Origin of the sequence: Desulfovibrio sp. JY, assembly GCA_021730285.1 — a bacterium.
Lineage (GTDB): Bacteria > Desulfobacterota > Desulfovibrionia > Desulfovibrionales > Desulfovibrionaceae > Solidesulfovibrio.
Window position 1 is genome coordinate 2,476,558 of sequence record CP082962.1, and the last position, 57,671, is coordinate 2,534,228.

At 46.3% G+C, this 57,671-nt stretch carries 52 protein-coding genes, 1 tRNA gene and 1 pseudogene (2 of these 54 only partly in view); 27 read left to right on the top strand and 27 right to left on the bottom strand.

Annotation, left to right across the window (positions count from 1 at the left end; translation table 11 throughout):
* The 3 genes in view from K9F62_11095 to K9F62_11105 are tightly spaced (at most 28 nt apart) and all read right to left on the bottom strand, a layout consistent with a single transcriptional unit that may run on beyond the window.
* Positions 1-282 carry the 5' portion of a hypothetical protein gene (locus tag K9F62_11095; GenBank protein UJX39276.1) on the bottom strand. Its footprint begins 42 nt before the window's first position, so only the first 282 of its 324 coding nucleotides appear in the window; it begins with the start codon at positions 280-282; its stop codon lies off the left edge, out of view.
* 28 nt (positions 283-310) lie between these two features.
* Positions 311-820: a hypothetical protein gene (locus K9F62_11100; protein ID UJX39277.1), complete on the bottom strand. Its 510-nt coding sequence runs from the start codon at positions 818-820 to the stop codon at positions 311-313.
* 1 nt (position 821) lies between these two features.
* A complete protein-coding gene (locus K9F62_11105) occupies positions 822-1,124 on the bottom strand; it encodes a hypothetical protein (GenBank protein ID UJX39278.1) in 303 nt (100 codons plus the stop codon).
* A gap of 147 nt (positions 1,125-1,271) precedes the next feature.
* On the opposite strand from K9F62_11105, the gene K9F62_11110 reads away from it, so the two are divergent.
* Positions 1,272-1,595 (top strand): helix-turn-helix domain-containing protein, encoded by a 324-nt coding sequence (locus tag K9F62_11110; protein UJX39279.1) that lies wholly within the window; start codon positions 1,272-1,274, stop codon positions 1,593-1,595.
* A 5-nt stretch (positions 1,596-1,600) separates the two neighbouring features.
* On the opposite strand, the gene K9F62_11115 is transcribed toward K9F62_11110, so the two are convergent.
* Positions 1,601-1,993 carry a hypothetical protein gene (locus K9F62_11115; protein ID UJX39280.1) on the bottom strand — a complete coding sequence of 131 codons (393 nt, stop codon included), beginning with the start codon at positions 1,991-1,993 and terminating at the stop codon, positions 1,601-1,603.
* Entirely contained in the window at positions 1,986-2,207 is a 222-nt protein-coding gene (locus K9F62_11120; GenBank protein ID UJX39281.1) for a hypothetical protein, read from the bottom strand. The genes K9F62_11115 and K9F62_11120 overlap by 8 nt, the downstream gene beginning before the upstream one ends.
* 1,655 nt (positions 2,208-3,862) lie before the next feature.
* Between K9F62_11120 and K9F62_11125 the strand changes: the two genes are divergently transcribed.
* From K9F62_11125 to K9F62_11135, 3 genes are all read left to right on the top strand, one after another.
* Entirely contained in the window at positions 3,863-4,477 is a 615-nt protein-coding gene (locus K9F62_11125; GenBank protein ID UJX39282.1) for a hypothetical protein, read from the top strand.
* 751 nt (positions 4,478-5,228) lie between these two features.
* Positions 5,229-5,804, top strand: coding sequence for a hypothetical protein (locus tag K9F62_11130; GenBank protein ID UJX39283.1), 576 nt, complete (start codon positions 5,229-5,231; stop codon positions 5,802-5,804).
* A gap of 692 nt (positions 5,805-6,496) precedes the next feature.
* On the top strand, positions 6,497-6,814 hold the full coding sequence (locus K9F62_11135; protein UJX39284.1) for a helix-turn-helix domain-containing protein: 318 nt from the start codon (positions 6,497-6,499) through the stop codon (positions 6,812-6,814).
* 89 nt (positions 6,815-6,903) lie between these two features.
* Here the strand turns inward: K9F62_11135 and K9F62_11140 are convergent, their stop codons facing one another.
* The 5 genes from K9F62_11140 to thyX are packed head-to-tail and all read right to left on the bottom strand — an operon-like array spanning position 6,904 to position 12,387.
* Positions 6,904-7,857, bottom strand: a complete 954-nt coding sequence (locus tag K9F62_11140; protein ID UJX39285.1) for a hypothetical protein — start codon at positions 7,855-7,857, stop codon at positions 6,904-6,906.
* Complete coding sequence (locus tag K9F62_11145) at positions 7,850-9,646, bottom strand: hypothetical protein (protein ID UJX39286.1); 1,797 nt, start codon at positions 9,644-9,646, stop codon at positions 7,850-7,852. The genes K9F62_11140 and K9F62_11145 overlap by 8 nt, the downstream gene beginning before the upstream one ends.
* Before the next feature lies 1 nt (position 9,647).
* Positions 9,648-10,700: a hypothetical protein gene (locus tag K9F62_11150; GenBank protein UJX39287.1), complete on the bottom strand. Its 1,053-nt coding sequence runs from the start codon at positions 10,698-10,700 to the stop codon at positions 9,648-9,650.
* A gap of 1 nt (position 10,701) precedes the next feature.
* Entirely contained in the window at positions 10,702-11,745 is a 1,044-nt protein-coding gene (locus K9F62_11155) for a DNA cytosine methyltransferase (protein ID UJX39288.1), read from the bottom strand.
* A gap of 18 nt (positions 11,746-11,763) precedes the next feature.
* The gene (gene thyX / locus K9F62_11160) at positions 11,764-12,387 is read right to left on the bottom strand and encodes an FAD-dependent thymidylate synthase (protein UJX39289.1); all 624 of its coding nucleotides are present in this window, start codon (positions 12,385-12,387) and stop codon (positions 11,764-11,766) included.
* Positions 12,388-13,255: 868 nt separating this feature from the next.
* Between thyX and K9F62_11165 the strand changes: the two genes are divergently transcribed.
* Genes K9F62_11165 through K9F62_11180 form a run of 4 tightly spaced genes read left to right on the top strand, consistent with a single transcriptional unit; the run spans position 13,256 to position 21,057 of the window.
* Entirely contained in the window at positions 13,256-15,931 is a 2,676-nt protein-coding gene (locus tag K9F62_11165; GenBank protein UJX39290.1) for a type I restriction-modification system subunit M, read from the top strand.
* Positions 15,928-17,229: a restriction endonuclease subunit S gene (locus tag K9F62_11170; GenBank protein UJX39291.1), complete on the top strand. Its 1,302-nt coding sequence runs from the start codon at positions 15,928-15,930 to the stop codon at positions 17,227-17,229. Before K9F62_11165 ends, K9F62_11170 begins: the two co-directional genes overlap by 4 nt.
* 13 nt (positions 17,230-17,242) lie before the next feature.
* Positions 17,243-20,377, top strand: coding sequence for an HsdR family type I site-specific deoxyribonuclease (locus tag K9F62_11175; GenBank protein UJX39292.1), 3,135 nt, complete (start codon positions 17,243-17,245; stop codon positions 20,375-20,377).
* Between the two features lie 2 nt (positions 20,378-20,379).
* Positions 20,380-21,057: a M48 family metallopeptidase gene (locus K9F62_11180; protein UJX39293.1), complete on the top strand. Its 678-nt coding sequence runs from the start codon at positions 20,380-20,382 to the stop codon at positions 21,055-21,057.
* Positions 21,058-21,126: 69 nt separating this feature from the next.
* Here the strand turns inward: K9F62_11180 and K9F62_11185 are convergent, their stop codons facing one another.
* The 5 genes from K9F62_11185 to K9F62_11205 form a co-directional block, all read right to left on the bottom strand.
* The gene (locus K9F62_11185) at positions 21,127-21,429 is read right to left on the bottom strand and encodes a hypothetical protein (protein ID UJX39294.1); all 303 of its coding nucleotides are present in this window, start codon (positions 21,427-21,429) and stop codon (positions 21,127-21,129) included.
* Between the two features lie 17 nt (positions 21,430-21,446).
* Positions 21,447-21,677, bottom strand: coding sequence for a hypothetical protein (locus tag K9F62_11190; protein ID UJX39295.1), 231 nt, complete (start codon positions 21,675-21,677; stop codon positions 21,447-21,449).
* A 404-nt stretch (positions 21,678-22,081) separates the two neighbouring features.
* A complete protein-coding gene (locus K9F62_11195) occupies positions 22,082-23,224 on the bottom strand; it encodes a site-specific integrase (protein ID UJX39296.1) in 1,143 nt (380 codons plus the stop codon).
* 144 nt (positions 23,225-23,368) lie between these two features.
* Positions 23,369-23,926: a tyrosine-type recombinase/integrase gene (locus K9F62_11200; GenBank protein ID UJX39297.1), complete on the bottom strand. Its 558-nt coding sequence runs from the start codon at positions 23,924-23,926 to the stop codon at positions 23,369-23,371.
* Positions 23,927-24,281: 355 nt separating this feature from the next.
* Positions 24,282-24,662: a hypothetical protein gene (locus K9F62_11205; GenBank protein UJX39298.1), complete on the bottom strand. Its 381-nt coding sequence runs from the start codon at positions 24,660-24,662 to the stop codon at positions 24,282-24,284.
* A 481-nt stretch (positions 24,663-25,143) separates the two neighbouring features.
* On the opposite strand from K9F62_11205, the gene K9F62_11210 reads away from it, so the two are divergent.
* Positions 25,144-25,518, top strand: a complete 375-nt coding sequence (locus K9F62_11210) for a hypothetical protein (protein ID UJX39299.1) — start codon at positions 25,144-25,146, stop codon at positions 25,516-25,518.
* A gap of 29 nt (positions 25,519-25,547) precedes the next feature.
* Positions 25,548-26,804, top strand: coding sequence for a hypothetical protein (locus K9F62_11215; GenBank protein UJX39300.1), 1,257 nt, complete (start codon positions 25,548-25,550; stop codon positions 26,802-26,804).
* 1,130 nt (positions 26,805-27,934) lie between these two features.
* Here K9F62_11215 and K9F62_11220 read toward each other — a convergent pair.
* From K9F62_11220 to K9F62_11230, 3 genes are all read right to left on the bottom strand, one after another.
* Entirely contained in the window at positions 27,935-28,972 is a 1,038-nt protein-coding gene (locus K9F62_11220; protein UJX39301.1) for a replication initiation protein, read from the bottom strand.
* A gap of 503 nt (positions 28,973-29,475) precedes the next feature.
* On the bottom strand, positions 29,476-29,814 hold the full coding sequence (locus tag K9F62_11225) for a hypothetical protein (GenBank protein ID UJX39302.1): 339 nt from the start codon (positions 29,812-29,814) through the stop codon (positions 29,476-29,478).
* Between the two features lie 84 nt (positions 29,815-29,898).
* Complete coding sequence (locus tag K9F62_11230; protein UJX39303.1) at positions 29,899-31,155, bottom strand: hypothetical protein; 1,257 nt, start codon at positions 31,153-31,155, stop codon at positions 29,899-29,901.
* Between the two features lie 183 nt (positions 31,156-31,338).
* On the opposite strand from K9F62_11230, the gene K9F62_11235 reads away from it, so the two are divergent.
* Complete coding sequence (locus K9F62_11235; protein UJX39304.1) at positions 31,339-31,662, top strand: helix-turn-helix domain-containing protein; 324 nt, start codon at positions 31,339-31,341, stop codon at positions 31,660-31,662.
* Between the two features lie 1,114 nt (positions 31,663-32,776).
* Here the strand turns inward: K9F62_11235 and K9F62_11240 are convergent.
* The 4 genes from K9F62_11240 to K9F62_11255 all read right to left on the bottom strand — a co-directional run bounded on the left by K9F62_11240 (position 32,777) and on the right by K9F62_11255 (position 36,164).
* Positions 32,777-34,654 (bottom strand): hypothetical protein, encoded by a 1,878-nt coding sequence (locus K9F62_11240; protein ID UJX39305.1) that lies wholly within the window; start codon positions 34,652-34,654, stop codon positions 32,777-32,779.
* 128 nt (positions 34,655-34,782) lie between these two features.
* Positions 34,783-35,091: a hypothetical protein gene (locus tag K9F62_11245; GenBank protein ID UJX39306.1), complete on the bottom strand. Its 309-nt coding sequence runs from the start codon at positions 35,089-35,091 to the stop codon at positions 34,783-34,785.
* Between the two features lie 92 nt (positions 35,092-35,183).
* Positions 35,184-35,468 carry a hypothetical protein gene (locus K9F62_11250; protein UJX39307.1) on the bottom strand — a complete coding sequence of 95 codons (285 nt, stop codon included), beginning with the start codon at positions 35,466-35,468 and terminating at the stop codon, positions 35,184-35,186.
* Between the two features lie 69 nt (positions 35,469-35,537).
* Positions 35,538-36,164, bottom strand: coding sequence for a hypothetical protein (locus tag K9F62_11255; protein ID UJX39308.1), 627 nt, complete (start codon positions 36,162-36,164; stop codon positions 35,538-35,540).
* Positions 36,165-36,699: 535 nt separating this feature from the next.
* On the opposite strand from K9F62_11255, the gene K9F62_11260 reads away from it, so the two are divergent.
* Positions 36,700-37,728 carry a hypothetical protein gene (locus K9F62_11260; protein ID UJX39309.1) on the top strand — a complete coding sequence of 343 codons (1,029 nt, stop codon included), beginning with the start codon at positions 36,700-36,702 and terminating at the stop codon, positions 37,726-37,728.
* Positions 37,729-37,804: 76 nt separating this feature from the next.
* Positions 37,805-39,274 (top strand): hypothetical protein, encoded by a 1,470-nt coding sequence (locus K9F62_11265; protein UJX39310.1) that lies wholly within the window; start codon positions 37,805-37,807, stop codon positions 39,272-39,274.
* 439 nt (positions 39,275-39,713) lie between these two features.
* Here the strand turns inward: K9F62_11265 and K9F62_11270 are convergent, their stop codons facing one another.
* Positions 39,714-40,100 (bottom strand): hypothetical protein, encoded by a 387-nt coding sequence (locus tag K9F62_11270; GenBank protein ID UJX39311.1) that lies wholly within the window; start codon positions 40,098-40,100, stop codon positions 39,714-39,716.
* Complete coding sequence (locus K9F62_11275; GenBank protein ID UJX39312.1) at positions 40,087-40,314, bottom strand: hypothetical protein; 228 nt, start codon at positions 40,312-40,314, stop codon at positions 40,087-40,089. Before K9F62_11275 ends, K9F62_11270 begins: the two co-directional genes overlap by 14 nt.
* Before the next feature lie 215 nt (positions 40,315-40,529).
* Between K9F62_11275 and K9F62_11280 the strand changes: the two genes are divergently transcribed.
* The 7 genes and pseudogenes from K9F62_11280 to K9F62_11310 all read left to right on the top strand — a co-directional run bounded on the left by K9F62_11280 (position 40,530) and on the right by K9F62_11310 (position 47,466).
* Positions 40,530-41,225, top strand: coding sequence for a hypothetical protein (locus K9F62_11280; GenBank protein ID UJX39313.1), 696 nt, complete (start codon positions 40,530-40,532; stop codon positions 41,223-41,225).
* A 692-nt stretch (positions 41,226-41,917) separates the two neighbouring features.
* On the top strand, positions 41,918-42,235 hold the full coding sequence (locus K9F62_11285) for a helix-turn-helix domain-containing protein (GenBank protein ID UJX39314.1): 318 nt from the start codon (positions 41,918-41,920) through the stop codon (positions 42,233-42,235).
* A gap of 242 nt (positions 42,236-42,477) precedes the next feature.
* The gene (locus K9F62_11290; protein ID UJX39315.1) at positions 42,478-44,400 is read left to right on the top strand and encodes an ATP-binding protein; all 1,923 of its coding nucleotides are present in this window, start codon (positions 42,478-42,480) and stop codon (positions 44,398-44,400) included.
* A gap of 378 nt (positions 44,401-44,778) precedes the next feature.
* Entirely contained in the window at positions 44,779-45,276 is a 498-nt protein-coding gene (locus tag K9F62_11295) for a gluconokinase (protein ID UJX39316.1), read from the top strand.
* A 72-nt stretch (positions 45,277-45,348) separates the two neighbouring features.
* Positions 45,349-46,173, top strand: a complete 825-nt coding sequence (locus K9F62_11300) for a hypothetical protein (protein UJX39317.1) — start codon at positions 45,349-45,351, stop codon at positions 46,171-46,173.
* Positions 46,174-46,204: 31 nt separating this feature from the next.
* Positions 46,205-46,336 (top strand): annotated as a pseudogene (locus K9F62_11305) (ArsR family transcriptional regulator).
* Positions 46,337-46,479: 143 nt separating this feature from the next.
* Positions 46,480-47,466 (top strand): hypothetical protein, encoded by a 987-nt coding sequence (locus K9F62_11310; GenBank protein UJX39318.1) that lies wholly within the window; start codon positions 46,480-46,482, stop codon positions 47,464-47,466.
* 231 nt (positions 47,467-47,697) lie between these two features.
* Here the strand turns inward: K9F62_11310 and K9F62_11315 are convergent, their stop codons facing one another.
* Both K9F62_11315 and K9F62_11320 read right to left on the bottom strand, forming a co-directional pair.
* Positions 47,698-48,792, bottom strand: coding sequence for a hypothetical protein (locus K9F62_11315; protein UJX39319.1), 1,095 nt, complete (start codon positions 48,790-48,792; stop codon positions 47,698-47,700).
* Entirely contained in the window at positions 48,789-49,982 is a 1,194-nt protein-coding gene (locus tag K9F62_11320) for a hypothetical protein (GenBank protein UJX39320.1), read from the bottom strand. Before K9F62_11320 ends, K9F62_11315 begins: the two co-directional genes overlap by 4 nt.
* Before the next feature lie 432 nt (positions 49,983-50,414).
* On the opposite strand from K9F62_11320, the gene K9F62_11325 reads away from it, so the two are divergent.
* The 7 genes from K9F62_11325 (at position 50,415) to pheT (ending at position 57,266) form a co-directional block, all read left to right on the top strand.
* Positions 50,415-50,489 (top strand) — tRNA-Val (locus tag K9F62_11325).
* A gap of 81 nt (positions 50,490-50,570) precedes the next feature.
* Positions 50,571-52,514, top strand: coding sequence for a threonine--tRNA ligase (gene thrS / locus K9F62_11330; GenBank protein ID UJX39321.1), 1,944 nt, complete (start codon positions 50,571-50,573; stop codon positions 52,512-52,514).
* Entirely contained in the window at positions 52,495-53,037 is a 543-nt protein-coding gene (gene infC, locus K9F62_11335) for a translation initiation factor IF-3 (GenBank protein ID UJX43191.1), read from the top strand. The genes thrS and infC overlap by 20 nt, the downstream gene beginning before the upstream one ends.
* 25 nt (positions 53,038-53,062) lie before the next feature.
* Positions 53,063-53,260, top strand: coding sequence for a 50S ribosomal protein L35 (rpmI, locus tag K9F62_11340; GenBank protein ID UJX39322.1), 198 nt, complete (start codon positions 53,063-53,065; stop codon positions 53,258-53,260).
* A gap of 41 nt (positions 53,261-53,301) precedes the next feature.
* Entirely contained in the window at positions 53,302-53,655 is a 354-nt protein-coding gene (rplT, locus tag K9F62_11345; GenBank protein ID UJX39323.1) for a 50S ribosomal protein L20, read from the top strand.
* 1 nt (position 53,656) lies between these two features.
* Positions 53,657-54,703 carry a phenylalanine--tRNA ligase subunit alpha gene (gene pheS / locus K9F62_11350; GenBank protein ID UJX39324.1) on the top strand — a complete coding sequence of 349 codons (1,047 nt, stop codon included), beginning with the start codon at positions 53,657-53,659 and terminating at the stop codon, positions 54,701-54,703.
* 157 nt (positions 54,704-54,860) lie between these two features.
* Positions 54,861-57,266 carry a phenylalanine--tRNA ligase subunit beta gene (pheT, locus tag K9F62_11355; GenBank protein ID UJX39325.1) on the top strand — a complete coding sequence of 802 codons (2,406 nt, stop codon included), beginning with the start codon at positions 54,861-54,863 and terminating at the stop codon, positions 57,264-57,266.
* A 111-nt stretch (positions 57,267-57,377) separates the two neighbouring features.
* Here the strand turns inward: pheT and K9F62_11360 are convergent, their stop codons facing one another.
* Positions 57,378-57,671, bottom strand: partial view of an alpha/beta hydrolase gene (locus K9F62_11360; protein ID UJX39326.1) — the 3' portion only. Its footprint extends 528 nt past the window's final position; only the last 294 of its 822 coding nucleotides appear in the window; the start codon falls outside the window, past its right edge; its stop codon occupies positions 57,378-57,380.

Below are 57,671 nucleotides of genomic sequence, written 5' to 3' on the forward strand. Positions count from 1 at the left end.
GCCCGGAGTCGTTTTCGGCAATTTCGATGTATCGATGGGACCACGGGGAAGATCAGCCCCTATAATGTGCGCGTATGCATCACCAAAACCAGCGATATTAGCGTCTACTGTTTTTCTATAAATAGTAAAGCTGTCTGGGATGAACTCCCCGTTGATATCATACGCCACATTTTCAATGACAATCTCCGCTCCAGAGATCGCTATTGCTTCGCGGATATTTTCGAGTTGCGAGTTCGGATAAATCGCAAGGAAGAGTTCGCTACGGGCAGGCTTGTTTTTCATAGATTTCACTTCAGCGTTATTTTTGCCGTTAAAACTGGTCCTTCTTCGCTCCAGCTTTCTCTTTCAAGCACGTCTCGTACTCTCTCTCCGTTATCTTGTACGTATACGTAATCTCAGAAGCAGAAGAATCCACGTCAATAAAGAAAACCAATTTTACACGTTTCCAATTCCAAGTCCCTATATATTGCTCCAAAGAATCTTCTACAGAAGTACATTCTCCATACTTTTGCTTGAACATATTAAAAACTTGTCCAGGATTGCAGGAAGAAAAAGTCATATTTACTTTGTAAATTCTTCCGTTGAAGCCTTCGTAAGTTAAAGTGTCTAGTTTGCACTCACCGATGGTCATCTCGTCACCGGATTTCTTGAAAACATCGATCTTCTCATCCCTTGAGTATTGCTTGGTCATTCCAGGAATCGCAGAGTAGTAGGTGTCCCATTCGATTCCACGAAAGTTCAACGGTTCCGTGCTTCTTTGAGCAAAACAGGGTAACGGCAACACCAGTAGGATAAGCAAACAAACAACAACTCTGTTCATTTTAGTTCAGCCTCCGAACCAGAATCTTCCTTCCAACACCGCTGACGAGTAAATAGTAGTGGCGTCTGTCCTTGATGATCGTGCATAAGGGACTGTTGAGGTCTTTGTCGTAGCTGAAAGCGCTTCCTAGAGTTTCAAAGACTTCGCCAGTCGCCATTTTGACAATCGTTCCTGTCTGTATCCCATCCTTTTCCTTGAACGTATTCAGGCATTGGCTGTACTTGATTTTGTCGTCAGTCAGTCCCGTGGCAGGGGAGAGGAGGGCAAGCGCGACAGCGACGGCACCGATCAACCTGGTTTTCATGGCAAACCTCGTGCTTTTCCTGGTTAAGATTGTTTTCGGCTAGAGCTATTAATAACTTTAGTTGCTATAATTTGCAAATTAACCAGCCGATCATTTGTTATGTAACCAGAATCATTGCCATATCCTCTACGCTAGCGGAGGAATGGCATGGACAGCGTACAAGACCTTTTCGGGAAGAAAATCAAATCGATACGTCGAGCCAGAGACATCACCCAGGAAAAACTGGCTGACCTGTCCGGTCTATCCCTCCAGTACATTGGAGAGATTGAACGGGGCCGGCGCAATCCGTCCCTGACCAGCATCGAGCAGCTGTCCAAGGCCCTGGACATCCCCATGGCGGAACTGTTCAGTTTGGAAGAGTTCCGGTTGGCACCGGATGAGCTCAAAGCGATCCTGATCCGGCAGATTGAATCAGCGGATGATGATCGGTTGCGTACCTTTTTCAGCATGGCCCAGACCCTGTTCCGGTAGCGGGATCAGTCATCCTCGGGCAGCATGATCGTCAGGACAGGTTCCGCAGTGTCACCGGGACCGATGTGGGCGATGACTTGGACGGTTTCTGTCCTGCCTGGTGCCATCAGGAACGCGACTTTGAAGTACGCTCGGTCGGTCCCTTTGCTGGTCCGGGCCGCGATCATCGCCAGTGTCAGGAGATCATGGAGCCGGCCAGTCGTGCTTTGCCCCTGAGATTTTAATTCTTCAGGAACAAAAGCGACATAGCCGTGGAAGAGATGATCGGTAATAGCGACAGGGACTTTGAAACCGTGGGCTTTGGCCTCGTCAGTGACGTCTATGAGAACACCGTCAACGATGGCCTGTGCCCTGGTGTAGCTGTAGATGAGGTTTTCAAAAACTTTGCCGTTACTCATCTGAGCTACCTCCATTTCGCATGTCTAAAAGAGTATCGAGACGTTGACGGAAATTTTTACACAGTGTGATGCCGACTTCCGAGTATGAGCGCGTTAACTCCCCATAAAGTTCGACGGAAGTGGAATCCATAATCTGGAAGAGCTGCTCTATAGGACGAAATGCGGTAATTATCTCGTCCTTCAATGTGAGTTTATCGGGCTGTTTCTGGTCCATGAGGTATCCTTTTGCTGTTTAGGACCAAGGATACCCTGCGACGGAAATGCGGTCACGGGAACTTGTGTGGTTTTGGAAACAGCCCTATGGAAAAAGGACATTGGGCTGAGACTGCGATTTCCTGGGATTTTGGCCCAGGGGGAGTTCAATGGGGGGGGCTCTAGGAAAAAGTCCCAGGAGGGGCCCGGTAGAGAGCGGGAGAGGGGTGTCCGGGGGGAAAAGTCCTTCTGGGGGAGGAGGGTAGATTTTGTTGGTATTAAAACGCAGTAAGGCGTTATTTATATTGAACGTTGTACTTATTCATGTGACACCGATAGTTTTTCTGTTGATGATACTGGTTACACCCAGAAGTCTAGTTGTGCCGACGCTTGTTTCTGGACTATTTTGGCTGGCGATGTTCCTCTTGCTCTTTTATACAGAACAAAACAGACACAGAATATCACTGTGGTGTATAACATCATTGTTGAGCTCTTTGATACTGGCAAACCCAGGAATGCTTACAATGATAACGTGGACGATTAATGGTTTTGCTCCGTAGGATCCTTTGGTGGTAAATAGTAAAGCCCAAAAGATCTTCATGTGAGTACGCAAGAGGAAGGTCAAGGAAAAAGCCCAACACCAAATACCCTCTGGGGAGGGCTTCGGCTGTTTTCTCGAAGAAAGTATCGCTATTTTAGCTAGTTCAGGAGATGTAGGGTGCTGCATTTTCTGATTTTCAGCAGATTGTGCAGTGAAATCGGTCTGTTTTGAGGTGATCAGCAATAAACTTTCTTTGCTGATCTATAAGCCAGGGGTAATGACACTATTTTCGAGATATTCATTAGGTAAAACATATCGGTTTTGATGCCGAAATTGCGCAGGTATTGGAGTAGGATAAATGAACAAAAAGAAAACAATATTTATTCTGAATCTGTTGTTATTGTACTTCTCTTCGTTTTTGATTTATTTTTGTTTCAATTTTTCTATTAAAATCGGACTTACCGTTAAATTGTCTGCTGTGATTGGAGTCACAATTTTGTGGGCTGTATTCGCTTATATGCTTCGATTTACTTCCCCTGTAAGATCGGTCAATCGGATGTTGGTTATTCCGTCTTCTATGATTCATGCTTTGTTTCTGACGATTATAATGTATTTGTATCTTTTTAGTTCATCTCAGAGATTTCAGACAGTAATATTCACTTTGAGTGTTCCATTATATTTTCTGGGGCTTGCCGTGATGGTAGGGTTCGTTGTTGCCATGTTCTATTCGTCTTTCAAGCGAGGACAGGTCAAGAAAAATTGGATTATTGTACCAGCCGCCTTATGCTTTCTCCCGATCATTCAGTTCAATAATATATTTGTGCTAGTAATGTTCCCTTTGTTCGCTTTGCTGGTCTTAGCTGTTATATTGCTAGTGTACTGCTATATTATGCTGGAGCCAATTGGAAGAGTGAATATCCTGGTGAGGTCAATGGAAGCTTTTGTGGCGATTTCTTCGGCTTTTGCTGCATATATCGCTGCTTATTGGGTTATCCTAAGAAATATCTCGAGGGCACCGTGAATTGATCTGGATATTGCCAACTTTTTGAACAAGCTAGTTTTGCAGGGTATTGTGTGTATTGGCCACGTCATCCAGTGAATAGGAGTGCGTGGGTTTTTGGAGATGGAGTGCTTAGATGAGTTTGAAAATTATATTCTTACTATGTTTTTCACTTTGTCTCCCTGTTTTTATTATTCTTTTGTATATATATTCTGTCTACACAAATAAGAGCGATTTAAAGTTAAAGGAGATGCTTGCTGAAGCGAATTCAGCAGGCAGAAATATTGACGAAGTTTTTGTTTTAGAAAAAAACTTTGCTGCTATTTGTTTTATGTGCATAGGGCCAATGTTTTTAGTTGTATTTTTATCGGCTTTGTTGTTTTTTGATCATACCATTATGAAAACAATCATGTACATATTTGCATTCGTAATGTTTGCGCTTGGATCTGTGTCAGCTTTTTGTGACTATTTTCTTTCGATGATTGTTATTTCAAAGCGTCGTATGTATGTTAGATGTCTTCAGACGTTATATAGGCCGGTTGTTGTTGTGCTTGATGGGAGGTATCGTTACGAGGATATTCGTACTAGCATGTTTGGGCTCTACATGGCACGATATGCCGCCAGTATTTCCATGCCTTCAGGATCATACGTTGTTATAAACGTGAATAATAAAAAGCAATTACGTGATGTGCTTAATCGTATAAACTCTACTTCAGGGGGGGCCGCGGTTGAAGGTGCTGTACCTATATGAGAAGTGTGATCTTCGTGCAATAGACATTAACCGTACTGGCATTTCTAATTAACATGCTGAAATAATTAACTACTCATCTTCCACCATCACCGTTAACGCCCGTTTCGCCTTCCTCCGTGAAAAAACCCTTGAGGAGTACAAAACTGTCCAGGGGAGGGCAGTAGGATGCGAAATAAGGGGTTGTCCGGGGGAAAAGCCCAAGCCCAAATTTCCCCCGGGGAGGGCTTCGGCTACGTTTTCAGTGAAAGTAATGCTATTTTAGCTAGTTTTGGGATGCAGGAAGCTGCATCTCCTGACTTTCAGCAGATAGGGCAGTGAAATCGGTCTGGTTGGAGCAAAATCAGCAAGTTAACGGCCAGCGAAGTCTTTCCCTGGAATCTCGGTGAAATAGCTCGATTTTGCTGAAATTAGCGAGAAAATGGGGTGCTGGGTCGCAGAGTCCTGCGATTTTTCAGTCCTGATCAGTGCCAATATCACAGAAACAGCCCCATTCCTGGTCCAGGAGAAGGGTAGGGTAGGTAAAGTGACGTATCTAACCGTAATAGCATAAGTTTCAAGATACGTTTTTTTTCGCGTTTTTGACTCACCAGTATTTGCCCCTATTCGGAGATATCGCATTTTTTGCCGTTGAAAATGATTAATCAAAAACGATCTAAAGGTGACAGGAAAACATGATAATATATCTGAAAACTCCGCTTTCAGCTAAAAGATTTGCAAACGACATTAAGAGTAGAAAGTGGTAGGTTTTTAAATGAACGTAAATTTGCATTATTTAGCTGTGTTTGTTATTGTAGTTTTTATTTATGCTTTGTTATTGTTTTTATTCTCTGTGTACTTAAATAAAACAAATGATGCAATGAAACAAGTAGAAGGCCGGATTAAGTTAAAGAGAGTAAATGACGACAAAAGTTTTGTGTTAAAAAAAAGTATTTTTGCGTTCTGCTTTACTTGCTTAGCTCCAGTTATGGCCATAGTTTTTTTGCATATGGCGTTAGGTTTTAAACAAGATTCTAGCAAGTTTTTTGTTAATTTATTTATGTTCACTTTGATGGCGATTGGAACGGCAATATTTTTTGGGGATTACTTTCTTTCAATGATGGTTATTTCAAACGGGTCTATGTATGTTAGATGCTTTAGTACATTATTCCGCACAAAAGTCATTCAACTTGATGGCGGTCAGCGGTATGAAAGTCTAAGCGCCGGACCTTTCTTCTATGCGTCATGCTATATGGTTGGCGTCAGGTCTAACTCGAAATCGTTTGTTTTTATGAATGTTAAGAATAAAAAACAATTGCGTGATGTCCTTGAAAGCTTTGGTGCTGCGTAATTATGCCAAAAAGCAGCCCTATGGAAAAACGACATTGGGTGGAGACTGCGATTTCCTGGGGTTTTGGCCCGAGGGGAACCCAAAGGGGGAGTTCTAAGAAAACGTCCCAGGAGGAGCCCGTAGAGAGGGTTGGGGAGGAGTGCCCGAGGGAAAAGCCCAAGCCCAAATTCCCCCGGGGGAGGAGCTTCAGCTGCTTACTTGGGTAAAGTATTGAGATTCTAGCTAGTTCTGGAGTGCAGGAAGCTGCATCTCCTGATTTTCAGCAGATGGGGCAGTGAAATTGGTCTGCTCAGAGCAGAATCAGCTATACAAGGGCTAGTTTGCTTTTTCCCTTGAATCTCGCTGAAGTAGCTCGATTTTGGTGGAATCATCGAGAAAAAGTCGCATCCGGTCGCAGAGTCCTGCGAATTTTCAGTTCCAATCAGTGCCAATACGCCGGAAACAGCCCCATCACCGGTCCTGGGAGAGGGTAGGGCAGACATAGTGACGTATCTAGCTGTAATTCCGACTATTTCAAGTACGCGTTTTCTCGCGTTTTTGACTCACCCGTATCTTCCCTATTCGACAGAATTACATCTTTCGCCGTTAAAAATGATTAATCAGCTTTCATACGACTTCTGTTGACATCCTTTGTTTTTGCTATACGCTCAAATCTGAAACTACGACATCAAAACCGAAGGAGTGTTTTACCCATGCCTATCGCATCTAAATTCGACGCGATGAAACTTCGCACCATGATCACCGAAGGGAAAACCGCGCAGCAAATTATGGATGCCTTCGATATCCCCAAAACCACCCTGAAAAACCATCTCACAAAGCTGATGACGTTGGATGAGAAGTTCTACAAGATCGAAGGGATGGATGCTCGTGTGGCATCGGGAAGCGTGAAGTTTTCTGGTACGGGTCTCCGCCTGTCCCCGACGCTCCTGGCCAACTACGGCTTCAAGCAGGGCGACGAGTTCAAGGTCTCCTGCATGGAAGAGGGGAAAATAGTGCTGGAGAAGAAGTAGCTAGAATTTCGGATAGTTGTGCTGATAGGCCCACGTCGTCCAGGAGAATCGGTTGGCGTGGGTCTTTATTTTAGGATAGAATTATAGCCTTAATTTGAATGAAAAGCGTGTGTTGGCATATAATAAAAATAATAGTCGTCAGAAGGTTGGAAAAAATTATTGTAATTATATACAGATGCTTGCGCATAAAGTATTTGCATATTTTTATTTGCAAGGCAGCACATTCCTGCGCCAATTGTGGATAGTTTTGTGTTTAATGGTACAATAATTGTGTTGTATTTATCTGAATACTTTCTTGCTTCCTTTTCCAAAGATTTACTTGCAGAAAAAGGGTTTGTTAAATCAATAAAAAATGTTGCATCATCTTCTAATTTTTCAGAAAAAATTTCTATCAAGTATTTTTGTGCAAATGAAAACAACTCTTCATTAATTGAACAGGCGGCAGACGAGATGGCAACTCGTATCAATGCGGGCTCACACTGCTCAATAATTTTCTGAGCTCTTTCGACCTCAAAACCGGGGATTATTATAAGGCAATCCCCCTTGGTCGGAAGTATATCTCCGGGAAATCCAATTATTGATCTGATGCTTTCAATGCCCATACTAATCCATGGTGGATTAAAAGAAGAAGATGCGTTGTAAACAACACAGCATGAGGTGTAGTTTTTATTCAGCTGGCTTAAAACTTTCCACAAAATCAAAAGAGCTTCTCGCGTAAAAGTTGTTATGTCGACCAAAATATTACTATTTAGATTATGTTCAATGCTAGCGGCAACTGAGTTATAAATTTTTTTTGCCGTGAAAACTGGATCGGAGTTTTTTAAGGAAATAGCGTCAGTTTTTAATAATTCCGATAATTTTGCGCAATTTTCATTAGAGTGCTTAGAAAACTCTTCAAACTGAAATATTAACGAATTGTCAATATATTTAATCATGTTTGAAGCGGTAGTAAAACATCGATCCTCAAAACTAGCGCAGCATATATATGTAAAACGTCTAGAGGTGATATACGAAGGATAAAACCCATATTTATACTTATTCACAATCTTCCTCCAGCATGGAAAGGAGCGGATAATCCTTAGCAGATTTTTCATGAGATCTTTGTTGGACAAAATTATCTGGATTATCAAGGGCAATCTCTAAAAGTTTAGTCGGCACAGAAATATTTCCAGCGAAGCTGCTAACGTCAAGTGTAAAAAAAGGTGCCAAACGTCTAGCTAGTATCAGCAGTAAAGTTTTTCCAATACCCTCTTTTTTTCCAATGCTTGAAATCCGAAAATATCCGAGTTCAGTACCAAGATTAATCACCGTTTCGAGTCGTTGATTGATTGCTCCTCGAACCAAAACTGAAAAAATTCTGGGCTCAGATGATTTTTCATCTAGGAGTCTCTTCCGGAATAGCATTCCGAGGCCATTAATTAGATTTCGTAAAGAGGAAAAATCATCATTGCAAAATTGGCAGTTTTTTACAGCATCATTTCTGTAGTCCTTGAGAGACTTGTCAAACTCATTCGTAATAAAACTTTCAGACCAATTTTTGATAACATCATCCTGTATATTTACTGGAATATTTTTAATGGGTAATTCAGGTGAAATGGATTTGCATTTAGAGTACATTTCAGCGGCTAATTCCAAAAACCAACGAATAACACCATCGGATAAGCATGTCAAACTATAGAATCCTGCATAGCTAAATTTGCTTGAAGCTTTTTTGGAACTATGGAGCTCCCTCATATAAATTGGGACAGCATATCGAGTAAGGTCATCACTCATTCTATGGCCTCTCCCCAAGCCTGTCTCCCATTGGGTTCTTAAGTCGTTACGGATCCTTTCGAGAGATTGTTCTTGATTTTTATTTTTAGGGAAAAAGTCGAGAGGAGTTGATTCTATTCCACACAGAGAAAATCTTTTAGATATAATAGTTTGGACTTTTGAAGAAAAATAAGTTTTATTGGGGCTGTAAATTGTTGTCAAATCAACTTCAGAATAGTCATGGGGATGTTCAATCTCTACCCCAGAGACTGTGCTTTTTGTCATGTACCTAAATTGTGTTGTAATTTTTAGTGATATTGAGGAGCAGGTTCTGTAAGATACCCAGGTATTAAAAATTTTTTGCATATCTATACCTAATATGTCTGCATCATCAAGCATCAAAAACAGTGGTGCATTTGGCATGAATTTTAACTGCCGTAAGTTTTCGCAGATAGGCACTAAAAAATATAAATAATCAAAAAGAGGCCCAGTATAGTTGCTGTGGGTGTTTGAAAATATTGTGTTCTTTACAAAGTTTAAGGAGGTATAAAGTAACTTGACGGAAACATTGTAAAATGAAAAATTTTCAACGTGACATAAGTCTGATACTCCATTTAGTTTCAAAAGTGGAACAAAAAAATCATTTATGAAAACAGTATACTCTTTCGAAGCATTATTTGATGTCGATGGCTTCTGAATGTAAGATTCTAATTTGTTAAAAAGTTTCATGCAGATATGAAGTATAAAAAAATGCTCTGCGAAAATATTAAATCTATCGCCTGTTAATGATTTTAGTTCGGTTGGAAATCTGGTCGACTTTAATGGAAAATGTATTGCAAAGAAATCAAGTTCATTAAAAAAGCTTATTTTTTTTTCAATAAATTGGACTTCTGGCTCAAGCCATCTCAACATCATACTTTTACCGGTCCCTCTTTGTCCGTGGATAAAAGTATTTTCTTCTCTTCTTATTTGAGGAATGTCGGTGAATGTATCTACAAAGAGACTTGCTATGATGTCTGGAGGCAAACTCTCAGGATTACGAGTCACACTAAAAGGGTTTTCGTGCAAAGGATTACGCATTTTAAATCCTTTTGGTAATTAACTTTTTGAACTTCGTGCCAACTAGTTCCGGGTTAGCCCTGGATACAATGTCACCAGATGTAGGGTAGCCATTGTCTCCAACAATAAATTTATTCTCATACAACAATTCTTGAATTTCACCATCTTCATTAAGTTTGTTGACAGATATTGTGAAATTAATTTTTGAAATATATATAGCCTCACTTATGTAGCGGCAGCAATAAATTCTCTCTTGATTCATTTTATCAAGGCGTTTACAGATTTCGTCTATCATGTATGTTGAATTTTCACCCACAGTGATTTTCTTTTTGACATCTTCAAAAGGAATCCAGTAGTCAATCTTAACTGTTTTCGCCTCCCGATCGACGATTGAATTAATGATATAGCTAGCATATTTGTGACACACTATGCTGGTAAAAGTTTTTATTAATCCATCGGCCAATACACTTTCATCTGCTCTTAATTTCGTTTCGCTAATTTCGTCAGAAAATCGAATTAAACCAGAAATTAGTTTTGGTCTAAATTTTATCGAAAGATAATCACCTGAGAGCTTGTCGAGTTTAGCAATAGTATCAAATGGGGTACCATCTTTTTTCCCAGAATGAGCACCTGAAATAGACGAAACAATGCTTTTTTCAAAAGAGTCTCCTTGAAAAATTGGCCCCATTTTTGTGATAATTGCAGCTACGCTGTTCTCATGGTCTTTCCTGCCATAATACATGCCAGAGTCATGCAATAAAGCGGACAATAAAAGCAAAAAAATTTCATACGGATTTAAAATAATTTTCTGTGTATTTTCGTTTTGAACAATACTTGCGCCCAATAAATCGCCAGCATATTTTATTAAATCATTGACATGGGTCATCCCATGGTCTGTATAATAACCTGAATCAAGAGCCGCATTTATTTTTTCAATTTTAGAAAATATGCTAGCCTCGAGCCAGGTTTTAATGCCTATATATCTATCGAAATAATTGATAGTTCGATCTGGAAAAAGAATTCCCTTGGAATCTGCCTGAAGGTATTGTTCAAGAGGGAGAAGTGTAGTGCTCATTTTAATAAATCTTACACAGTTGTGAAAATATTGAATAGGCAAGTAAGGGGGGAACTGCATTTCCTACTTGTTGTTGCTGGAATCCTATTGATCCGTGAAATGTGAACCAGTCTGGAAATGATTGAATTCTTGCAGCTTCTCGAACTGACAAACCTCTGTCTTTTATTGGATGTATAAGCATATTTTTCCGAAAGTTTCCTATCACTACAGATGGTTTATTTTGTTCAAGCCTATGATAAATACCAGTGTGACATCTAGTCCTATCCCTATAATTTTCCATTAAATTAGCTGGAATATCTTGCCAGTTTCCGCCTGGGGGAATGTATTTGTATCTTTCTATTACCGAGTTCGAATTCATTGTTACGATATTATTTTTACATTTTCCAGAAATTGTCCTGAGGCTTGTGGCATACTTAGAGGGGTGATCTTCACCATAGTCTAACTCATCTACGTTGGCACCATTTTCAATATCTGGCAAGTCTCTAATAGCTTGACTGACCGTAGTTATAGGACAGTTGTTTTCACTGGGAAAAAAAAATCTTTTTTTGTGTAAATTTCCGATAATAAAAAGTCTTGATCGTGTTTGAGGGACTCCGACATGTACTGCATTTATTACCTTGAAAACAACAAGATATCCAACGCGTTCGAGCGCTTTAATTATTTCAAGAAAGAAAAAACCCTTTTCAGTTTCCAGTAAACCTGGTACATTTTCTATAATAACCCAAGAAGGCTTGCTTTTTTCTATAACTGTTAACAGATCAATAAACAACCAATTTGAAGGATTGTCTTTTGATCTTGTCCTTTGGTTTGACGTTGAAAAACCTTGGCATGGAGGGCCTGCAAAAATTAGATCGGGTTTAAAGTCAAGATCGCAAATTTTAAAATCTTTAATATCTACACTCAGCACAGTCGTTTCTGGGAAATTTGCTGAATAAGTGCAGGTCGAATGCTGGTCAATGTCGATCGCTAGCCTGACATCTATCCCTGCTTTTTTTGCGCCAAGAGCCATCCCTCCTGCTCCGCAAAATAAATCCAATGCTTTCATAAAAACAAAACTAAAGTATCACTCAGCTATATTGTCAAATAATATGGGAATTCTTTGTTGAAATTCTGCAAGCAATGGCAACATCAATTCTCTCATTTGAGGATGCGCGGCTGGAGCACATCTTAGCTTAAAAATATGCCTCCATTCTCTTACATTGCATGTCACAATGATTTCAGTTTTTAAACTATTAGGAAGCACACTTCTTGCTTCTTGTGGGGATGCCCCTAGATTAATTAAAGATAAATAACTGTTTTCTGCATTTAACATCCCGTTTTCCCATAGTTTGTACTGCTCAGAATTTTTTTCAAAAAAAACTGGCTTAATGACGGTTATTTCACTTCCAAATTTTTTATTAGAATAATTTGCATATCGAGTACTTTCTTGGCTGTAAGAAGCGAGTCTGTGTCGGACAATTTCATGCGAAACACCTCTATCGCAGACAAACTTAACGGTAATGCCTGAATGTTCTATCACACTGTGATGCCCAGATGCTAGGATTTTTTTACAGAATTCTATCGATGAGCTCTCTGTAATTTTGTCTTCCGATTTGTAGCAGGTTCTTCCTGCCATTTCAATTTTTTTTAATAAATCATGACCATCGGGTATATCAAGAATCTCAAAATATGGCTCTATGATTTTCATGATTGTTTCCTCGATGAGTCTAGAAGTTGTGCTGCTCGCGATCAGGATCTTAACCGCATCAGGCCGTTTGACCACTTGGCCGTAGCCTCATTTAAAATTGAATTAATCGCATACATGGCCGGGGGAGGGCAAGCGCAAGATCCTTAGAAAAAATTGTCTGGTCCATAACATCGAGAAATTATGCTGCTTCCTGCATCACCACATAACCCCTTAATATTTCAACTTAACATACTTAAATAACACACTATTCACATTCTCTCATGCTCCCCAATCCCCGTTTCTCCTCCCTCCGTGAAAAAATCCCAACAAACCCCTTGACCTCCCCGTACCAAATCCGTACTTACCCCGAGCCAACGACGCGCCAACGAAGCCAACGGTTTTGGCCCCCAACTTTTTCTTGGGAACGAAAGATTTGGGGTTGACTTCGGGACGAGTTTGGGGCATTTAGCCTGTTCCCTGATTCTGTTTATAGGACCGTAGCTCAGGGGGAGAGCGCTTGCTTGACACACCACAAGCGTGATTTAACCCCCTAAAATCCTTCCAAAAGCCCCTTCCATAAAGTGATCTCGTTGGCGAGTAGCCAACGGGGTCTTCTTCTTTTATTCAGCCTGGAATTCGTACGTTGGCGCGGCTTTGGTCAGCCGTTGGCGCGACTGTGGCGGTGGCTGCCAATTGGGTCAGGTCTATCCTTCCTTTTACTTGATTTTATTATGATTTTTTCTGGAATTAGGCTGGGTTCTCCGTGTCCGGTAGCAAATACGCGGGGAATCGCGTTTTTGACGCCTCCTTTCTCGTTGACCTCAGCCGTGGAAAGTACCATCCTCCTGAGCCGTGTCGGTACACGTCTAACCATCTAGAATATTGGAATATGAAGCAAGAAAAAATCACTCTCTCTCAGCTCGAGGGCTTCCTTTTCAAGGCGGCTGATATCCTTCGCGGCAAGATGGACGCCTCCGAATTCAAAGAGTTCATCTTTGGTATGCTGTTCATCAAGCGGCTCTCTGACGAGTTCGACGTCAAGCGTAACGAGCTGAAGAAAAAATACGCTCATCTCAAGGAAAAGTATCCCGATAAATTCCGCGAGGTCATCGACAAGAAAGAATCCTATGGCGAGACTTTTTTTGTCCCTCCCCGGGCACGGTGGCACGAGCCCTGGATCGACGAGGAGGGTCAGGAAGTTCCTGCTCTGAAACATCTGAAGCATGACATCGGCAACATGCTGAACAAGGCCATCGCCGCCATCGAGGACGCGAACGATTCGCTTGCCGGGGTACTGAAAAACAATATTGACTTCAACGAGGTCAAAGGGAAGACCAAAATCCCGGATCAGAAGTGGAAGGACCTCCTGGACCATTTCAATGACCCCCGATTTCTACTGGTTAATGACAACTTCGAGTTTCCCGACCTCCTTGGAGCTGCTTACGAATATCTCATCAAATATTTCGCAGACAGCGCCGGTAAAAAAGGTGGCGAGTTTTATACTCCCTCCGAGGTTGTTCGCCTGCTTGTCCAGCTCACAAAGCCCGAGGCAGGAAACAGCATCTACGATCCCACTGTCGGTTCCGGTGGCTTTCTGATTCAAGCCCGGCAATACGTGGAAGACCAAGGGGAAAACCCCAACGATCTCGCGCTGTATGGCCAAGAGTCAAACGGTACTGTCTGGGCCATTTCAAACATGAATATGATCCTCCACAACATTACCCGTTTTTCCATTGAAAACGGTGACACCCTTGAGGATCCTCAGATTTTAGAAAACGGTCAAATCCGAAAGTTCGACCGTGTACTCGCCAATCCGCCTTTCTCCCAGAACTACAGCCGAGCCGGTATGCAGTTCACCAACCGCTTTTGGGAGTTTTGCCCGGAGACGGGTAAGAAAGCGGACCTTATGTTTGTCCAGCATATGATCGCCAGCCTCAAAGGGCAGGGGCATATGGCCACCATCATGCCGCACGGCGTTCTGTTTCGTGGCGGCAAGGAAAAACTGATCCGTGAGCGCTTCATTGAAAACGACATCATTGAAGCCATTATCAGTCTGCCCCCTGGGTTGTTCTATGGGACCGGTATCCCCGCCTGTGTGTTGGTGGTGAACAAAAATAAGCCCGACGAGTATCGGGACAAAGTGCTCTTCATCAACGCGGACAGGGAATACGCTGAAGGCAAGAACCAGAACAAGCTACGGCCCGAAGATATCGAGAAGATTGATCATGTCTTCACCAAAAAGCTGGAGATTCCCAAGTACAGCCGGTTGGTGGACAAGCAGGAAATCGTGGACAAGCACGATTACAACCTGAATATCCGGCGCTATGTGGACAATACGCCTGAGCCCGAGCCTGAAGACGTGAGGGCGCATCTCCTGGGTGGCGTCCCTGTGGTCGAGATTGAAGCGAAGAAGGACACCTTTGCTCAGTTCAAGGTGGACCCCATGGCGTTGTTCGTGAGCAATCGTCCCGGATATGTATCCTTTGCTGGAGTGATCAGCACCAAAGCGAACATCAAGGCCACCTTAGAGGCCGACGCCAATCTCCTCCAGACCATGGCCAAGCACGAAAAAGTCCTTGCGGACTGGTGGCGGGAGGCTCGGGATGTTTTCTCCGGTCTCAGCAATGGGGGCAAATTACCAGAAGTGCGGAGGAATCTGCTCCTCTCGCTCATCAACAAGCTGACCCCGTTAGGCACTCTGGACAATTTTCAGAGCGCCGGGGTGTTCGTGAACTGGTGGCAGAATATCCGCTTTGATCTCAAGACCATCATCTCCACCGGCTGGCATCACACGTTGATACCGGACGACTACCTCATCGCCGAGTTTTTCCAAAAAGAAGCGGATCAGCTTGAGGATTTGGAAGCCAAAATCAGCGAAGCGCAAAGCGAATTGGCTGAGGCTGTGGAAACCGCACAGGAAGATGCCAGCTACGAGCCGGACGAGGATGAAAAAGTCACCGCAGCCACTATTAAGCAATATCTCAAGAGCCTCATAGACGATTTGAAGGATTCCACGAGCGCCTCTGCCCGGCGCGAGGCGAAGCAGTACAAAAACCTGCGGGACACTATACTGACCATTGAGAAGCGCATCAAAGGCCACAAGGATACGTTTAAACTCAAGAAGAAGGAGCTGGAACTCAAGCTGGAACTCAAGCGGGTCGGAGCCGAGGAGGTCAAGGCCGAGTCCAGGGAGCTTCTTACGCAAAACCAACTGCGGATCAAGGGGCTGGACTCCAAGAAAAAGGACGAGAAGAGAAAGATCAATGCGTTGAAAAAGGACATCACCACCCTCGAAGACAGAATTGCCCACGTAGACAGTGTGTTCAAGGCCATAGGCGGGCAGCTTTCGGATGAGGAGGCCAAACGCCTTATCCTCAAGAAACTATATGACGTGGTCAATGCAGAGCTGACCCGTTACCTGAACGCCGAAAAACGGAGCCTGATCCAGGTGTTCGAGAATCTGTGGGATAAGTATGCAATGTCGAGCCGGGCGTTGGAAGCAGAACGCGAGAATACCCTGATTGGTTTGAATGTTTTTATTGAACAATTGGGGTATTTGAAATGAGTAAATCACAACGTCTCGTCTCAAAACGATTTGATCAAATCGGTGAGCTTTATTCAGGCGCTACCCCCTCTACTGCAAAAAGTGAATACTGGGAAGGAGATATAGTTTGGATAACCCCCAATGATCTAAGCAGGCTGAGGACGCCATTCCTTGAGTCCTCGCAAAAGATGTTGACAGCAAAAGGTCTCAGAAGTTGTTCAGCTTATATATTGCCTGCTGGGTCAGTCGTTATTTCTTCACGCGCTCCAATTGGGTACCTCGCTGTCTCTAAAGTTGATTACTGCACAAACCAGGGGTGCAAAAGCATACTGCTCAAAGAAGGGTATGATTCTTTATATATATACTACAATATTCTACATAATATTGACAAGGTAAAGCGTATTGGCGAAGGGACAACATTTGCTGAGATTTCAAAGTCTGCGCTAGCCAATATTGAATTTGACTATATTGTAAATACTAAAGCACAATCCAAAATCGCCGAAATCCTCAGCACTGTTGACAAAGCTATTGAACAGACCGAAGCGATCATCACCAAGCAGCAGCGCATCAAAACCGGCTTGATGCAGGATTTGCTGACCAAGGGCATCGACGAAAACGGCAACATCCGCTCCGAAGAAACCCACGAGTTCAAGGATTCGCCGCTGGGACGGATTCCGGTGGAATGGGAAGCCAATCCTTTTCAGAAAATTGCTACGTATCAAAATGGGAAGGCTTTTCCTTCAAAGTACTACTCAACAAGTGGAGTACCTTTAGTTCGACCTGGTAATTTGCATGCAGATGGCTTTGTCCGCTGGGATGATAGCCATACAACCTACTTGCCGAAAGGTTTTTGGAATAAGAATGAGAAGTACCAAGTTTTTTCGGAAGAAATTTTAATGAACCTGACGGCTCAATCTCTTGAAGATAATTTTCTCGGCCGAGTGTGCTTAACGCCTGATAAAAATCGTTGTCTATTAAATCAACGAATTGCAAGAGTCACTCCAGTCGAATGTGATAAATACTATCTTTTTTGGATATTGCAAGGTCCTCACTTCAGAAATCATGTTGACTCAATCCCTCAAGGGTCTAAAGTCCAGCATTTATATAATGACAACCTTGATAGTGCTTTACTCTTGACACCAACATCTCGAAAAGAGCAGGTTTCTATAGCTGACATACTTGATGAACAATCGAGGAATATAAGAAATTCATGTAACTCACTTTTCAAGCTCCAATCTCTCAAAACAGCCCTCATGCAAGACCTTCTCACAGGAGACGTCCCCGTGACCAACCTTCTCGACGAACAATCGACAATCTGATAAGTGGCTGCATATGGCCACCACAAAGGAAACTCCCAAATATATCAGGCTGAACGAGCGCAAGCACGTCGAGATTCCTCTTTTGGAACAGCTCGACTCGCAGGGTTGGACCGTCACCGACCTCACGGATGAAAAACAGACTCCGGCCCACACGCGACGGGAGTCTTTTACCGAGGTGGTCATGACTCCTGTGCTGCGGGAGCAGCTCAAGGTCATCAATCCCTGGCTGGAAGACGACCAAGTGGAAGAAGTGGTCAAGCGGATCACCGCCAGCTTCCCGGGGACCAGCCTGCTGGAGAACAACAAATACGTCCACTCCCTGCTGCTGGAAAACACCAGCGTCTCGGAAAACCGCGCCACCGGAGAAAAGAGCCCCACCGTTCGCTATGTCGACTTTGAGAATGTGGACAACAACAGTTTTATTGCGGTTTGCCAATTTAAGGTGCGCATCCTCGGGACAGAGCACCACATTGTCCCGGATGTCGTCCTTTTCCTGAACGGGCTGCCCGTGGTGGTCATCGAGTGCAAATCGCCCAAGGTCCAGGAGCCGATCCCGGAAGCCTTGGATCAACTTCTTCGATACAGCGAGCAACGAGGGGCAAAAGGAGAAGGAAGCCAACCGCTGTTTTATTTCAACCTCTTTGTCCTCGCTACCTGCCGCAGCACTGCCAAGTTCGGGACCATTACCACACATACGGAAAACCTCTTCTTCCGATGGGTCGATCCATATCCTCGCACTCTGGACGATCTGGAACACGGCAGCTCAAGCCCCAATGATCAGCAGCGTCTGGTAGCCGGGATGATGGACAAGAGGAACCTGCTGGACCTACTCCGCACGTATTCCTTATTCACCACTAATGATAACGGTGAGACCTTCAAGATTGTCGCCAGATATCAGCAGTTCAGGGCGGTGAAAAAAGCGGTTCGACAGCTCTTGGAAGGGAAATCGCCCAAATCCCGAAGCGGCATCATATGGCATACCCAAGGCTCGGGGAAATCCTTGACCATGATGTTCATGGTTCGGGAGATGTATACCCACCCCCAGCTTTCCAAATGGAAGGTGGTGTTCGTCACGGATAGAACGCAGTTGGAGCAGCAACTTTCCGAGACTGGGCGCGGTGTTGGTTTTACCGTCAAGCCCGCCAATAGCATCCGCAGGCTCAAGGAACTGCTCCCCACGGATTCCTCCGATTTGATCATGGCTATGATCCATAAATTCCGTGAGGCGGACTTGGCCGAGTCGTTCCCCGAGTTGAACGTCAGCCCAAATATCCTGGTCATGACCGATGAGGCGCATCGATCACAGTACAAGTTGCTCCGGGCGAATCTTGATCGGGCCATCCCCAACGCCACTCACATCGGTTACACCGGAACTCCTATTGATCGGACAGAACGGGTTTTTGGCGACTATATAGACAAGTACACCATGCGCCAGTCCATCAAGGACGGAGTGACGCTTGAAATCGTGTACGAAGGCAGGACCCACGAGGCAGAGGTGACTAACCAGGCAGGTATGGACACCACCTTTGCCGATGTATTTAGCGACTACAATCTCCAGCAGCGCCTGGAAATCCTTGGCTATGGATCACGCGACGCCTATCTGGAGGCCAAGCCCACGATCGACTCCAAGGCCAAGGACATGGTGGGGCATTATCTAACCCATGTTTTCCCTAATGGATTCAAGGCTCAGGTTGTCGCCACGTCCCGAGCAGCCGCTGTTCGCTACAAAGCAGCATTAGAAACCGCCCTGGATGAAGCTGTGGCGGAACTGGAAAAATCGAACCCACTGCAACTAGATATCGAGCGACTCAAGGTCCTGAAAGTTGGGGTGGTCATATCAGGCGCTCACAACGACCTTCCCAATATCAAGGAACACACGGATTCATCCAAGCACGAAGCCATCATCAAGAGCTTCAAGCTCCCCTTTGGCGGAGAAGACGAGGGCGTTAACGGTGATATGGGAATCGTCGTGGTCAACAACATGCTTTTGACCGGGTTCGATGCACCCCTGGAACAGGTCATGTACTTGGACAAAGTCGTCGTGGCGCACAATCTGTTGCAAGCCATAGCCCGTGTAAACAGAGTCGGTGCTCCTGCAAAGGAAAAGGGCTTTGTGGTCGATTATGTCGGCATAGGGCACAATTTGAAAAAGGCCCTTGATGTTTATGACGAGAAAGAGCAGCAGGAGGTTCTGGAGGCGCTTAGCTTCCCGGAAGAAGAACTGCGGGAGCTCGTGGAGAGCCACAGGGCCATCTTCGATTTCTTGGAAAAGCATGGACTCACGGATTTGACCGACCACGATGCCTTCTTTGATCTCTTCTATGATGAGGATATCCGGTTCGAATTCATGCTGGCTTACAAGAAGTTGACCAGAAGTCTCAACTTGGTGTTTCCCGCCAAGGAAGCCCTGGACTTCATGTCAGACTATCAGATGCTGACGGAAATCAACGTGCTCGCCGGTAGGCACTTTCGTGACCAGCGCATGAGCATGAAGGGAATCCCCGACAAGCTGCGGGGCATCACAGATGCATACCTGAAGTCCAAAGGGATCGACCAGAAGGTCAAGCCCATTTCTATCTTGGACAAGGATTTCGAAGCGCAAGTCAGCACTCACAAGCGTTCAAAGACCAAGGCAGCCGAAGTGGAACATGCTGTGCGCCATCATATCGAGGTGGACCTGGACGATGATCCGGAACTCCAGGCGTCTTTTGCCGAAGCATTGGCCCTGATTTTCAAGGAATACAAGGACAATTGGGAGCGCATCTACAAGGAGCTTGAGAAGCTCCGCCAACGCATCAAGGAAGCCGAAAAGGAACCGACCTACGGGCTGCATAAGAAAAAGCAGATGCCTTTTTTCCGTATGTTCAAGCGGGAGTTGTTTGGAGTAACCGAATTGACTGAAGATCAGGTGACAAAACTTGTAGGATTAACGAAGGATATCTACGAGGTGGTGGAATGCGAACTGAAAATGACGGGTTTTTGGGAAAGCGCTCCGGCCCGAAACAAGCTCAAGGCTCAACTTCAAGAGGTTTTACTTTCTAAAGACTACATGGACCTGCCGAACATCATGGACAACTATTCACAAATCATTGCCAGAATTATGGAATTGGCAGATAAGAATAATGATCGCATTTTGTATGCAGCCTAGTCATGGATTTGAATTATTCCGTCATTTACTCGAACCGAAAGAAACTTTCCATCACTGTTGAGCGAGATCGCTCTATAGTTGTTCGAGCCCCTGAAGGTACTTCGCCAGAGAAAATTCAATCCATTGTTGAATCAAAAAAGCAATGGCTTTTTGAGAAGACGCATCATCCCCAGAAATATGTCAGTCTGCCACATCCGCCAGGGAAAGAGTTGGTCAACGGAGAGTCTATCCTTTATCTGGGGCGCTACTATCGCATGGAACTGGTTGACTCCAGCGGCGATATCCGCTTTCACAACAGGTTTTTCATACCCAAAGCGGTGGTTCCATTCGGTCGCAGAGCGTTACGGCGTTGGTTCAAGAAACGAGCCGAAGAGAAAATAAATCCTAGGGTGGAACATTATTCAAAAAGCTTAGGCGTTGAATATAATTTGCTTAACATGACAAACAGCAAGTACCGCTGGGGATCGTGTTCCACGAAGGACAATTTGAACTTGAATTGGCGGTTGATAAAAGCTCCCATGTTCGTCATCGATTACATCATTGTCCACGAATTGGCTCATTTGATTGAAGGAAACCATACTCCACGATTTTGGAATATTGTCCGTGCGCAAGTGGCTGATCTGGACAAAGCCAAAAAATGGCTGAGGGAAAACGGTCAATTGCTCGAATCAGATATCTGACCCTCCCTTTTACCTGCCCTTCACGCAGAAAAGGTGAACCCCCTTCCCAGGAGGTCCACCTTTCCCCACCTACACCGCCGCTATCTCCTTCAGCTTTTGCCACGCACTGGTCCCGACGACGCTCCTGAACCCGTCGCTCACGTTCGGCTCCTCTCCCTGCTTTTCCATAAACCGATCCCGAAGCATTTCAATGTCATCGAGAAGAACCGCGAGTTCGATGAGTTGCAACGCGCTTTGGAACGAATGGTTCCTTCGAAGCGGGATATAGAATTCCTGGGTATGGGTAGGGCAGAGGAATTTCCACAACTGGTCCTGCGATACTGAAAACTCCTCGTTGCACATCAAGCACTTCTTTTTGATCGTGTCGTTCATAGCTTTCTCCTTATGTTTTAAACATCAATTCCGCAGCTTCTAAGAAGTTCAAGACGTTCGTCGTCTTCTATTTTCTTCAGCTTTTCTTTGAATTCTTGGGGGTGCGAGGCAAAGTATTCGATATCGACTTCTTCCTCTTCCTCGAGTTTGAGGAAAATATTACGATAGACGTCGTCACTCACGTACTCACTGATGCTGTCGTCTGCATCGAAGAGTTCTTCCGAGTACGGACACATTTTGATACTCATTATTTTATCCTCATTTTTTGATTGTTCTCTGTCAATAAATGAAGAAGGCGAGACTCACCGGCTATAGTAATCCCGCCTTATCCAATAGCTAGATCAAATGCTTCTATTTTGATCTGAGTTTTTCTGCGAGCGCTTCCCGTAAAATGTTTATGTCGTAATTGATGTTAAACCAGCATTCGTTGAACTCACTGGCATTAGTGATGATTTTGTCTAGCATGGCGAGAATCTTTATGTCGTCCTTGGCTATTCTTTTTGATCTTGTGTAATCGCATTTGTAAAAATTCTTTTTTATATAGTCTTCCATGTTGTAAACCGTTCCCATAATCTGACCTTTCTTAAATAGTTGATTGTTATCCAAACAAAGAAGGCGGAAAACCTCTGGCCAGGAATCCCGCCTTCGCCTCTTACGCAACCGCTAAACCCGGTAATAACCGGACAGCTCTTTCCTTCTCGCCCTCCATATAATGGTAGTAGGTATCCGCCGTCAGCTTGACGGTCGAATGCCCCATCATCTTCGACACGGCGGCCAAGTCAGCCCCCTTGTTGAGCAAGGTGGTCGCAAACAGGTGCCGGAGATCGTACATCCGGGTCGGATAGGTGATTCCGGCACGCTGACAGGCATTCTTGAAGGATTTCCGAATTGTCGTCAGGCCTCGGCCCATGTACTCAATGACATACCCGGACACCGATTCGGCCTTTTCGACCTCCATGCGCTTCAGGAAGTCGGGGTTAATCGGAACCGTCCGGTAGGTCTTGGTCTTGCTGGCGTAGATGCGGACGGTGCCGGCAGCGAAATCCACGTCATCCCATTTCAAGGACAGGAGTTCGGACTCACCAGGACGAGTGCCCAGGTTGAAGCAGACCTCCATGGCCCATTTAAGATGGGGTTCGGCGTGCTCCATGATCTTCCTGGCGTCGTCCAGGGTGAGGCGCAAATCCCAGGGCTGCACCTTGGGCTTCTTCCAGTTCTTCAGCGGGTTGCCCCTGGTGAAGCCGTTGTTCATGCCGAAGTTGAAGATGAAGCTCAGGTAGTCGCAGTACTTGTTGACCGTGTACTGGGACCGCGCCTTGCCGGTGCTCGCGCTGACGCCCTTGAAGTGCAGAATGAATGGGACCATGTCCCCCTGGTAGGTCAGGGCGTCGACTGGCTTGTCACCGATCACCGGAACGAACTGGTTGTCGAGCAAACGCTCAACATTACGAATGTGCTTCTCGGTCCGACCGGATGCTCGCATGTGATCCAGGTACTTCTTCCCAAGCTCGGACAAGGTGATGCCGGACGGCTCCTTTTCGATGACCTGGCTGACAGGTGGAGCAGCGGCTTCTGTCCGAACATCGGCAGCTTTGGCAGCTACCCGGATTCCTGCTGTCACCGTTTCCGGGTCAGGAATCGGCAGCAATTTTTCATTGGCCTCCTGGACCGCCTGTTCAAAGGCTTCGGCCTTGGCTTTTCCAAGCTCACCGCGTCCAAAGGACTTGTCATGACGCTTCCCGAGGTCGTCATGGTAATAGACCATCCATCGTTCACTTCGTTGGTAAACGCTCATAAGCACCTCCACGTGCAATTTGAATTGTGTGATCTGAAACGAACTGCGAGAATCGAATCCAGTTGCTGGAACTGTTCGATTCGAGGAGCCAGATGCTGTTGGTGAATCTGAAAGAAAGGGCAGATCGCCCCTTCTGTGAAGAAGCTAAATCGTATGAAGCAGGATTTCCTCAACCTCTTCCATTTGGACTCCGATGTACCGCCTCGTTATCGAAGGGGTACTGTGGTTCAGCCTTTTGGCCAGGATTTCCCAGGAAACCCCGAAGGTCTTTCGCTGGTGATAGCACCAGGTTTTCCGAAGGGTGTGCGCCCCGTAGTTGCCTGACAGGTTGATCGCGTCGCACCACCGTTGGACCATCATGGTCACGGCGTAGGTGGTCAGCGGATAATTCTTCCCTTTCCTGCTTTTAAACAGGAAGTGGTGATCCTCCAGCTCCGAAGTGGCAAGATGCTCGTCGAGAGCGGTCTTGATCTCCTTATTCATGATGAAGACGTTTTCCTTGCCGGTTTTCTTTTCCTTGAGGCAGACGCGGTCGCCGATCTTGCAATCTTTGACGTCCGCGACCTTGAGGGACAGAATGTCCTGGACACGGAGACCTGAGTTGATCCCCATGACGAACAGGAGCCGATTTCGCGGTTGATCCCCCAGGAGCTTTTTGATGCTCTTGATGTCCTTCATGTTGATGATCGGCTCAACTTTCATGAGCAAACCTCCTTTGAAGTTGTAATCTCGATTTAACAGGCTGAAATCGTATATTGAAAATCAGGGGAGCTGGGGACGTCCAAGCTGGTGCTGGGATATCCCGTTGTAATACTAAGACTAGTGCTCCCTGGTCTTCCGAATGTACGTTTCTACCTATTACCGTTCTTCCCGATTTTGAATCCACTATTTATTATAAGGGTCATATCTGTAATGTTTTTATCATTACGACAGAAAAGCTTCAAAACCGATTTACAGGCTGCGAATTAGACAATCTGTTGCGCAGAAGACAAAAAGATGGATTGAAGAAGAAGAAAATGCCACCTCCGAAGAGCATGGCATTATCAACAGGTTCACGTTAAATGACCGTCAGGATGATCCGGCCGTCCTCGGCAGTGATGACGAACTCGTCACCTTCCTTGATCGCCAGATCGCCCAGGTCCACCTTGTGGATGTTGAAACAGACGACACCCTTCTTGTTGACGTAGGGCCGACTCGAACTCTTGAGGTAAAGACCCTTCACATCGTAAAAGGTCCGGTCATCGCTGATAAGCCGCAGCACGTAGTGCTTCAGTGTCGGCTTATGGGCAATGCCCATCCTCTCCATGATCGACTTGGCGTCGAGCCCTTCCTTGATGCACTCCCGAAGGATCGAAGCATTGTACTTCGACTCGGGACGCTTCTTGGGTTCAGAAGTCATCTCCAGGGACGTATCCGTGGTATCCTTCTTGGTCGACATAATCGCTCCTTTGTTGATAATGGTTATTATGGGTAATATATCTGTATATTTGAGCAAAAATCGCAGGATTTGCGCTTAAAATTGCTTGATTTAGCCTCAATTCTGCTGGTTTTGGCCTTGAAATCGTCATTTTTCGCGTGCTGAATTCGGTCTTTGGGTCGAGGACGCGCTTTCCGGGATTTTCGGGGGCGGGGGAGGCCAAACCATAGGGACAGCCCCGAACGCCCAGGAGAGGGGAGTATACGAGGTCGATTTTCAGGACGGGGGAGAGGCCGGTCTTGGGAGGGGGCCGGGGGCCGGGCCGGTGGTGGGACCATGAAAGTCAGTACCCCAATTCGGTGCATCCGGAGATAATATTAGAGCTTGCATCATTAATAAAACTTGACGTCAAAGGGAGGATTGGCCAAGTTGAGAGGTGTGCGACATTGTGTGGTCATTTTAAATGCTAATCTTATTATTTAGATAAATATGGAGGTCCGAAATGTCTGATCAACAAGATCGCCATGATGAATATCCTAAAGATTTTTTTGCTAAATATTTTTGTTCTGATGTTTCGATTGAAAGCCTTTATATTGAGCTAGCGGAGTCAGTCCCAGGTTCTGGGGCATTGGGTTTGGATAAACTTGAATATGGAAAAAATATTTTCAATAATTTCAAAAAGCGCTCTAGATCAATAATATGCGAATCAGTTTTACTGAACGAAATATCTGCTGATCCAGGAAGTAATATTTCAGATTGCATGGCTTTGGCCGCAAGCATAGCTGCGGTTATTCCAAGTCAATACTCAACTGTGATTAACATCGGGCTGGCCTCTGTGTTGATTGTTAAGGTTGGCGTTAAAAATTTCTGCAATTGATTATGTGTCGTTTAACTCCAAAAAATATCTTGTCGGTATGGCATGAACAAATTTTATTATTGGATAGCTACGGTGGAGATATTCCAGTTCGTGATTTGATTGTAGACAAAAATGATGAAATAACAAAAATTTCAGATGGGTGCTCTCTTGTCAAAGAAGTGTTAGGCAATCATCGAAGTTTTTTTGATAAATTTTACTATGATTGGGCTTTTGAGAAAGAGTCGTATGAATATACACCAGAGGTCTATTGGCAACTGCGCGCCTTGCTGCAGGTCGCTTGTTATGGAGAAAAAATAGCATCTAACCCAAACTTAGATAATTTAAATAATATTGTTACTAGACAGCTTTTTGTTACAAGGTATGATTTAGGTAGCCCTAAATGTTTTTCTACAAAAAATATACGATTTATTTCTCTTCCTAATGGATTTGTTGAGGCTGTTGGATATATATTTTCTGCGTTTATGGAGTGGGTTGTTGAGTTAAATGAAGGAACTTCTCCTGCCTGGGATCTTGTCCTGTCAAAGCCTAAACGTAGTTACGATTCAGCGAGGGCCGGTGAACGTACATACTTAATAATCGCTAAGGCTATTACTGATTATGTCAAGGATATAGATGTCTATGGTGTTGATGCTGTTTGGAAAGTTGTAGAAGATGTAAACTTTTTCTCAAAAGTCCCTGTAGAGTTAAAATATAAAGATTTTTCGCAATTCGAAATCGATACACAACATGTGGTGGTTGACTTTGCAATTAGCCATGAGCTGGGACATATTCTGCAAGGTACTGTGACAAATAATAGCAACATTTCTTCTGAAAATTATCTCGCTATTGAAAAAAATGCTGATGAAGTTGGTTTTGCATTTTATGCAACTAGCAATTGTTATCGTCATAAAGTTTTTAAAAACGCTATGATTGATGACGCAACGAAAGTAATTTTTGGACCAATAGCTTTTTTTGCTTTTTCTACTCTCCGACGTGCTCTTTTGCATAGTATTTTGTCAAAGAAATTAAGTGTATTAAAAGATAGATCTATTGCTGAGAGACTCGATAGAGAGCAGTTTTCGTTGAATTTGGAGCTTAGTCGTTCCAGTAGCATGTTTCCAGTTATTCAACGTTATTTGAATTGGCTGATAAGTCAAGATGTAGCTGTGTCTCGAGACTCGTTAAATTGTTTGGAAAATTTTCTTTCGAATATTCGGGAGTTTAATAGTTTTGTCATTCAAACAGTAAACAGTATCCCGGATGCTAGTATTTCCGAGGTTATAACGGTGTGTAATAATATTTCATGAGTAAGTTAGTCGCATGTTATGTTTTATGAATGGATGCCGTTCCTGTAAGTGGTGATGGAGTCGCGAAAATCATCGTCCAAGCTTGACCCCCTCACAAGATCAGACGACAAAAACAACCTCCCGGTGTTACCCAGGAGGCTGCCGTTTCAATCCGAACACGACAGCCGCCCATCAAGCGCCATGATTTTCTCATAGCTGCCGATGAGCACCCGGTCGAATAGGACTGTCACCAATCCCAAGCTCCGTATCACCACCGGACGTACGATTTTCTCGTATCCGGCGATCCCGAAATGATGTTCCCCTTTTTTGAATAGACGCGAGATAGACTGAAAACTATATTTATGTTACCGAAGCTCTAGACTAAGAGCCCCTATAATTTCCAAGACGTTGTTTTCTACTTGCTCATTCACGACGACAGCCTTCATTTAAAATGGACCATTCGAAGTTTCGTCTCGCATCACGGGGAACATCATTTCGGGGTACTCCTTACAAGTACGCAGACACCCATAACTCTTTACAAGCATGGGCTTCCCTTGGTCATCTATCCAATCTATTCGGAACCATCCAACATCTAAACGCATCCATATATCCGTAAGAGGCAATACCTGGTTCCTCTTTCTGTGCTTATAGAGATAAGCAATTTCTGTTTGTCACGAACATCATTTGATATATGGGCCACCTCGATCTAATCAGTATGATACTGAAAGCAGGCTGGTTCTTCGGTCTCAGCCCTTCCCCCATCGTTGTCACCATTGACGGGTTGGCAGGCCCTTTGCTTTTGAAAGAGCAAAGCGACATTTGTTTTTTGACCTCGATCCTTTCAGGTTAAGGATCGGCCGTACAACAACGGCACTGAGACTGGATAAACTGCAAGGCCCCCATAACATTAATAGCTGTATGGAAACTTCTCTTGAGTTTAAATGAAGGCTTGTCATCGCTACTTGAGCAACTTCAAAGTCTTTTTCATTACTGATAAACAATATCTTTATGAGTCTTTTAAAAAATCGAAGAAAAATAATGGGATAAAAATTCCCGTTTGGTAGATTAGATGGTAAACTCAAGGGGATTTGGTTTTAAAACTAAAGCAGGATTTAATTCAAAATTATTTATATGGTTATTATATATTGTGATTAAATTAAATGATTATATTTATAGATACTTGATTTAGATATTCCAGATTCTTTAACCAGTCTCTTTACTGTTGGTTCTTCACCAGATTCAATCAGACGTTTCTTCGCTGCTAGGATTTTATCAACAGTGTTATTTCTTCTGTTCTCATGGGTATAATATGCTCCTAAAGATTTTCTGTTCGTCGCTTCTTCTGGTTGCATCTTGTTGTCGACACCTCGTTCTGGTTTCGGAAGCTTCATCGCTCCTTTATTTTTGGTGAAGTTCTTAAAATTCTTGCCGAATCTCCTTTTCCATATCCAGGGGGCCATTGATTTAGCGATGCCTATGGCTTCAATAATGGGGAAGTCTTCGTTGCCGTCTTTCATCATAATATTTTCTCTGTAATAATCTAGGCAAACATTTTTTAATACGTGCAAGTATTCATCGAAGTCAGAATAGTCTTTGACAAGCCGGTATGCTATTTTTCTGCACGTGTGGAACATCTTCATATGGCGTCCTTCAATGGAATCATCATTTTCAATAATATCATAGATATTTGGAAGATCGACAAACTCTGCTAGATAATCCAGGTCATAGACCCGGTCTGCCCACCAGGTTCGCCACTTTGAAGAAAATGGATTCTTGATAAGATATCCAGTGAATCCTTTATCCGCTTCAAATTTGTTCTGATAACCAGCCTGAACGGCTTTGAAATAATTGATGGCTTTCCAGCTTATTTTGATGGTCGAGTTGAGTAGCGGCAGCATGACTGGATTATCAATCTCGTAAAGATAATGGGCGTATGAATTCTCCCTGTTGATGATGGTCACCGTCGGTTCTGGTAAAACATCATTCATCCAAGCAGCACCTGCGAGCTCATAATCGAGATCAAGAGCGACGTATTTTTTCTTCTGTGTTGGGAGTTGGATGTAATTTGCTTTAAATAAAATATCATCTTTCTTGGCGATGTATCGTGCTTGTTTCTCGAAGCCCCATCTGGGTTTCTCAGGCAAGAAATCGTAGAGTCTCTGCTGTACTGGTGTTAAATTCTCTATCATAGATCATCTCCTGAAGCCTCCGCCTGTTAAATGGGGGGGCGTAATTTGGATATGACCTATGTATATCTGTATAACTTTTACTTCATAAGCAAATAGCTGATTCGATGTTGCTCAGACTCACTTAGACAAAGTGATGTACTTCTCAGATGGATCAGTTCAATATAGATAATATCAATAAATAACCATGCCCATGTTTGAATGAGTTTGATTTTCGGAGCCATGTTGGCTTCTAGAGAAGAAGAGGAGCTGATGGATCAGGCACGGTAAAATAGGTGGTGCGTCGGTGACGCTCCAGAATGATAACGAGCCTTTCTGTCAGCTTGCTTGCGAGAGGGGATGGCACCAATCAACCGATTTCTGGCGTCCAGGGGAGCCTCCCTGTGCTCTTTTTACCGGACTCAAAATTGTAATGCCTCTGAATTAATATCTTTCTCCTGCCTATGGGCAATAAAAGAGCCCACGCCTATTCCCATTGCGAACCAGGAAGCGACGTGGGCCGATTGTTACTTTACAATATACCAGCTGTTGCCGCGCTTCGTGAGGCCGAACTTTGTCTGGCCATGAGCCAGGAGTTTGTTTGATTCGTTGTTCTTGACCTGGAGGTCGACTTCGTAAATGTGAACATCCTCGTTGTTGATGGTCTTGGTGTAATCATTGAGAATCTTGAAGATATGGATGGAGCTTCCACCCTTTTGGATATCCTCTACGATTTGATCGCCGACCATGACATACAATGACTTGATGGCAGCAGATTGAATGATCCCTTCAGGAGGATTCGAGCTGCAACCGGCTATGGCCAGTAAAGCCAATACCAAAATCGTTCCAACAACCTTCTTTGACATCGTCATCTCCATTGATGTGGTTTAAGTATGTTCACCAGATATGCGGTTCTGATCATTTAATATCTCTATCTAATAGTCGAAACGCTATCCTCCCTGAATCAACTGGAGGGCCATCTTGGGCATCGAGTTCGCTTGTGAAAGCATCGCCGTGGCAGCTTGGGTCAGTATTTGTTCCCGGACAAAGTCGGTCATCTCCGATGCAACATCAGTGTCGGAGATTTGAGACTCGGCAGCTTGAAGGTTTTCAGCTTGGATTTGGATGTTGGAGATGGTGTTTTCGAGCCGATTTTGATACGCGCCGAATCGAGCTCGGTTGTTGTTTACCTGGACCATAGCTTTATCAAGCACACCAAGAGATTTTTGAGCATCATCCTGTGTGTAAACAGTATTTCCATCGAAGCTGCCTGCCCAGCTATCCGCACCTTGTCCAACCCAGTTTCCCCACCCATGTAATACTTCTCCAGAAGACAAATTCCCTGTTGTCGCAATATTGGATGTTTCTTCTTTCGCCCAGCCGATCTCGGTACGTTGTTTTTCGTGGTAGTCAAGATTGTCCCATTCTGTTTGGCTATGGGCAGCAATCCAGGCAGTTCTTTGATCGTCAACATATTGGCTGAGGTCGTTGTTAATCATTGTTCGATTTTGATCTGCTTCTGTTGATGTCATAAGCGGAAAACCTTGCTTTTCTCGCTCAATATTTTGGCTCATTGTCAATGAGTAGGCACCTTGGCCAGCTCTTTCGATAACGCGATCTGTCGTTGTAACAAGTCCCAAACCATCTGATAGCCAATATGCTTCCATGGACCTTGTGGTTGAGATAGAGTAATAATCCTCAGCGCTGTCATTTCCTGTGCCGAAATGGATCGTTACCCCATTTTGAAAATCGCCAGTTCCGGTTGTATAGTTCCCGAACCATAAGCTCTCATCGAGGAGCTTGATCCCGTTGAAATCGGTAGCAACCGCGATACGCTGAATCTCGGAAGCCATGGCCTGATACTCGGAATCGATGATCAGGCGTTGGTCCGATGTGTAGGTGCCGGTAGCGGCCTGCTCGGCAAGCTCCTTCATACGGGTGAGCTTCTCGTCGATGATCTGAAGCCCTCCGTCAGCGGTCTGGCACAATGAAACGGCGTCGTTGGCATTTCTTACGCCCTGGTTCATGGTGGCGATGTCGGAGCGCATGAGCTCCCGGACCGCCAACCCGGCAGCGTCGTCGGCGGCAGAGTTGATCCGCATCCCTGATGACAGCCGCTGGGTCGAGGTGCTGAGCGCCCCGTAGTTGTCCGAAAGGTTTCGGGCTGCGTTCATAGCCATCATATTGTGATTGATAATCAAGGACATACGACTTCCTCTGATGTAACGGGAAATTCCTTCCTGGTTCGCTTGGGGACAACCCCTTGGAAACAAAAGTAGTTTTTCAAAAGCATATTTAACAACGATTGTTGTCTTAACTAAAGCAATAATTAGACCATCGTTGCTTATAGCCCTTAAATCATTGCCTTACCCTGTGTTAGGGGGTGAGGCATGGACAATGTTCAGGAACTTTTTGGCAAGAAAATCAGGACGATTCGGCGCAACCGCGACATGACCCAGGAAAAATTGGCCGAGCTCTCCGGGTTGTCTCTCCAGTACATTGGAGAAATCGAGCGGGGCCGCCGGAACCCGTCCCTCACCAGCGTCGAAACCTTGGCAGCTGCTTTCGGCATTCCCTTGGCCGAGCTCTTCAATCTGGACGAATTCAAACTGACCCCCGAGGACCTGCGCCGCATCCTGGCCCGGCAGATCGAGGAAGCGGATGAGGAGCGGCTGCGGCTCTTCTTCAATGTCGCACAGGCCTTTTTCCGGTAGCCCAGTTGGCACCCCGGCCGCGCGTCTGGCACTGGTTCTGGTCACAGGGTCTGAGGCCCCATAGGGCGGGTTCGGGCCACGCTGAAGGATATCCTGGCCCAGGGGACCGGTCACGGCGGATGAGACTGGGACTGGTGAGAATTGCCCTGGCCATGGAGGAGAAGGGCCTTGGCTCGTCCTTTCTAAGGTGGCGGCGGTGGCGGGTCGGTGGAGGCATCCCCCTATTTTACCTCCCCCTAAAAACCGTTGAATTTAGTGGAAATTTTGGGGTTGGGGCGGCATGGGAGGCATTTTTGCAGATTTCCTTTTCTCCACCATTTTTTTACCCCTACCCCATCCCCTTTTAAAAAAGTAAAGAGAAGTAGCTACCCCCATTATAAAAGATGAAGTTGATGATAAACAAAAGCAGAAGTAATAAGATGGATAAGTAGAAGTAGTAACGTTGAATTAATATACATATTATATAATCATATTTATATATTAAATTTAGATTGTATATTTAATTTTAATCTATTTTATCTTCTTATCTGTTGATGGTATACTGCTTATTTTTCTTTTCTTCTGATAGTATTGGCACTACTTCTTTGTCTTTTTTGATGTTGTATCAGTTACTTCTTTTTTTGGAGGGGGGAAGGGGGAGGGGAAAATGAAATTTCTCAAAAATACCGCCCTGCCGCCACCAAGGTGAAAAAATCTAATATTTCTGGGCGTTTTTTGGTGGAGGCATTTCTGTGGGATGCCTCCCCATTGCCGCCCCTGCCGCCACCGGGCCCTTTGAGATCACCAGTAGGAAGAAAGGACTCCTGTCAGGACGACCAGGACCAAGGGCATGATCATCGTCGCAGCTTGGGCAATGACCCTTTCTGGTGGATTACCTGGACAGGAGGGCTGGTTATCTGAGCAATTTTCTGTTGCCTGGAGCATGGGGCTCAGTCCCTGAGGGAAATAAAGCAGATGGCCCTGGTCATGGTCACCCTGTTTCCAGGCATATTCCATTTTCCAAGGCCATCGACCTAGTTCCGGTTATGGGAGTGGTCGCCCAGGTGGGCGGGGTAGCGGGTATAAGTACCATCCTGTTCTACGGAAATCGTTTTTCATGGCCTAGCTCCTCCGGCTATTCGCCCATTTCGTAAGGGTCGCCTTCGTCTTCGGAGCCAGTGTTGTCGCTGTCCGGCCCGGCGGGAATATGGGGCAGGAACGGATTCACGCTGCCCTTACTCACCTGCTGCGGCTGCGGCCAACCTTTAGATTCGGCAGTGGTGGTGCTCATGGGCCTCAGGGTAGTCGTCACGGGAACCGAGTCTTCGGGCCAGCCAATAACCGATTTCTGCTTGGCTTCTTCGGTGCTGGCCGGTTGCGCCAGAGGTGCCACAGCTTCGGCCGTAGGTTCGGTGACTTCGGAAGAAGCCGGAGTGATCAAGGGCGGGCTGATTTTGCGAAAACTCACCTCACGGCCTTTCCGCTTGCTCTCGGAGAATTCCACCTTCCATCCCATGACCTCCAGAAGCGGAATGAACTTCTTGAGAGCCCGGGACAACGGACTTGCACCTTTCGGAATGTCATCAACGGGGAATCCACATTGCTGGGCATGGGCAATGAGATCACTCCACACGTTGGCAACGAAGTCGGAGGTGTCTCCCCGCTTGTCCAGATAATCCAACAGAATTTTTGCCAATCCTTCCTGCTGGAGCACATCGTTCTGGACCCGCAGAGCGGCCCGCGAGTAGGCTTTCCGAAATTCCTCTTCGCTATAACCCAGTGCCATGGCCCCAGCACAGGCCCACAGGGCATAATCCGCCATACGCGGGAGATCGGTGACGGTCACTTTGTCGCGCAAGGTGAGCATTTGGGACAAGGTATCACACATCCCGCCCAAGATGCCGGGCAACTTCGCCGCGTACTCGCGCTCCAACTCGTCGTCCAAGAGACGCTTCCCCTGCACACGGTCAAGCTCGATGGCAATAGCCCTGTCCAGGAGATCAGAGGCTTTTGTCGGAACATCAAGGCTTGTCAGGATAACCGACCGTTTAAATTGGAGGATTACCGAGTCCTTATCGGAATACAGCTTGCGCTTGGAAATCCCACCGCCGGTAGCCGCCATGCAAAGGATATTTTCGACATCTTTCGAAAGGTTGGTCAAATTGTCGAAAGTCGCAACAGCATTGGCGGCAAGGTACAGGGCTGCCTCAGTGGCCGTTTTGTGTGCATAGGTGAGAATCTGAGATGATGGGTCGAGTGTCCGGCGAATAAGCGACAAGGTGGAAGATTTGCACGCTCCCGGTGCTCCATGGAGAATCAAGATTGCGCGAGAAATTCTTGTCAAGACAACGACAAGAATCCAGGTGAGAATCAGTATCTTGTCCTCATCTCGCTTGATGTTTAAGAATCTGAGTATCTCTTTGAAGTCCCCTCCTTTTTCCGGCATCGGCAGCGGCTGCATGTGCGAATGCTGGATAAACTTGACAGGAGGATTCTTGACGACATCCCAACCATCTTTGGTGATATGGATAGCTTGGCCATCATGGCAGAGATCAATGTAGATATCACCATTATCATCGGCAAAACGGTTATATATATCAAGCATCGGCCCGTGGTGTCTGGCCTTGAACCGAAGCATCTCATTGAACTGGGTGCGCTCTGTTGAAGAAGGAAGCGCACCAGTAAGTTCATAGAACATCAGGGAGATCGCTTCGTTGAAGTCCTTGCCACCGATCTCGAAGTTGTGGTTGACCCCGTCGATCCTCACGGTTGCATAGCGGGTGTCATTGGGGTCTCTGAACAATTCCAGCTGCTCCTCAATGACCTTAAAGGGCTCCTTCTTTTCTTCCTGCTTGGTTTCCGGGACGGCGGCGGTGTCCGATCCGGCGGCCGGGGCCTCGGAATCCGTGGCCAGCATGGGATTGGGAAGGAAATTGCCGGCAGCAGCTTGGTCAACTGCCGGGAAATCTGTTGTGGGCGTTTGTGTGCCCGTTTCACTGGTATCCGAAGTCATGTCGCTTACCTCATGGTTGGTGGTTTATTGTCTAGCTCGGTGGTTATCCGCTTGGGCGCCGCCGGCAGATTGGTTTGGTCCTTGAGGTGGGGCTAACCAGGGTAGCGAGCCCCACCTGCTGTGAGCATTTAGAGGACGAACATTTCCTCTACCAACTTGATGCCGCCATTCTTAATCCCAATCGTGCTCCCCTCTCTGGAGCAGATGCGATTGTGGAGAATGCGCCACAAGACATTGATATCGTAGTAATTCGCCCCATCAATGTTATGGCAAGAGCTCTGAAGCATTTCCTCATAATACCCCAAATTCCAACGCTTCAGGAGCTCATCCAAGACATCATTAGGACACTCTTTGAATGTCCCTATAAAGTTTTCAAACGTGACAACAGGCTTGTTGTGCCAGCCATGGACAGGAATATCGTCTAACTCGTCAGGCATGATTTGTTCCTTACCTTGAGGACGGTTGATTGTTTTGTGGGGCTAACTCTGGAAGCTAGCCCCACTTTGTCAAACAAAAGACAAATGTTTTTTTACTCCAGCATATCCAAGATAGAATAGCTTATGCCAGATCCGTTGTCGTATTGGGTTGTGATGAACTTCTGAAAACGGCTTGCCAACTCATCTGCCGGGAAAAGCAGTCTTTCATCATAGCTGTACTTCTCCCCAACAAAAGAAGGCTGTACGCCAGCTTCATGGGCTACCTGGTCGGTAAAATTATAGATAGCATCCCTGTAAAAGTTGAAGAATGCCATTACAAAATGATCAAGGTAGATCATGCCTGTTTTGTGTGTTGCTTTCTGCTCGTTGATGTCCATTGTAGTTATCCTTCTCAAGTTTATGGTTGATTGGGGCTAGCCAGGGTAGCTAGCCCCTTCTTTGAGGTGCTACTGCTTGATGGTCAGGATGATCTCGTTTTCCGAGCAGGTGACCGTGAACTTGTCCCCTTTTTCGAACTTGCAGCCGAGATCGGGCTTGCTGTTGAAGCTTTCGATGATGCTCTTGCCGATCAGGATCATGCCGCGGTCGTCGATGTAGCACTCGTCCGCCCCCTTGCCGGTGCCGTCGGTGCCATAGTCGAGCTTGTAGCCGGCCAGACCGTGCTCGCTGAAAGCCTGGATAAAGATGCGCTCCACCAGGGCAACGGTGATATTGAAGTGCTCGGCGACAAGGGAAACCGGGATCAGGTTATCCGTGAAGTGTCCCGCACCCGCGTGTTCGGCCATTTCGGCCGCGATTTCATCGATGCGTTGGCGGGTCAGCGTGCGTACCTTCTTGGGCTTCCGAGACTTGGTGGCCTTGGCGGGCGAGGCCACCGTGGTGCCATGTTCGGCCTTCGCATTGGGTTGGGCAGAATCCTGGCTGGCCGGCGCGGCCTGGGACTCGGTTTCACCAGTGGGCATCTCCTTGTAGGCTTGTGCCTCGGTAGGCGCGGTGGTAATTTCGGAGTGGTTGTCCTTCGTGGCAGAGGTCAGGGTTTCCCCGGCGGAATCGTTTTTTGTCAGCTCGTCCATGAGAAGCTCCTTATAAGGATAGAGGGTGGTCCAAACGTGAGGCGACGATCTGCCCACTTCGCCGCAGTGGTTAGACATCCGGCCTAATGCTGCGTTGATTTTGGTAGAAGTGTGAATCATTTCGCTCTCCTGTCTTCCTTGGCCGTAGCGAGATCGGAACATGCTGCTGGTTAGGCCGATTCGCTTGTTGGTGTCTGGTTGAGTGTTGTTCGCCGCCAGGCCGCAACTTTTGTGTCTTGCATTACGGGCCGCCTCTGGGGCGGGACTATTTGTGCCTACAACGAATAATATATTGGAATCAAAGGCAAAAAAGGCTTTTGGTCGGGTAAAAGCCTTTTTAGTGGGCAAAAAACTGGGGACTAGGCGAGAGGGGGTGTCGGTTCGGAGTGGGGGTTGGAGAAGAGCAATTTTTTTAATTTAACGGTGAGGCAAGTAGTCGTTGTAGTGATTATTCATAAATATAATGAATGTTTGAATCCATGATGTTTTTGACTGTGTTTGCCAGTGACATTAACACGATGGGTCTGGTTGGCATATGAAGCACAAAGTTTTCTCGTTTTACACCGAAGAGGAAGATGTTCTAAAAGAGCTGACAATGTGGGTTTCTTTGTGCTGTAAAGTGAAATTCGCAGAAGAAAATTTGTCAAGAATACAAAGGAAAGGCAAACACAAAAAAGACTATCGTCCTCTGTTCGTAATATATAATGAATTTATGAATGGTGTTGTGTCTAGATTGAAATCAGATACTTTTTTAAAATTAAGTAGTACGGTTGTTGATTTGATCAACGCGCTTGACAAAGATTTGATCATGGATGGAGTTGATCTTGAAGTGGTGTTCTCTTCTGTTCTGAATTCGTTGGTGTCGAATGCTGCTATAGATGATAGATTGATTGATATATTGTACGAAAATGTTGTGGGGGATGAAAAGATATGTTTTGTGCGGAGTGGTTTTTTGCTGAAAACGTTTGGTTTCAATATTGATGTGACAAAGGAATATTTTGAAAAAATTCGATCACTTGACAACTCGAAAGTTAAGGAGATATTTTCGTGTATAGCCATAAAAGGGATGAAGTCTTTGTCGAGTGATTTGATAGAAATGATCGAAGAATGCGATAATAGGTGTGTAAGTGTCATAAGATTTTTAGCTGAAACATATTGTATTTACATTGAATTGCTGAGAGATACTCTGTCATTTGATGACAATAGGTATGATGGTCTGAACATTCTGGCGCTTATGTCGGCTGCGAACCACGAGGGTAAAATAATTCAGGAGTGCAAATTCTATAGCAATGAATCTTTTGAAGTGATGGCTTCTCTTGGGACAAGTTTTAAAATGAGAAAAGAACAAGAATCGAAAAATGAGCTTTATAATCAAGCCTCGGAAGAGATGGAAAGGCGATACGCGAGTGGTCAAAAAATATTGCACAACCAAATGGTTGATGAAATTCTCAAAGAACAAAAATTTAAAAAGTTAAAGAAATACAGGCTACTTCCTATGGCACAAGGAATTGCTGCTTCACGTGGATTGGTCAGGGGGAAAAAGGACGGTGGTAAAGATGATTAAGTATTTAGTTCTAAAATTGATTGGTTGTAATGCTTGACATATCTTGAAGACATTGGCGCGGAAAGTTGGAGTCATCATGAAATTCGTAGATGTCTTAAAGTGGCCAAACCCTTATAAAATAAAGTTAGATCTCATGCCGAGTATTGCAAAACATACTCATGATTTTTTGGTATCGCTTGCGGCAGCCTATAAAGCCTCTTTTGATCCAGCAGAAATTGATAAATTTCACAACGGTATCGTTAAATTTAGGGCTAAATATAAAAAATTCGATCAAACTCTTTGGATTGACTCCGGGGGGTATTCATTTATTTCTGGTAAATATGGGCAGGGTGACATTAGAAATTTGATGGAATTATACATAAAATATGTTGAAAATTACCATGAAGATTTTGACTACTTCTTCTCTTTGGACTTTCCATTTAGAAAAAATGATGATGCCTTCAATTCAAATTTAGAAAAAATAAAATCGATTAACATTGAATCAACAAATCAAACACTTAAACTACTTAAGGATGTCGACGGCTTAAAAGAAAAATTCTATTTTATAATCCAATTCTTAGACCCTAAATTATTTTTGGTGTGGAGAAATATATATTCGGAAACTGATTTGAAGTCTCTTAATTGTAATCGAGCAATTGGGGGGATGGTTGGTAGTCGCAAAAACAAACCTGGCGCGGTAAGTCCTTTCATTGGAGTAGCGTACAGAGCTTATCTTGATTTTATTACTAGTGACCAGTCTGCAAGTAATAAATTTAAGCTTCATTTTTTAGGTATTAATTTGCTTCAGGATAGATTTGGAATATTATTACTAGAAAAGCTGTTTAGTACCTATACTGACAAAATCGAGTTGTTATTCACTTACGACACCGCTTTTATAACAAATCAACCAAAGAAAAAGCATTTAAATTTGCCAGCGTTTATACCTTGGGACGACAGCAATTATAGGCCTATTGTAAACTTTGACGAAATCAATATTGGAAGTGATCTAGAAGTGGCTCCAGAGAGTAGCATCTTGTCAGATCTGGAAAAAATTTACGACCCATCTATGCTCAGTCGAGCACGCGATATGATGGATACTTCTCCTGAGAAGCGTAATTTAACGCTAAAGAGACAGCTTGAAAAATTAATGCTTGAAGAGTCAGGTAAAAAAATAAAAAAAGATCCAGCAAACCTTGAGATATTTGACCCATTTAATATATTGAGCCATAAATGTATGGATGAAATAATGTCGAGATCAATTGATAGGCTTGGCCTTGTCGAAAACATTATAAATGCAGACTCATATTCTCAAGCTGTGAATATTGCCAATGATTTTATTCTGAATGTGTCGCATTGCAATGAAGTCTCAGCAACAACCGAAGGTGATATGTTTTATTTGGCTGAATCTTCACTGTTTAGTACATCAAATTTGCTTTGGTCGATAAGAAAAAATATATTGCAAACATATAAATTCCACAAACATTTCGTCGAGAAGCGAGACGATGAAAAACTTCTCGACAAAATGGTCCTCAAGTTTATTGAGGAGTTCAATAAACCAAAAGCGTGATGTGGTTATTATGTCGAAGAATGGGGACCACCCTGGACGCCGACACCATCTCCAGCGATAATAATCTGCTTTTCCCACTTCACCCCGGTTTTTCAAGCCTCAGTGCCGGAAATCCCGAGGTAAGACTTTTCAGTCTACCACCGTCCTGGCTATTCTGAGCAGATTCTTGTCGTCGCGCGCCACATTTCTCCGAATCGAAACGCAGCTTATTCATCGTGAAACCGTATGAAATAGCCACGTGAAAACAAAAGCCCAAGCTGCTCATGCTCGGGCTTTCCTTCGAAGTTGGGCAACTTCCCGACTACTTCGGACTACGCAACCGACTCGGCTTGGGATGGATGGTCAGCAATTGTGCTACGACGACAACGACGATGGCTCCCAAGACAAAACCCACAAAAATCGAAAACATACTTTTCTCCTGGTTATCTGGTTAAAATCCCTAATCATCCTCTGGTAGCATGAGGGTCAGGACTGGCTCCCCGTGGTCACCGGGGCCGATGTGGGCGACGACATCGACGGATTCCTTGCGTCCCGGAGCCATCAGAAAGTCGACCTTGAAGGTGACCCTGTCCGTGTTCACGGCTTTCCTGGCAGCAAACAGCGCCAGGACCATCAGATCATGAAGCCGGCCGGTGACAGATTGTCCCTCACCTTCGAGTCCGGCAGGGACTTCGACATAGCCGTGGAACAGGTGATCGGTCACGACGGTGTTGAGCTTGAAGCCGATAGCCTTCGCGGTTTCGGTGACGTCGACCAAGACGCCATCGGCAATCGCTTGCTCCCGGGTATAGGCATAAACAACGTTCCAGCTGTCATCTGTCGGCATTGTCAGCACCGTCCTGGTTTCGCCCAAGCAACTGGCCAAGCTTCACCCGAAAATTACCCGTAAGCTCGATGCCGATTTCGGCGTAGCATCGGATAATCGTTTCATCGACATCGGGGCCAGAGGTGTCCATAATCTTGAAAAGCTGCTCAATCGGCCGAAATGCGTTGATGATCTCATCTTTCAAGGTGAGATTATCGAGATGTTGTGGTGGCATAGGGTGTCCTTCTTTCCCTGGTACATGGGGAGATTTGGGGAAGGATACCCTGGGCCGGGGGGGCGGTCACGAGAGCGGGGAAAAAGCTGGAACTGGGGCTGAGGAAAAAGTACTTTGGCGCGGAGCGGGATTTTCCTGGAAGTTCGGGGCTGGGGGATTCTGGGACAGAAAACTCGCTAACTAATAATTCGAAGGCGATTAATAAGGAAATATAATTGAAAAAGTTTTTTTCATTTATTCATGTAGTTAATGGAAGATTATCTATAGTCGAAAAGTGGAAGCGAATACTTGTGGTGTCGGGAAGCGAGAATTTAGATGAATATATCAAAGGTGTCTCTTCCAGCTGCGAGAATACCGCAAAAATGGTCGATTTGTTTGCCTGTCTTGCGTATCTATTCTCTGGAGCATTTTATTTTGTAGCTCATGGATACATTAGAGTAAAAACTTTTGGTTTTATTGAGATAATAAATGAAAATATGGTATATGCGACATTCCTAAATGCAGCTTTGATTTTGTCAACTATTTCTATACTTCACTTTATTCGTGGCGCAAATCAATTTTGTTTACTTGAGGCTATTTACGATAAAAAGTGTAGTGAGCAATGTACTGATAAGTTGTTCGTTTACACTTTTAATTTCCATTTTATGACAATGCTGTGGGAATTTTCACGATTGAATAAAAAAATATTTTGGTGGAAAGCAGTGTATTCGCTTGTGTCCGTTTGTTTTTTAATATTCCTTGCTGGTCCTGGTGTTCTTTCTTTGTCACAATTGTCGCGCTATACTTCGAAAATTGATGTAAATATTTTAGAGTATTATCTTTGTGTATACTATGTGTTTTGGGGAATTATGGTGTTTTTAGTGCTTGCAGGTGTGTTCGTAATTGCAGATGTCCTATGTTCAGAAAGATGACTGGTGAAAAATTATCGCAAAAATATCCTGAAACTATTTTGTAATTTTGGCACGCTATTTAGTCGAATGATGTGCCTCAATTATCTTTTCCTTTGGCGTGAGTAAGTCTATTTTCGTTGGTCCATTTGACTCCCTTTAGCTTATTATAAAGAGAAATAAACCTGAATGTATGGATATTTTGGGCCAGAGGGTCGGTCACGGGGACAAGGAAAAAGCTGGAACTGGGGCAAAGCTTTTCGTACGTTGGGCCGGAGCGGGGTTTTCTTGGAAGTTTCGGGCTGGGGGAGGCCAATGGGGGAGGTCAGGGGAAAACGCCCAGGAGGGGGGAGTAGGGAGAGAATCCGGGGGGTGTCCGGGGAGATCGGGGAGCCCAGGCCTGAGACCGGGGGCTTGGATGAGTTCAGAAAGAAAGCATTGTTATTTTAGAATGTTAAAAATGCAGGAAGGTGCAAAATTGTATTTGCTGCGCCAGAACTAGCTAAAACGATGCTTTCGAGGTAGTTTTGTCGACACGAGCGGCAGCTTTCTCGATAAACAAACGAACCAGGAATCACCGTTGAACCGGTATTCCAATCATAAAAAATGAACGTCTTTTAAGCTGCGATCATACCCGATAAGTTGACAGCTTGAAAATTTAAGGTAACGTCTCTTTGAAGATAATCACGAACACGCAAACACAAGGAGACTTACCCATGCCTATCGCATCGAAATTTGACGCGATGAAACTTCGCACCATGATCACCGAAGGAAAAACCGCTCAGCAAATTATGGATGCCTTCGATATTCCCAAAACCACCCTGAAAAACCATCTCACGAAGCTGATGACGCTGGATGAGAAGTTCTACAAGATCGAAGGGATGGACGCTCGTGTGGCATCTGGAAGCGTGAAGTTCTCCAGCACTGGTCTCCGTCTGTCCCCGACGCTCCTGGCCAACTACGGTTTCAAGCAGGGCGATGAGTTCAAGGTTTCCTGTTTGGAAGAGGGGAAGATTGTCCTGGAGAAGAAGTAGCTAGCCAACTGGATTGTTTGGGAATGGTTGCAAAATGGCCCACGTCGTCCAGGAAAATTGGTTGGCGTGGGTCTTTCAATTTGTTCATAAAGGGAATATAAAGAAAACTGTTGTGCCTTGGTGATGAAGCAACCTAGGATCGAGTTTTTTTAGGATTGTTAGGATTGTTAGGATTGTTAGGATTGTTAGGATTGTTGGGATTCTCCTTTTGGTCTTTAATCATTTAATATGGCGGCAATAAAATGGCACAAGATCAAGGTGTTCTCTATGATCCACGATTCCTTGAATCATTCACAGGTACAAATATACTCAATAATCCGCGTACTGCCATTGTTGAATTAGTCGCAAATGCTTGGGATGCGGGTGCAACCAGAGTTGATATTACTTGGCCAGATGAGTCGGCAGGCATATGCTTTTCTATTTGTGACAATGGGCATGGAATGGACGAAAAAAATTTTAATCGTATTTGGAGAACTCTTGCATATAATCGGCAAAAAGAGGAAGGGGAGTTTGCTCTTTTTCCAAAAGGAGTAACTCTTCCTCCGCGTTATGCTTTTGGAAGAAATGGAAAAGGTCGTTTCGCAGGATTTTGCTTTGGTGATGAGTATTTTGTTGAAACATGGCGTGATGGAAAATCCGTTACATACAAAGTTTCGCGAGGGATGCCAGATAAGCCATTCGATTTATCAAAAGAAACAGAGTCTGAAAACACTTCAAGTGGGACTAAAGTTTTTACAAAGATTGCAAAGCGCATTCATTTGCCAGAAGTAATTGCAAGGGCAGAGATAGGTATGCGTTTTCTGACTGATCCTAATTTCAATGTAACTTTAAATGGCAAGTCAATAAAATTTACAGACATCCCAGAGGCACACATAAAAGAATTTGAAAAACAAATTGAGGGATTGGGTTTAATCAAGATTATTGTTATTGATTTGCAAGATGCTGATAAGACAACCTACCAACATGGTATTGCGTGGCACGTCAAGAATCGTTTGGTTGGAGATTGTTCCTGGAAGGTGGGCGGTGAACTCTTGTTGGATGGGAGGACGAATGAGGCTAAAAGATATGTATTTATAGTCAAAACTGATTTTCTTGATGATGCTGTTTTATCTGATTGGTCTGGGTTTGACGAGAGCAATCAACGCTATACCATGACCCTTGATGTTGTTTTGAAATTTATAAAAGAAACAATGCTAGACTTATCCAAAACAAAACGTAGCCAGACTTTTGATGATGTTAAAAAGCAACACAGAGATAAAATTTCTAAAATGAGTATGATTAGTGTGGAGCGATGGGAGAATTTCGTTCATAGGGTTCAAGAGGATTGTCCTTCAATCAAAGAAACTGATCTGTCTCAATTGGCTGGGATATTAGCAAATTTAGAAATTTCTCAGAATCAATATGGCCTGCTAAATAAACTAAGTGAAATGCAACCAGGGCAGCTTGATGAGTTACATGTTATTCTTAAAGATTGGACGCTGGATATGGCGAAAGTTGTTCTTGATGAATTGCAGAATCGCTTATCTCTTTTGGATAAATTGAAAGAAAAGGTATTTGATGCAGAAGCTGATGAGGTTCAAGAACTACAGCCTCTTTTTCATCGAGGGCTGTGGATATTCGGTCCGGAATATGAAACTATAGAATTCACATCAAATGAGGGAATGACTAAGGTTGTTCGTAAATTATTCAAATCTAATGATCCAGGGAGTCAAAATAGACCAGATTTTGTTATTCTCCCAGAAAGTACAGTTGGGCTTTATTATTATCCAAGGTATGATGATGAAGGTGCTGAATATGGAACGGATAGGTTGACAATAGTCGAGCTGAAGCGATCTGGTATTCCAATTGGAGAAGACCAAAAAGCTCAATGTTGGAAGTATATAAAAGAATTATATTCGAAGGGTCTGTTGGATGATATTTCAAAAGTCACTTGTTTTGTTTTGGGGTCTACTATTGACCCTCAAGAAGTCCAAGCTAGAAAAGAGATGTCTGATAGAGTTGTTATTCAACCATTAGATTATAATTCTGTCATTGCCAGAGCAAATTCTAGATTGCATCGGCTATATGATCGGGTGAGAAGTGCACCTTTTTTGAGCAAAGAAGTGATTGATGATTTTGTAAGCAGAGGATCTCGTTTTGAAAATGGACGGGTTTCGCTAGTGTAAATACGAATAGCTTTAATGTATTTTGTTAACTACGGTTCATCCAAGGCGCTTTTGAGTTCAAGGTCTCCTGCTTGGAAGAGGGGATGATTATTTTGGAAAAGAAGAACTAGCTGGATTATTTGGAAATAGTTGCGCATCAAGGCCCACGTCGTCCTGTGAAGAGGGTGGCGTGGGTCCTTATAAGAAGAAAGGGGGCATAGGATTCTTTAGAACCTATTATTCGATGAATTTGAAATATTTTTCGGTGTCAGTGTGATGCAGCTTTAGTGTGTTAATGATAAAATGGTTATTGTTTCTGTTGAAAGACTGAGCGTTAAAAGATGGAAATATTAATTTTTCATGTGCTTCTGATATTTAGTGTTGCATGCTGGAGGTGTTGTGGTTGTTGTTATTTCTGGAGTTTCCGGTAGCGGTAAGTCGACGGTAGGAAAGTTGCTAAGCGAGAAAACTGGCTGGAGATTCATTGAAGGAGATGAGTATCATTCAACTGCATCAAAGGAAAAGATGGCAGCTGGTATTCCCTTGACGGATGCAGATAGGAGTCAGTGGCTTCATAATCTTAATAAAATTCTTGTAGAGTGTACCTTAGAGAATGAAAATATAGTTTTAGCCTGTTCGGCTCTGAAGCAAAAGTATAGGGATATTTTATTTAGGAATGTTGAGCATGTTTATCTTGTATGGCTTGAAGGTGACTTTAAACTGTTAAAAGGACGTATTGACTCGCGTCCTAACCATTTTTTTTCAAGTAGTCTTTTGAAGTCGCAGTTTGACATTATAGAAAGACCACATGGTGCTTTGGTTTTAAATGTCCAGCCTAGTCCTGCCGACATAGTTTCGCGTATTTTATATGAGATTAAATTTGTGACCAATCACTAGATAAACGGTCCATGTTGTCTTTTAGAGACCTTTCCCAAGAAAAGTTTTTGAATTCCTTTAGGAGCGTTTGCTATGGGCAATATATTCGATAATGTGTTTGAAGTGTATAAGTTTTGCCGTTCAGAACTTGATTTTGAATATGCAAGAATTAATGATAGGATGAATTGGTTGCTGGTGAGCCATGCCTTCCTCTTTACAGTTCTAGCTACATTGAATGGAAAGCCTTCAGAGTCATCTTATCTGTATATGATTATCTCGTTTTTGGGTATGGTTAGCGCTGGTACTGTCTCGGTAGGAATTTCTGGTGCTAAGCTCCGCATCTGTGATGTAAAAAAAAGTGCAAAATTTGCGCATAGGAAGCTCACTAGTGGATTGGAAGGGGGTGACGGTGTTGACATGAACATGGTCCCTAGTATGTTGCCAGATGCACACAAATTAGGGGGGCTTCCTTCTGCGGTCATGCCGAGCTTGTTGACAGGTGTTTGGGGATTTATCGCTTTGCGTGGAATAAGTTATAATTATTCTAAAGGGTATTTTCTAGTTTATTTTGGCTATTTATTTATAATACTTTTTTTGATATTTTGTCTTGTGTGTTTTTCCTTTGCAGCAAAAAGTGTTACGTCAAGTCGTGAAAATATAGGTAAAAATGATGAGGATAATACGTTAAAACATGAGGGTGAAGGCGAAGATGAAAATGGTTCTGTTAGAGGCCACTGCCCTGACATTAAAGATGGGTATGTATATATATTTTTTGTCGCACTCGTTGCTTTTTCCGTTGCTCTTAGTCTGTTTGCTAAAGAAGTATCGCTGGGTGTGAGGGGCGCTCTGATAGGGAGCTGGATGTTTGTCGTCGTGTCGGTTTTTATGCAACTAAGGATGGTTCAGTATTCCAAATGAAATACACGACTTGGTAGCGATTCCGGTCTAGGGCAGTGTGAAATTTTCCAGCACGGGTCTCCGTCTGTCCCCGACGCTCCTGGCCAACTACGGTTTCAAGCAGGGCGACGAGTTCAAGGTCTCCTGCATGGAAGAGGGGAAGATCGTCTTGGAGAAGAAGTAGCTAGCTAACTGGATTTTTTGGGAATAGTTGCGCATTATGGCCCACGTCGTCCAAGAAAATTGGTTGGCGTGGGTCTTTATTTGTTTTTATATAGAGGTTATGGGCAATAAAGCTGTTTTGTTTGCTTTGTTGAGGTGAAAATCATGCTAGAATCAAAACAAATTTTTCTACCTGCTCAACTTACTGAATATTGGGCTGATGATTTCATTCAGTGCATTGTAAAATTTGAAGATGAGCCTTTAGTTGATTTTAATTTTAGCTTCATTGAATTTGCAAAACCATTTGGAACATTGCTCATTGCAGAAGAAATTAAACGATTTGTTAAGTTGAGAAAGTCGAAAGGTCTGAAAACAAGAGCTATTGGTCACAAGGCAAACAGTGACCCACTCTCTTATCTGCGGCATATAGGATTTTTTAAGTTTATTGGCCTGGATGTGGGAAATTCACCTGGCGAAGCGGTTGGAAGTCTTTCGTATACACCGATTGAAGAAATAAATATTGACTCAATAAGAGAAAAGTACAACATGCAGACGGAATCTATTGGTCAAGTGGTTCAGAATGAAGGAGAGAGGTTGGCGAGCATTATTCTTGGACTGCCATCTATTAAGCCAAATAATCCGGTTTCTTATTGCTTTACAGAAATAATAAGGAATGTCTTTGAACATGGCAAAACTAGCCATTGCTGCGTCTCAGCTCAAAAATATAAAAACAAACGGATTGAAATCGCTATTATTGATCGTGGCGTAGGGTTAAAAAATTCTCTTGCGGAAAGATTTAATATTACAAACTCAAGACAAGCAATTGAATTAGGAATGTCGCCTGGTGTTTCCCGCGTGGAATTCTCTGACGATGATGATCCTTGGCATAATTCTGGTTATGGATTGTATATGTTGTCCCAATTGGCCATAAGAACTGGGAGCTTCTTTATATGCTCAGGTAAATGTTCCTTGAGATGCTTCAAGGATTTTAAAAAGTGGAAATATTTGAACTTTGATGGAACAGCAATAAAACTAGAAATTATAAAGCATGACGGGATGGATATTAGAAAACTATTAACAGATATAAGACGCGATGGCGAAATGTTGTCGAAAGTAAATCCTCGCGCCTCTGCTTCATCTGGTTTTTATTGATAATATGTATGGATGAACACCATCCTGGCCAACTACGGCTTCAAGCAGGGCAACGAGTTCAAGGTCTCCTGTCTGGAAGAGGGGAAGATCGTCTTGGAGAAAAAGTAGTTAGAATTTCGGATAGTTCTGTGAAAAGGCCCGCGTCGTCCTGTGAAGATGGTGACGTGGGTCTTTATTTGTTTTGAATATGGTCTTCGTAGTAACGCTCGCCTATTAATCTTGAATAAGAACTTATTCCGTATCTTCTTTCTCGTCGTTGTAAAATAATCGTTGGCGGTCATTTTCGAGAGTTAGGCTTTCGCTCATATTGTATTCAGGGCTAGAGTCGTTACATGAGCAAACTAGGTTATTCTTTTGATTTACTGCAGAATTTAAGATCTTTAATTCCCAGGAGTCACCAATTAGTTTTTTAAAGTTAATAAGACTAGTGTGTTTGATAAGTGATAGGCACGATCTGTTGCTTTCCTCTGAAAAAAATATATCGCTTTCGTTGGTTGCAAATAGTAAAAGTTCGTCGCCAAAGAGGAACCAGCTATATTTTTTTAGTAGTTGCGAGGCGTTGTCGTATTTTTTATTTATGCACGATAAGTAATATTCTTCTGCGACAGACATTAGGTCGTTTAACTTGTTGACTTTTGTCTCAAAAATTTGTTGCAAGTTTTTATTCGCAGGTGTTATACGTATTGCTTCGGCAAGTAGAAAAATAGAATTTCTGTCCATGCAGCCTTTCTTTTTTTCTAATTCATCGCTCAATGATATGAGAGTATTTGCATAGTTTATTCTATTTGTGATCTCTTTTATTTTGTCTTTGATCCATTTGTTAATACTGATATGGTCTGGGAAGTATGTCAATACTTTAGTGTACCATTTTATTGCATTGTCATATTGGCATGTGCATTGGTAATCGACGGCGTCATTGAGTAACATGTATCTGAAGTCGTAGGCGGATTCATTTTTTAAATAACGAATTCTGTTTATTATGGTATCCTCAACTTTGGGAGAAATAGATGAAGCCAGGTAGACTGGTATAGCTAGGCACAGCAATAGGAGAAAAAGTGAAACAAAGAGAAAAAATTTGTTCTGTGTTAATAAAAAGACATCACGGATTGTTAAATTGTTTTGTGATATAAATCTGCTGGATATAAAAAACACAAGATAAGATGTGGCAAGTATTAATAATAGTACTGTTATATCGATAAAGAATTCCCTTATCAGAAACAAACCAAACCCTGCAGAGAAATTATCGATATTTTTGGGAGATATTGAGTAAAGAGCGATTAGTATGGCATATATTGTGCCGACTGATATTTTTATGATTCGCATCATAATTTATTGTCCTTAACTTTTGATACGTAATAGGAGAGGTCTGATCTGTAGCTTTTTTCTGTTAATTCTTGTGATAGATTGGTTAAAATTGATATTGTATTGTCTCGCTCTGTGTCAATGTTTTGTTTTGCAAGCGTTGCTTGTTTTTCGTTAAGTCCAGAAGACTTTTCATATTCTTTGTATTTTTTAAAATATTTCCAAAACAATACCCTGCCTTTCATTAAAATACTTGCATTTTTGAGTTTTGGGTTTTGAGTTTTAGCAGCTTCAGAAAAGTTCTTGTATGCATCGTCGTAGTTATCGTCTCGTAAAAGATAAACCCCTTCCCAGTAATGGTAAAAATTTTTTAAAAGTCCAGTTCTATTTGTTTTTTGAAGGTCGTCGTAGTGGTTTGGGGGGAAGTCTGAGAGCGCAAGTTTTAAGAATATAAATATATCATTGTAAAAAAAAGTCATATAGGCAGGATTTGAAAATAGTAGATCGGTAAGAAGTATATCGTTTATTTCAGTGATAGAGTTATTAAGGGGAGGTGGGTTTGAAATTTTTAAAATTGTAGAGGCGTGATTAATTAAGATATGAGCTCGATAGCTCTGTTTGTTTAAAAAACAATCAAGTGCTGGATCTTGGTATGTCTGATGGATATATATAAGCATATATTCAAGCTCGTTATTGTTAAATGATTTTGTTGATTCTTGATTATCTATCCAGAAGCGAAAAGCGTTGTATTCATCATTTGTTCTCTGAAGAAAACGAAGATTTAGCATTAACGTGTAAAGCGATGAATAGCTTGTGTCTTTTGTCAAATCTTCTATTGTTTTCATCTTGCCTTTTATGAATTCGACAACGGAAGATTTTATTCTTGTTGATCCAAATTGGAAGTAGTTGTTTCTGATCTCGTCAGTTATAGGACTATTGACGGGGTCGTAAATATTTATCTCAGTTAAGGTGGAATTTTTGTCTATTATTGCGTCTCTTGATTGTGCGACATGCAGTAGCTTGTTTCTTGATTTTTTGTTAGCATATTCAACTGATTTTTTGATTGGAAATGCAATAATTAATTCTATGACTAGGCAAATTAACAAGAATTTTACAATCTTAGTAAAGAAAAACTGTAGACGATCTACGGCAGCAAATTTACAAGGGCCTCGTTTGAGCCGTTTGGTCCGGAGGGGGCGGATTGGTCTGTTCATAGGAACCTCTATCTAAAGATCACATTTGCCGCAGGATGTGTCAATGGAATATTTACTAAAGAGACAGTCAGTGGGCTACATGTATTAAAATATACATAATTTAAGTAAATTGCGTAGTAGTTGTGTCGTGCTACAAATTCTGTCAGTTCAGTTTTCTCTGTTCTCTCTCAAGCATGTTGATTGCAACTTTTTTTATTAACATACTAAAATCATTAACTATTCACATATCCTATCCTCCCCAAAATCCGATTTTCTCCTCCCCCGAGTAAAAACCCCTTGACCTCCCCGTACCAAATCCGTACTTACCCCGAGCCAACGACGCGCCAACGAAGCCAACGGTTTTGGCCCCCAACTTTTTCTTGGGAACGAAAGATTTGGGGTTGACTTCGGGACGAGTTTGGGGCATTTAGCCTGTTCCCTGATTCTGTTTATAGGACCGTAGCTCAGGGGGAGAGCGCTTGCTTGACACGCAAGAGGTCGGGAGTTCAAATCTCCCCGGTCCTACCAGCTTGCGACCAACAGGGAGGCCTCGGCCTCCCTTTCTTTATAGAGCGATTAGGGGTGTTACCGCCACCCAAAGAAGGCAACGTGCTCGTCACTTTAGAGGATACATCCCTGGAGGCTGCTGCCGGCGAAGCCTGCGGCCAGGTTTTGTCGCGGGGCATCTCCGGCAAGCGCATGAAAAATGCCGTGGCCTGTCTGGTCGACGGCAAGGCTCTTGATTTGACCGCGCCGCTGCCGGAAGGCTCGCGCGAGATCGCGCCGGTCGCCGCCGACTCCCCCGAAGGGCTCGCCATCATCCGGCACTCGACCGCCCACATCATGGCCGAGGCCGTCAAGAAGCTTTTCCCCGCCGCCCAGGTGACCATCGGACCGGCCATCGAAAACGGCTTCTACTACGATTTCGCCTTCGAACGCCCCTTTACGCCCGAGGATCTCGAGGCCATCGAGTCGGAGATGCGCAAAAGCATCGCCGCCAATGCCCCTTTTTCCTGCACCTCTGTGCCGAAGGCCGACGCCAAGGCGCTTTTCGCCTCCCAAGGCGAGGTCTACAAGCTCGAGATCATGGACGAGAACATCGAGGGCGACACGGTTTCCCTCTATCGTCATGGAACGTTCACCGACCTGTGCCGCGGCCCCCATGTGCCGACCACGGGCGCGGTCAAGGCGTTCAAGCTCCTCTCCGTTGCCGGAGCCTACTGGCGCGGCGACGAGAAGCGCCCCATGCTCCAGCGTATCTACGGCACCGCCTTTGCCTCGGAGCCCGACCTCAAGAAGTATCTGCATCATCTTGAGGAAGCCAAGAAGCGCGATCACCGCAAGCTCGGCACCCAGCTCGACCTCTTCAGCTTTTCCGAGGAAGTCGGCGCCGGCATGCCCATCTGGCATCCCAAGGGCGAATTGATCCGCACCATCCTCGAGGATTTCGAGCGTCGCGAGCACCTGCGGCGCGGCTACCAGCTCGTGCGCGGCCCGCTCATCCTGCGCCGCGAACTCTGGGAGCGCTCCGGGCACTACGACAATTATCGCGAGAACATGTATTTCACCGAGATCGACGGACAGGCCTACGGCATCAAGCCCATGAACTGCCTGTCGCATATGCTCATCTATAAATCGCGCGTGCGCAGCTACCGCGATCTGCCCCAGCGCTACTTCGAGCTCGGCGTGGTGCATCGCCACGAGAAATCGGGCGTGTTGCACGGACTCATGCGCGTGCGCCAGTTCACCCAGGACGACGCCCATATCCTGTGCCGCCCCGACCAGCTTCTCGAGGAAATCGCGGGCGTCATCAAATTCGTCCAGGATGTGGTGGCGCTTTTCGGCTTCGACTACGAGGTGGAGTTGTCTACCCGGCCGGAGAAGTCCATCGGTTCGGACGAGGACTGGGAACGCGCGACCAAGGCGCTCATCGACGCCATGGATTCCCTTGGGCTGCCCTACGACATCAACGAGGGCGACGGGGCTTTTTACGGTCCGAAGATTGACATCAAGCTCAAGGATGCCTTAGAGCGCCGTTGGCAATGCGCCACGGTGCAATGCGACTTTACCTTGCCGGAACGTTTCGACCTCGTCTATACGGATGCGGATGGGGAGCGCAAACGGCCCGTCATGCTGCACCGGGTGATTCTCGGCGCGGTGGAGCGATTTTTAGGCGTGCTTATCGAGCATACGGCCGGGGCGCTGCCCACGTGGCTGTCTCCGGTGCAGGCGCGCATCCTCATCGTTACCGACGCCCAAAAGGAATTTGCCGAAGAGGCCTTGGCCAAGCTCGCCGAGGCTGGTATTCGGGTCGAGTTGGACGAACGCAACGAAAAGCTGGGCTTCAAAGTTCGCGAGGCCCAGATGGAGAAGATCCCCTACATGCTCGTGGCAGGGGATAAGGAAAAGGAACTCGGCGGCCTGAACGTGCGGCTGCGGTCCGGGGAGAATCTTGGCGTCAAGTCCCTGGACGAGGTCGTGCTCATGATTACGGCCGATTGCCAGGAACCGTTTAAGCGTGGAGGTATGCGCTATAACTTCCGCTCCCAGTAGTGACCCCCGGTGTAATCACCGGATTCGTGCCCGTGAAGTGCGGGTGATCGCCGACGACGGTGCCCAGGTGGGTATCATTCCCACCAGCGAGGCGCTGCGCATGGCGCAGGAAAAGGGACTCGACCTGGTCGAGGTCGCGCCCAACGCCGATCCGCCCGTGTGCCGCATCATGGACTTCGGCCGTTTCAAGTACCAGCAGCAGAAGAAGCTGCAGGAAGCGCGCAAAAAAGCTTCCACGGTCCAGCTGAAGGAGATCAAGGTCCGGCCCAAGACCGACGAGCACGATTACCAGACCAAGCTCAAGCACATTCGCCGCTTCCTGGAAGAAGGGGACCGTTGCAAGGTGACGGTGTTTTTCCGCGGACGCGAGATCGTGCACAAAGACCGGGGTGTGCTCATCCTGTCCCGTGTCGTGGCTGATCTGGGGGAACTGGCCAAGGTGGAGCAGGAGCCGCGCACCGAAGGCCGCATGATGACCATGCTGCTTGCCCCGCAAATCAAGAAAACGCTCGCGCCTGCTTGATGCGGTCGCGTCCAAGGAGTCCGATATGCCCAAGATGAAGACCAACCGCAGCGCGGCCAAGCGGTTCACCAAGACCGGTTCCGGCAAGTTTGCCCGCCGCCGGCAGAACCTGCGCCATATTCTGACCAAGAAAAACGCCAAGCGCACCCGCCGCCTGGGCCAGGGCACCCTGGTCGACAAGGCCAACGAAAAGGCCGTGCGCCGGCTTTTGCCCTACGCCTAGGCGGACTGGGCTTATCCATACCACGCTAAAGGAGCCCGATCATGCGCGTCAAACGTGGACAAGCCGCCCATAAGCGGCACAAAAAATATTTGAAGATGGCCAAGGGCTTTGTCGGAGCCCGCGGCGTTCTCTACGAAACCGCCCGCGAGGTGGCCGAACGGGCGCTGGTTTACGCCTACCGCGACCGCAAGCAGCGCAAGCGCCAGATGCGCAAGCTCTGGATCATCCGTATCAATGCCGCCGCCCGCCTCAATGGTCTGTCCTACAGCGTGTTCATGCGCGGATTGACCCTTGCCGGCGTGGAACTGGACCGCAAGGTCCTGGCCGATATGGCCGTGCGCGAAAAGGACAGCTTCCAGAAGCTGGCGGAGCTGGCCAAAGCCAAGGTGAATTAAGTTGGGAAGCCAACCCACGCTCGTTGCCGAGCTAGAGGGCCTGGTCGGGGAGTGCGCCGCGCGTCTCGACCAGGCCTTGGCGCTTGAGGACCTCGAGGAAATCCGGGTCGCCTACCTGGGACGCAAGGGCCGGCTGGCCGCGCTCATGTCCCAGCTCCCGGGCCTCGATCCCGATGCCCGTCGCGCCGCCGGACAGGCCGCCAACACGGTCAAGCAGTCCCTGACCGGCCTGTACGACGACAGACTGGCGGCGCTCAGCCGCGCGGCCCTGGACGTCGCCCTGGCCGGGTTCGATCCCACCGAACCGGGACGTGTCCCCTTTGCCGGAAGCCTGCACCCCATCACCCTGGTGACGGCGGAGATCTGCAAGGCCTTTGGTGAGTTGGGCTTTTCCATCGTCACCGGGCCGGAGATCGAGACCGACTACTACAATTTCGAGGCGCTCAACATGCCTCCCGAGCACCCCGCCCGGGACATGCAGGATACGCTGTACATCACGGACAACGTGGTGCTGCGCACCCACACCTCGCCCTTGCAGGTCCGCACCATGCTGGCGCAAAAGCCGCCGGTCGCGGTCATCGCCCCGGGCAAGGTCTACCGCCGCGACTCCGATCTCACCCACACCCCCATGTTCCACCAAATCGAAGGACTGCTCGTCGACGAGGGCGTGTCCATGGCCGATTTGCGTGGCACGCTGACAGCCTTCGTGCGCCGTATCTTCGGCCCGAAAACCAATGTGCGCTTCCGACCGAGCTTTTTCCCCTTTACCGAGCCGAGCGCCGAGGTGGATATCTCCTGCGTCATCTGCGGCGGCAAGGGGGAGACCGAGGCCGGCACCTGTCGGGTGTGCAAGGGCACGGGGTATGTCGAGATCCTGGGCTGCGGCATGGTCGACCCCAATGTGTTTGACGCCGTGGGTTACGACACCGAACGCTATACCGGGTTCGCCTTCGGCATGGGCGTGGAGCGCGTGGCCATGCTCAAGTACGGCATCGGCGACCTGCGCATGTTTTTTGAAAACGACGTTCGGTTCCTCAGCCAGTTTTAACGTTTAGGGGCTCTTTCCCCGTCCCTGACCCGGCTTCTTGCCGGGCAAGCCCTCACCATGGCCCCTTTTGGGAGTTTTTCGGGAGGGTGGGGTCCGGGGAGGGAACCCCTTTTTGCAAAAAGGGGTTCCCTCCCCGGCCGCCGGAGGCACACACATCATGCTGCTCAGTTTAGCCTGGCTGCGCGAATTCACGCCCTATGAGGGCACTCCCCAGCAACTTGCCGACCGTTTGACCATGCTCGGCCTGGAAATCGAGGAGATCAAAAATCCCTTCGAGGAGATCGCCTCGGTGGTCGTCGGCAAGGTGCTCACCTGTGAGGCCCATCCCGACTCCGACCACCTGTCCTGCTGCACGGTGGACGTCGGCGGGGAAGCTCCCCTGCCCATCGTGTGCGGCGCGCCCAATGTCGCCGCCGGCCAGCATGTGCCCGTGGCCATGGTCGGCGTGACGCTGCCGGGTGGGCTCACCATCAAGAAGAGCAAGATTCGCGGCCAGGTGTCCGAAGGCATGATTTGCTCCGAATCGGAGCTGGGCCTGGCCGAGGAACGCAGCGGCGGCATCCTGGTCCTGCCCGAGAGCGCGACCGTCGGCTGGAGCCTGCCCGACGCCCTTGGCCTCGACACCTGCGTGCTCGACGTTTCCATCACGCCCAACCGGGCCGATTGCCTAAGCGTCCTTGGCATCGCCAGGGAAGTGGCCATGGCCTTCGACCTGCCGCTCACCTTGCCCGAGGTGTCCTATCCCGAGTCCGGTCCCAATGCCGCGACCCAGGTGGCCATCGAGATCGAGGACCCGCAGCAGTGCCCGGTCTACCGGGCCAAGCTCGTCACCGGCGTCACGATCGGTCCTTCCCCGGACCGCATCCGCTGGCGGCTTCTGGCCATCGGCCAGCGCCCCATCTCCAATATCGTCGATGCCACCAACTACGTGCTGTTCGAACTCGGCCAGCCGCTGCACGCCTTCGACCGGGCCAAGCTCGCCGGCAACACGGTCAAGGTGCGAAACGCGGTCGAGGGCGAGAAGATCACCACCCTTGACGGTCAGGAGCGTCTGCTCACCGCCCGGGACCTGCTTATCTGCGACGCCGAAAAGCCCGTGGCCCTGGCCGGCGTCATGGGCGGCGAGAACAGCGAGATGGGTTCCGGCAGCACCGAGGTGCTGCTCGAGTGCGCCGTGTTCCGTCCGGGCGCCATCCGCAAGACCGCCCGGCGGCTGTCCCTGCCGAGCGAGGCCTCCTACCGCTTCGAGCGCGGCGTGGATCAGGTCGGTTCGGTCTACGCCATGCACCGGGCCGTTTCGCTCATGCTCGAAACCGCCGGCGGCACGGTCCTGCCCGGCGAGGCCGTGGCCGAACCCCGTCCCTATACGCCGCGCGGCATCGGGTTCCGTCCGGCCCGGGCCAGCCTGCTTTTGGGCGAGGAAATGGCCGAGGATTTTTGCCGCAAGACGCTTACCGCGCTTGGCTGCAAGCTGACGGACACCGATCCCTCCGGGGCCATGGCCGTGACGCCGCCCTCGTACCGTCTGGACCTCGAGCGCGAGGCGGACCTCATCGAGGAAGTGGGGCGGGTGTACGGCCTGGACCGCATCGCGCCGAAGCTGCCCCGGGTGTCCAAGTCCCTGGACGACGCGTCGCCCGAGACGGAGTTCGGCTTCTGGGCGAGGCTTCGGGCCTACGCCGTGGGCGTCGGGCTTCGCGAGGCGGTCAACTACAGCTTTGTCGGCCACGGCGACCTCGATCTTTTGTGCCTGGATGCGGCCTGCCGTGTTTCGGTGGCCAATCCGCTGTCCGAGGATCAAAACGTCATGCGCCCCATGCTGGCCCCGGGGCTGCTTGGCGCCGTGCGCCACAACCTGGCCCAGGGCAACGCCAACCTGCGCCTTTTCGAGGTGGCCCGGATTTTCACCGCCGACGCGGCTTCGGACTCCACGGCCCGGGAGGCCGGCCGGATGGGTCTGGCCCTGCACGGCGCGCGTCATCCCGAAGCCTGGCCCTGGCCCAAGGACGTGGAAGCCGGCTATGCCGACATCAAGGGGCTGGTGGAAGGACTGCTCGCCCATTTTCATCTGCCCGAGCCGACCTTCTCCCGGGTCGAGGACCAGTCCTGGCTGGCGCCGCAGGTGGATGTGACCTGCGGTCCGGTGCGCCTGGGGCTCATCGGCCAGGTCACGCCCGAAGTGGCCGACGCGTTTCATGCCAGAAGTCCGCTGTGGATCGCCGAATTGGATATCGATGCCCTGCGGGTCCTGGTCGACGCCCAGAAGACGGTTTTCGCGCCGCTGCCGGGATTCCCGCCCGTGCGCCGCGACATCACCCTGGCCGTGCCGGCCGGCGTGACCGTGGGCGCGGTGCTGGCCGCGCTGCGTGGGGCCAACGTGCCCATCCTTGAGGATGTGGTGCTCATCGACGCCTACAAGCCCGAAGGCGAGGTCGACCGGCGGCTGACCTTCCGCATCACCTACCGCCACCCGGAAAAGACGCTCAAGGATAAGGAAGTGGACAAGGTCCACGAGGGACTCGCCAAGTCCGTCCTGGCCGCGCTGCCCGTGACACGGCCGTAGCCCGGGGCAGGGCGGTCGCCCGGCATCCCGTACGCGTGGCGACGATATGACACGAATGAAAAAGCCCCGGTGCGCAGGCGTCGGGGCTTTTTTGCGTCGGGCGGGCAGGGGTTAGCCCTTGATGAAGGCCAGCAGGTCGGCGTTGACCTTGTCCTTTTCCGTGGTGCACAGGCCATGGGGCGCGCCGGGGTATTCCGTAAGCGTCGCGCCCTTGACCAGCTTGACCGCCGCCCGGGAGGCGGCGTCGATGGGCACGATCTGATCGTCGTCGCCGTGCAGGAACAGCGTCGGCACGTCGATCTTTTTCAAGTCCTCGGTCTGGTCGGTTTCCGAAAAGGCCTTGATGCAGAAGTAGGCCGCCGGAAGGCCGGCCAGCATCCCCTGCCGCCAGAAGGATTCCCGGAC

Excerpts from the sequence above, each read along its gene's own strand:
- K9F62_11100 (UJX39277.1), bottom strand. The coding sequence starts at position 820 with ATGAACAGAGTTGTTGTTTGTTTGCTTATCCTACTGGTGTTGCCGTTA.
- K9F62_11105 (UJX39278.1), bottom strand. The coding sequence starts at position 1,124 with ATGAAAACCAGGTTGATCGGTGCCGTCGCTGTCGCGCTTGCCCTCCTC.
- K9F62_11110 (UJX39279.1), top strand. The coding sequence starts at position 1,272 with ATGGACAGCGTACAAGACCTTTTCGGGAAGAAAATCAAATCGATACGT.
- K9F62_11115 (UJX39280.1), bottom strand. The coding sequence starts at position 1,993 with ATGAGTAACGGCAAAGTTTTTGAAAACCTCATCTACAGCTACACCAGG.
- K9F62_11120 (UJX39281.1), bottom strand. The coding sequence starts at position 2,207 with ATGGACCAGAAACAGCCCGATAAACTCACATTGAAGGACGAGATAATT.
- K9F62_11125 (UJX39282.1), top strand. The coding sequence starts at position 3,863 with ATGAGTTTGAAAATTATATTCTTACTATGTTTTTCACTTTGTCTCCCT.
- K9F62_11130 (UJX39283.1), top strand. The coding sequence starts at position 5,229 with ATGAACGTAAATTTGCATTATTTAGCTGTGTTTGTTATTGTAGTTTTT.
- K9F62_11135 (UJX39284.1), top strand. The coding sequence starts at position 6,497 with ATGCCTATCGCATCTAAATTCGACGCGATGAAACTTCGCACCATGATC.
- K9F62_11145 (UJX39286.1), bottom strand. The coding sequence starts at position 9,646 with ATGCGTAATCCTTTGCACGAAAACCCTTTTAGTGTGACTCGTAATCCT.
- K9F62_11150 (UJX39287.1), bottom strand. The coding sequence starts at position 10,700 with ATGAGCACTACACTTCTCCCTCTTGAACAATACCTTCAGGCAGATTCC.
- K9F62_11155 (UJX39288.1), bottom strand. The coding sequence starts at position 11,745 with ATGAAAGCATTGGATTTATTTTGCGGAGCAGGAGGGATGGCTCTTGGC.
- thyX (UJX39289.1), bottom strand. The coding sequence starts at position 12,387 with ATGAAAATCATAGAGCCATATTTTGAGATTCTTGATATACCCGATGGT.
- K9F62_11165 (UJX39290.1), top strand. The coding sequence starts at position 13,256 with ATGAAGCAAGAAAAAATCACTCTCTCTCAGCTCGAGGGCTTCCTTTTC.
- K9F62_11170 (UJX39291.1), top strand. The coding sequence starts at position 15,928 with ATGAGTAAATCACAACGTCTCGTCTCAAAACGATTTGATCAAATCGGT.
- K9F62_11175 (UJX39292.1), top strand. The coding sequence starts at position 17,243 with ATGGCCACCACAAAGGAAACTCCCAAATATATCAGGCTGAACGAGCGC.
- K9F62_11180 (UJX39293.1), top strand. The coding sequence starts at position 20,380 with ATGGATTTGAATTATTCCGTCATTTACTCGAACCGAAAGAAACTTTCC.
- K9F62_11185 (UJX39294.1), bottom strand. The coding sequence starts at position 21,429 with ATGAACGACACGATCAAAAAGAAGTGCTTGATGTGCAACGAGGAGTTT.
- K9F62_11190 (UJX39295.1), bottom strand. The coding sequence starts at position 21,677 with ATGAGTATCAAAATGTGTCCGTACTCGGAAGAACTCTTCGATGCAGAC.
- K9F62_11195 (UJX39296.1), bottom strand. The coding sequence starts at position 23,224 with ATGAGCGTTTACCAACGAAGTGAACGATGGATGGTCTATTACCATGAC.
- K9F62_11200 (UJX39297.1), bottom strand. The coding sequence starts at position 23,926 with ATGAAAGTTGAGCCGATCATCAACATGAAGGACATCAAGAGCATCAAA.
- K9F62_11205 (UJX39298.1), bottom strand. The coding sequence starts at position 24,662 with ATGTCGACCAAGAAGGATACCACGGATACGTCCCTGGAGATGACTTCT.
- K9F62_11210 (UJX39299.1), top strand. The coding sequence starts at position 25,144 with ATGTCTGATCAACAAGATCGCCATGATGAATATCCTAAAGATTTTTTT.
- K9F62_11220 (UJX39301.1), bottom strand. The coding sequence starts at position 28,972 with ATGATAGAGAATTTAACACCAGTACAGCAGAGACTCTACGATTTCTTG.
- K9F62_11225 (UJX39302.1), bottom strand. The coding sequence starts at position 29,814 with ATGTCAAAGAAGGTTGTTGGAACGATTTTGGTATTGGCTTTACTGGCC.
- K9F62_11230 (UJX39303.1), bottom strand. The coding sequence starts at position 31,155 with ATGTCCTTGATTATCAATCACAATATGATGGCTATGAACGCAGCCCGA.
- K9F62_11235 (UJX39304.1), top strand. The coding sequence starts at position 31,339 with ATGGACAATGTTCAGGAACTTTTTGGCAAGAAAATCAGGACGATTCGG.
- K9F62_11240 (UJX39305.1), bottom strand. The coding sequence starts at position 34,654 with ATGACTTCGGATACCAGTGAAACGGGCACACAAACGCCCACAACAGAT.
- K9F62_11245 (UJX39306.1), bottom strand. The coding sequence starts at position 35,091 with ATGCCTGACGAGTTAGACGATATTCCTGTCCATGGCTGGCACAACAAG.
- K9F62_11250 (UJX39307.1), bottom strand. The coding sequence starts at position 35,468 with ATGGACATCAACGAGCAGAAAGCAACACACAAAACAGGCATGATCTAC.
- K9F62_11255 (UJX39308.1), bottom strand. The coding sequence starts at position 36,164 with ATGGACGAGCTGACAAAAAACGATTCCGCCGGGGAAACCCTGACCTCT.
- K9F62_11260 (UJX39309.1), top strand. The coding sequence starts at position 36,700 with ATGAAGCACAAAGTTTTCTCGTTTTACACCGAAGAGGAAGATGTTCTA.
- K9F62_11265 (UJX39310.1), top strand. The coding sequence starts at position 37,805 with ATGAAATTCGTAGATGTCTTAAAGTGGCCAAACCCTTATAAAATAAAG.
- K9F62_11270 (UJX39311.1), bottom strand. The coding sequence starts at position 40,100 with ATGCCGACAGATGACAGCTGGAACGTTGTTTATGCCTATACCCGGGAG.
- K9F62_11275 (UJX39312.1), bottom strand. The coding sequence starts at position 40,314 with ATGCCACCACAACATCTCGATAATCTCACCTTGAAAGATGAGATCATC.
- K9F62_11285 (UJX39314.1), top strand. The coding sequence starts at position 41,918 with ATGCCTATCGCATCGAAATTTGACGCGATGAAACTTCGCACCATGATC.
- K9F62_11290 (UJX39315.1), top strand. The coding sequence starts at position 42,478 with ATGGCACAAGATCAAGGTGTTCTCTATGATCCACGATTCCTTGAATCA.
- K9F62_11300 (UJX39317.1), top strand. The coding sequence starts at position 45,349 with ATGGGCAATATATTCGATAATGTGTTTGAAGTGTATAAGTTTTGCCGT.
- K9F62_11310 (UJX39318.1), top strand. The coding sequence starts at position 46,480 with ATGCTAGAATCAAAACAAATTTTTCTACCTGCTCAACTTACTGAATAT.
- K9F62_11315 (UJX39319.1), bottom strand. The coding sequence starts at position 48,792 with ATGATGCGAATCATAAAAATATCAGTCGGCACAATATATGCCATACTA.
- K9F62_11320 (UJX39320.1), bottom strand. The coding sequence starts at position 49,982 with ATGAACAGACCAATCCGCCCCCTCCGGACCAAACGGCTCAAACGAGGC.
- rpmI (UJX39322.1), top strand. The coding sequence starts at position 53,063 with ATGCCCAAGATGAAGACCAACCGCAGCGCGGCCAAGCGGTTCACCAAG.
- rplT (UJX39323.1), top strand. The coding sequence starts at position 53,302 with ATGCGCGTCAAACGTGGACAAGCCGCCCATAAGCGGCACAAAAAATAT.
- pheT (UJX39325.1), top strand. The coding sequence starts at position 54,861 with ATGCTGCTCAGTTTAGCCTGGCTGCGCGAATTCACGCCCTATGAGGGC.